The following is a 57671-nucleotide window of genomic DNA, read 5'->3' on the forward strand; positions in this document are numbered from 1 at the left end:
GGCGTTCCACATGGCGCCGTGCGGGGCGTTCCGGACGGTGTGCAGGGTGACCAGGTCGGGGCGGCGGTCGGCGAGGCGGCGGGAGTGCGCCCAGGGGGCGACCGCGTCGTCCGGGCCGTGCAGGACGAGGACCGGCACCTTGAGCAGGTCGGGATCGGCCGCACCCTGGACCCGGTCTCCGTGCAGGCCCGTACGGCCCTGGGCGGCGCGGACGGCCAGCGGCAGCAGGGCACCGGGCGTGCGGCGGGCCGCGGCGAGGGCGCGCAGCGTGTCCTCCCAGCTGAGGACGGGCGAGTCCAGCACGAGCCCGGAGATCCGGTCGCGCAGCGCGGAGTGCGCGGCGGCGCGCACCGCCATGGTGGCGCCGGTGGACCAGCCGTACAGGATGACCTGTTCGGCGCCGGAGCGCACGGCGTAGCGGATCGCCGCGTCGAGGTCGGACCACTCCGTCTCGCCGAGGTGGCTCAGGCCGTCCGGTGGGCGGGGTGCGCCGAGGTCGCCGCGATAGGCGAGGTCGAGGACGGGGAAGCGGAGGCGGTGCAGCAACTCCATGACGTTCATGGGGTGTTCACGGGTGGCGCCCAGACCGTGCACGGTGATCACCCAGGGCTCGCGGGCGCCGGGGACGAACCAGGCGGGCAGGGCGCCGAGTTCGCCGGGGATGTCGACGTCGGTGTGGTCGAGGCCGAGCGCGGTGCTCGGGTCGCCGATGTGCACGTTCGGGGTGAACCACACCTTGTCGCCGGGTTCCAGCGTGCCGTGGGTGACGCGTTCCAGTCGGCGTACGACCGTGTCGGCGGGGTGCGGGGCGGACTGAAGGACCGTACCGATGACGGCATGGCTCCCGTCGCCGCTCAGGCCGTACCTGCCCGGCCGCAGGGAGGCGAGAGCCCGGGTGAGCGTGATCTGTCCGGCGGCTGTGGCGTGCACGGTGAGCCGGGGTTCGGTGGGCAGCGGTCTGTCCGGCGACGCCCTCAGGGCGGCGTCGCTCGCGAAGCGGCCGGCCGCGACGGTGGCGGCTCCGGCGGCCAGAGCGGCGGTGACGGCCGCGGCCGTCACTTTCACGGTGCGCACGGGTCCAGTCTCCCGACGGAGTGCGCCGTCGGCCACCCGAAGGGGCTCGTGAAAAGTACGGGCCGGGGGACGGTTACGGCTGGCCGTACCCCTTCAACCGCTCCCCCACTTCCGCCACCTGCTCCGGGCTCAGCAGCGACGGCGAGTGGCCCGGAAGCGACGACGCCGTCAGCCACAGGCGGCACATCCACTCCAACTGGGCCGTACGGTCGTAGGCCTGGAGGAGGGTGGTGCCGTAGGTGAGGGTGCCGTGGTTCTGGAGGAGGCAGGCCGTGCGGTTCCGCAGCGCCCGGAGCATGTTCTCGGCCAACTTTTCCGTGCCGTAGGTCGCGTAGGGGGCGACGCGGACGGGGCCGCCGAGCGCGGCGGCCATGTAGTGGATGAGCGGCAGTTCGGAAACGAGTGTGGAGACGGCCGTGGAGTGCACGGCATGGGTGTGGACGACGGCGCGGGCGTCGGTGGCGCGGTAGACCGCCAGATGCATGGGCAGTTCGCTGGTCGGAACGAGTGAACCGAGCACCTGCCGGCCGTCGAGACCGACCCCGCAGACGTCCTCGGGCCCGAGTTCGTCGTACGGGACTCCGGTCGGCGTGACCAGGACGGTGTCCCCGACCCGGACCGACACATTGCCCGACGTACCGACGACCAGCCCCTCGGACACCGTCCGGCGAGCCGTCGCCACGAGCTCGCGCCAGGCCCGTTCCGTCGCGTCCCGCGCACCCTGCCCCGCCACGTCCCGCCCGTCGCTCACGTCCCACCGCTGTTCGGCCATGCCACGATCCTGCCAGCCGCGCACGCCGGCCCGGCGCGGGCGAGGGCACTTTAGGGCGGAACACGCACCTCCGAAAGGGCGCATATACGAACAGAACGCCCGCCCGGATCAATTGGCCGATGACCGACGGAGTTTCAGGGATCTTCCAATAACCTCGGGGAGATTTGTCGTGCACGCCGCCATTCCGGGGGAAATATGGCCCGTGATCGCAAACCGTCCCGAAGTCGCCAACTGTCCCGAAGTCGCCACGCCCGCTTCACCGTGCTCTCCGTGGCGACACTGACCATCGGCACAACCGCCCTCGTCGAGATGCCGGTCTCGGCAGCCGCCAAGCCCAAGGGGCACGACGTCTCCTCGCACCAGAAGAGCGTCAACTGGCCGAAGGCGAAGAGCAAAGGCGCCAGGTTCGTCTACGTGAAGGCGACCGAGTCCCACACGTACCGCAATCCCTATTACGGCCAGCAGTACCACGGCGCACGCAACGCGGGCCTAGTCCGCGGGGCGTACCACTTCGCACTGCCGCACAAGTCGTCGGGCAAGACTCAGGCGGCGTACTTCGTACGCAACGGAGGCGGCTGGCGGGCGGACGGCTGGACGCTGCCGCCCGCGCTCGACATCGAATACAACCCGTACGGCAAGAAGAAGTGCTACGGACTGAGCAAGGCCAGGATGGTCGGCTGGATCAAGTCGTTCAGCAACGAGGTGAAGCGGCAGACCGGCCGCCGCCCGGTGATCTACACCAACTACAACTGGTGGAAGATGTGCACCGGCAACAGCTCCGCGTTCGCCTCGAACCACGCGCTCTGGCTGGCCCGCTACAGCTCGTCGGCGGGGCCGCTGCCTGCGGGGTGGAGGACATGGACGTTCTGGCAGTACGACAACGGCGGGAGCCTGCCGGGTGACCAGAATCTCTTCAACGGGTCCATGAGCCGGCTCAAGAAGTTCGCGAAGGGCTAGAAGCAAGGGCTAGCGGAGCCCAGTACTCCGCCTCAGTTCGACTCCCACGTCACCCCTCCGGTATATCCGGAGGGGTGACGCCTCGTTTTGGTACACCTCACGGTCCTGCCAAGTTCATCTTCCGTTCATCCAGGTTGCCTACGGTCCACAGACCGATGACGTCCGATAGAAGACCGGGTAACGGGTAAATGGAGAACTTCTCGCTGATCCTCGCGATAGTGGTGGTCACTGCCCTCGCGTTCGATTTCACGAACGGTTTCCACGACACTGCCAACGCGATGGCCACCACCATCTCGACCGGCGCCATGAAGCCCAAGGCCGCCGTGGCCATGTCCGCCGTACTCAACCTCGTCGGCGCGTTCCTCTCCGTGGAGGTCGCCAACACGATCTCCAAGGGCCTGGTCAACGAAGACGGCATACAACCCGAGGTGATCTTCGCCGCGCTCGTCGGCGCCATCCTCTGGAACCTGCTGACCTGGCTCGTCGGCCTGCCGTCCAGTTCCTCGCACGCCCTCATGGGCGGCCTGATCGGCGCCACCATCGCCTCGGCGGGCGCCGGCGCGGTGCACGGCGACGTCCTCGTCACCAAGGTGCTGATCCCCGCGATCGCCGCCCCGCTGGTCGCGGGCCTCGCCGCGATGCTCGCCTCCCGGCTGACGTACAAGCTCGGCAAGAACGCGAACGGCGAAGCCGCCAAGAAGGGCTACCGCACAGGTCAGATCGCCTCCGCCGGACTCGTTTCGCTGGCCCACGGCACCAACGACGCGCAGAAGACCATGGGCATCATCACCCTCGCCCTGGTCGCCGGCGGCGCCGTCGCCCCGGACTCGGACCCCCCGACCTGGGTGATCCTCTCCGCCGGTCTCGCGATCGCGCTCGGCACCTACCTGGGCGGCTGGCGCATCATCCGCACGATGGGCAAGGGCCTGACCGACCTTCAGCCGCAGCAGGGCTTCGCCGCCCAGACCAGCGCGGCCACGGTCATCCTGGCCTCCTCGCACCTCGGCTTCTCCCTGTCCACCACGCACTCGGTCTCCGGCTCGGTGATGGGCGCGGGCCTCGGCCGCAAGGGCGGTGTGGTGCGCTGGTCCACCGCCACCCGGATGTTCGTCGCCTGGGGCCTGACGCTGCCGGCCGCGGCTCTGGTCGCCGCGATCGCGGAGTACGTGACCTCCTTCGGCACTTGGGGCACCGCGTTCGTCGCCGTCTTCCTGGTCGCGTCCAGCGCCGCGATCTGGGTGGTCTCCCGCCGCCAGGTGATCGACCACACGAACGTCAACGACACCAACGGCACAGAGGAACCCGCCGACGTGGTGACCACGGCCATCACCGCCGTCACCCCGCCCCCGACGGGCACCGTCGAAGAGCCGGACACCGAGCCCGCCCCTACCGCCACGGTCTAAGGAACGAACAGCATGAAGATCGATTGGGCAGCCCTCGGCTCCGTCTTCGGAGTCAGCCTCATCGTCACCGTCGCCCTCGTGGGCCTCTTCACCCTCGGCATCGCCGGCCTCTCCAAGCGCGAGTCGGCGTCCGCCCAGGGCAACTCCGCGGCCCTCGCGACGACCGGCGCGTACGCCTGCTTCACGGCATGCACGGCGGCGGTGGCGTACGGGATCTATCTGATCGTGGCCTGACGTCCCGCACGCCACCCGCCTGTGTGGGCCTTCGCACACTCTCCCTTCGCAGGTCAGCGGCAAGTTGACGGCTGCTGATGGGCGTGGTGGACTGCCCGAGCCAAGTACGGCGGCAGAAGAGGAAGCCGGTGTGAGTCCGGCGCGGTCCCGCCACTGTCACCGGGGAAGTAACTCCCCGGGAGCCAGGAACTCTCGCCGTCGGTCTCGTCGAACCAGGGCGCGGACACCCTGAGTGAGGACATAACGCCATGCGCGGCTGCCTGTTGCGGATCAGTTTGCCGAGTACGAGGGATTCGAGGGCCCCAAGGGTTCTGCCTGACGTAGCGACAGGCTGACCCCCATGCGTGCCGATCGCGTTTTCGCGTACGGCGCCGCCGCCGGCCTCCTCGGTGACCAACTCCTCGGCGATCCGCGCCGTGGACATCCGGTCGCCGCGTTCGGGCGGGCCGCGGGCGCCGTGGAACGGGTGTTGTGGCGGGACCACCGTGGGTGGGGCGCGCTGCACACCGCCGTGTGCGTAGGCGGTGCCGTATCCCTCGCGGCCCTCGCCGCCACTTCCGTACGTACGTCCCGTGCCGCCTCCGTCGCGCTGACCGCCGCCGCCACCTGGACCGTGGTCGGCGGGACTTCGCTCGGCCGCGAGGCCCGGGCCATCGGCGAGGCACTCGCCGCAGGGGACATCGAGATGGCCCGGGAACGGCTGCCGCACCTGTGCGGACGGGACCCCCAGGCGCTGGACGCCGACGGGATCGCCCGGGCCGTCGTCGAGTCCGTCGCCGAGAACACCTCCGACGCGGTGGTCGGCGCGCTCGTGTGGGGCGCCGTGGCAGGTGTGCCGGGACTCGTCGGCTTCCGGGCCGTCAACACGCTGGACGCCATGGTCGGGCACAGGTCGTCCAAGTACCGGCGCTACGGCTGGGCTTCCGCGCGGCTCGACGACGTGGCGGGCTGGCCGGGCGCCCGGTTGACCGCCGTGCTCGCGACCGTCGCGGGCAGCGATCCACGCGGGGCCGTACGCGCCTGGCGCGCCGACGCCACCCGGCACCCGAGCCCCAACGCCGGGCCCGTCGAGGCCTCGTTCGCGGGAGCGTTGGGAGTACGGCTGGGCGGAACGCTGTCGTACGGCGGGCGAGTCGAGCACCGTCCGGTACTCAACGGCGAGGGGCGGGCCGTGCGGGTCGACGACATCGAGCGGGCCGTGCGGCTCTCGCGGCGCGTGAGCCGGCTCGCACTCGGTGCGACCGTCGCCGGGCGACTCGTCACGAGACGGCTCCTCACCAGACGACTCGACACAAAGGGGCGTACGTCATGAGCGGCGGCGGGCTGCTCGTCGCCGGGACCACCTCCGACGCGGGCAAGAGCGTGGTCACCGCCGGGATCTGCCGGTGGCTGGTTCGCCAGGGGGTGAAAGTCGCTCCCTTCAAGGCGCAGAACATGTCCCTCAATTCATTCGTCACACGCGAGGGCGCCGAGATCGGGCGCGCGCAGGCCATGCAGGCACAAGCCGCACGCGTCGAGCCGACGGCGCTCATGAACCCCGTACTGCTGAAGCCGGGCAGCGACCGCAGCAGCCAGGTCGTGCTGATGGGCAAACCGGTGGGCGAGTTGAGCGCGCGCGGCTATCACGGGGGCAGGCAGGAGAGGCTTCTCGGGACCGTGTTGGACTGCCTGGCCGAGTTGCGGGGCACGTATGACGCGGTGATCTGTGAGGGGGCGGGCAGTCCCGCCGAGATCAATCTGCGGCGGACCGACATCGTGAACATGGGGATCGCCAGGAATGCCCGGCTCCCTGTGCTGGTGGTCGGTGACATCGATCGTGGCGGGGTCTTCGCGTCGTTCTTCGGGACGGTCGCTCTGCTGTCGCAGGAGGATCAGGAACTCGTCGCCGGGTTCCTGGTCAACAAGTTCCGCGGCGATGTGTCGCTGCTGGAGCCGGGGTTGGACATGCTTTACGGCCTCACCGGGCGCTCGACATACGGTGTGCTCCCCTTCCAGCACGGGCTCGGCATCGACGAGGAGGACGGACTGCGGGTGTCGTTGCGGGGCACGGTGCGCGAGTCCGTGGTCGCTCCGCCCGTCGGCGAGGACGTCCTACGGGTCGCCGTCTGTGCGATCCCCCTCATGTCCAACTTCACCGACGTGGACGCGTTGGCCGCCGAACCGGGCGTCGTGGTGCGGTTCGTGGACCGCCCCGAGGAGTTGGCCGACGCCGACCTCGTGGTGATCCCGGGGACCCGCGGGACGGTGCGGGCCCTGGAGTGGCTGCGGGAGCGCGGCCTCGCGGACGCGCTGATGCGCAGAGCCGCTGAGGGGCGGCCCGTCCTCGGGATCTGCGGCGGCTTCCAGGTGCTCGGCGAGCACATCGAGGACGAGGTCGAGTCACGCGCGGGCCATGTCGACGGACTCGGACTGCTCCCCGTACGCGTGCGGTTCGCTCGCGAGAAGACCCTTACGCGGCCCGTCGGCGAGGCGCTCGGCGAGCACGTCGAGGGGTACGAGATCCATCACGGCGTCGCCGAAGTCACCGGCGGAGTCCCCTTCTTGGACGGCTGCCGGGTCGGCGAGATCTGGGGCACGCACTGGCACGGCTCACTGGAGTCGGACGGTTTCCGGCGGGCCTTCCTGCGCGAGGTGGCGGCCGCCGCGGGCCGCCGTTTCGTACCGGCCGCCGACACCTCGTTCGCCGCGCTGCGCGAGGAACAGCTCGACCGGCTCGGCGATCTGATCGAGAACCACGCGGACACGGACGCGCTGTGGCGACTCATCGAGTCGGGCGCGCCATCAGGACTGCCCTTCATTCCACCGGGAGCGCCCGCATGAGCACAGTGCTGTTGTTGTCGACCGCCGATACGGATCTGCTGGCGGCCCGGGCCGCTTCCGGCGCCTCGTACCGGATCGGCAATCCGACCCGGGTGGATGTGGCGGAGGAGCTGCCCGCGCTCGTCGAGGGCGCGGACATCGCCGTCGTACGCCTGCTGGGTGGCAAACGCGCCTGGGAGGACGGGCTCGCGGCGTTGAAGACGTCCGGGATCCCGACGGTTCTGCTCGGCGGGGAGACTGTCCCCGACGCGGAGTTGATGGCCGAGTCATCGGTACCGGCCGGTGTCGTGGCGGAGGCGCTGCGGTACCTCGTGGAGGGCGGCCCCGGAAACCTCGCCGAACTGGCCCGCTTCCTCTCCGACACCGTGCTGCTCACGGGCGAAGGCTTCGAAGAACCGCGGAAGATGGCCGAGTACGGAGTCCACGGCGAGCGTCCGTACGCCGACGGCCGCCCGACCATCGGCGTGCTCTTCTACCGGGCCCATGAACTGTCCGGCAACACCGCCTTCGTGGACACCCTGTGCAACGCGATCGAGGCGCGCGGCGCCAACGCCCTTCCCGTGTACTGCGGTTCGCTGCGCGGCGCCGACGATGGCCTGTACGAGATCCTCGGGAAGGCCGACGCGCTGGTCGCCACCGTGCTCGCGGCGGGAGGCACACACGCCTCGCAGGCCTCGGCGGGCGGTGACGAGGAGGCCTGGGACATCGGGGCGCTGGCGGACCTCAACATCCCTGTGCTGCAAGGGCTTTGCCTGACGTCTTCGAAGCAGGCGTGGGATGAGTCCGATGCCGCCCTCTCTCCCATGGACGCGGCGATGCAGGTCGCGATCCCGGAGTTCGACGGGCGGATCATCACGGTCCCGTTCTCCTTCAAGGAGCAGGGCCCTGACGACGTACCGGTGTACGTCGCCGATCCGGAACGGGCCGGGCGGGTGGCCGGAATCGCCGTACGGCACGCGCAGTTGAAGCACAAGCCGAACGACGAGAAGAAGCTCGCGCTCGTCTTCACCGCCTACCCGACGAAGCACTCACGCGTCGGGAACGCGGTGGGGCTCGACACCCCGGCTTCAGCGGTACGGGTCCTTGACGCACTGCGGGACGCTGGATACAGGGTCACCGAATACCCGTCCGGCGGCGACGAGTTGATCCACCGGCTCATCGCGGCCGGCGGTCACGACGTCGAGTGGCTGACGGAGGATCAGCTGGCCGCCGCGCCGGCGCGCGTACCGCTCGCCGACTACCAGGCGTGGTTCGACAAGCTCGACCCCGCGCTGCGGGAAGGGATGCTGGAGGCGTGGGGGGAGCCGCCAGGGTCGTTGTACGTCGACGGGGACGACATCGTGCTGGCCTCCCTCCAGTTCGGGAACGTCGTGGTCATGATCCAGCCGCCGCGCGGTTTCGGCGAGAACCCGATCGCGATCTACCACGACCCGGACATGCCGCCGTCGCACCACTACATGGCGGCGTACCGGTGGCTGGAAAACAGCTTTGGCGCGGATGCGATCGTGCACATGGGCAAGCACGGCACGATGGAGTGGCTGCCGGGCAAGGGGCTTGGGCTGAGCGTGGGTTGCGCGCCGGACGCGGTGCTCGGCGACCTGCCGCTGATCTATCCCTTCATCGTCAACGACCCCGGCGAGGGCACCCAGGCCAAGCGCCGCGGTCACGCCACGGTCGTCGACCACCTGGTACCGCCGATGGCGCGCGCGGACACGTACGGGGATCTAGCGAAGCTGGAGCAGCTCCTGGACGAGTACGCCCTCGTGTCCGACCTGGACCCGACGAAGGCGCCGGCGGTACGCGCGCAGATCTGGACGCTGGTCAAGGCGGCCGAGCTGCACCACGACCTGCACGTGGACGATCAGCCGGACGACGACGCGTTCGACGAGTTCGTCATGCACATCGATGGCTACCTGTGCGAGATCAAGGACGTGCAGATCCGGGACGGGCTGCACATCCTGGGCGGGGGGCCGGAGGGCGAGCCGCGCGTCAATCTCGTACTCGCCGTGCTGCGGGCCTCCCAGGTGTGGGGCGGCGCCGCGAACGCGCTGCCGGGCCTGCGCGCCTCGTTCGCCTCTCATTTCGGGCTGGTCGAGAAGGAGTTGCTCGCCGAGCCGGGCACGCCGCTGAAGGTGCCGGCCGAGCTGACCGACCTCGTCGAAGGACCGTCACGCACGGCTGCGGACGCGATCGACCTCCTGGAGATCCTGTGCCGCCAGGTCGCGGAGGGCATGGAAGAGCGCGGCTGGGACGTCACGGCCGTCCCCGCTCTCGTACGCGAGGTCGTCGGCTCCGAACTCCCGGACGCAGTAGCGGTGTTGGAGTTCGCGTGCCGTGAGGTCGTGCCGCGCCTCGCCCGTACGACGGACGAGATCGACCACATCCTCCGGGCCCTGGACGGCGGTTACGTCCCGGCTGGGCCGTCGGGTTCGCCTACGCGCGGGCTCGTGAACGTCCTGCCGACCGGCCGCAACTTCTACTCGGTCGACCCCAAGGCCATTCCTTCGAGGCTGAGTTGGGAGGTCGGGCAGTCGCTGGCGGACTCGCTGGTCCAGCGGTATCTGGCCGACACCGGTGAGTACCCGAAGTCGGTCGGCCTGACGGTCTGGGGTACGTCCGCGATGCGCACCCAGGGCGATGACATCGCGGAGATCCTGGCGCTGCTGGGCTGCCGGCCGGTGTGGGACGACGCGTCGCGGCGGGTGACGGGCTTCGAGGTGGTTCCGGTGGAGGAACTGGGCCGGCCGCGGATTGACGTCACGGTCCGTATCTCCGGGTTCTTCCGGGATGCGTTTCCGCATGTGGTGGGGCTGATTGACGATGCGGTTCGGGCGGTGGCGGAGCTTGATGAGCCCGCGGAGAGCAACTTCGTGCGGGCGCATGTGGAGGAGGACGCCGCTGAGCATGGGGATCGACGGCGGGCTACGGCTCGTATTTTCGGGTCGAAGCCGGGGGCTTATGGGGCGGGGTTGCTGCCGTTGATCGATGCGCGGAACTGGCGGTCTGATGCCGATCTCGCCGAGGTGTACGCGGTGTGGGGCGGTTATGCGTATGGGCGCGGGCTGGAGGGGCGGGCGGCGCGCGGGGACATGGAGACGGCGTTCAAGCGGATCGCGGTGGCGGCGAAAAATGTCGACACCAGAGAACATGATCTTGTCGACGCGGACGACTATTTCCAGTACCACGGCGGGATGGTCGCCATGGTGCGGCATCTGACGGGGGCCAGCCCGGAAGCGTATGTGGGCGACTCGGCCGTACCCGACCAGGTGAAGACACGGACCCTCGGCGAGGAGACGCATCGGGTGTTCCGGGCCCGGGTCGTCAACCCGCGCTGGATGGCTGCGATGCGCAGGCATGGCTACAAGGGTGCTTTCGAGATGGCCGCGACCGTCGACTACCTCTTCGGGTACGACGCCACGGCCGGGGTTGTAGACGACTGGATGTACGAGAAGCTCGCGTCCGAGTACGTGTTCTCGCAGGAAAACCAGGACTTCATGCGGAAGTCCAATCCGTGGGCACTGCGCGGCATCACCGAACGTCTACTGGAGGCGGCAGAGCGCGGGCTGTGGGCGGAGCCGGACCAGGAGACCCTGGACCGGCTCCGGCAGACCTACCTCGAGCTCGAGGGCGATCTGGAGGGAGACGAGTGATCTCCCTGGGAACCCCCGTGTCGGCGGAGACAACCTGGCGCTTCCGCAACGCCGTCGGCGTAATCCAGGACCACCCCCGCGTCGGCGGGGACCAAGCCTTGACCGTGGCACGCCTGCGGCCAGCCTTGGCCCCGCTCAGTGAAACGTCACCCGAAGGAGTGATCACAGCGTGACCACCCCCTACCCGTTCTCCGCCATCGTCGGACAAGACGACCTCCGGCTGGCACTGCTGCTGAACGCAGTGTCACCGCAGGTCGGCGGAATCCTCGTGCGCGGGGAAAAGGGGACCGCCAAGTCCACATCCGTGCGCGCCCTTTCGGCCCTCCTGCCGGAGGTGGACGTCGTCGCCGGGTGCCGGTTCTCATGTGCGCCCGGGTCGCCAGATCCGGCATGTCCCGACGGTCCGCACGAGGTGGGGCCCGGTACGACGCGTCCCGCGCGAATGGTCGAGCTGCCGGTCGGCGCGTCCGAGGACCGGCTCGTCGGCGCACTCGACATCGAGCGAGCACTTGCGGAGGGCGTGAAGGCGTTCGAGCCGGGGCTGCTCGCCTCGGCGCACCGAGGAATCCTTTACGTCGACGAAGTCAATCTCTTGCACGACCACTTGGTCGACCTCTTGCTGGACGCCGCCGCGATGGGTGCCTCGTACGTCGAGCGAGAAGGCGTCTCCGTCCGGCACGCCGCCCGATTCCTGCTGGTCGGAACCATGAACCCCGAAGAAGGCGAGCTGCGGCCCCAGCTCCTCGACCGCTTCGGGCTGACCGTCGAGGTCACCGCCTCGCGGGAGCCGGACCAACGGGTCGAGGTCGTGCGGCGGCGGCTCGCGTACGACGACGACCCCGCCGGCTTCGCGGCGCGCTGGGCCGACGAGGAGGCCGCCGTACGGGCGCGGATCGTGGCGGCGCGGGAGTTGTTGCCGTCGGTGCAGCTGGGCGACGGGGCGTTGCGGCAGATCGCGGCGACCTGTAGTGCCTTCGAGGTCGACGGCATGCGCGCCGACATCGTGATGGCGCGGACCGCTACGGCGTTGGCCGCGTGGGCCGGCCGTACCGACGTACTCGCGGAGGACGTCCGGCAGGCCGCGCTGCTCGCGCTTCCTCACCGTCGGCGCCGGTCGCCCTTCGACGCGCCCGGACTCGACGAGGACAAACTCGACGAAACACTGGAGGAGTTCGGCGGCGGGGACGACTCCGGCGACGAGGACCCGGATCCGGACGGGCCCGGCGGTGGCGGGCAGCCGCCGCAGGACGGGCCGGGCGACGACAGCGAGTCACCTGCCGGTGAGGTTCCGGCGCAAGGCGAGCCCTCGGAGGGCGACGAGCAGGCGCCGACCGCACCCGGTGGCGGTGAGCAGTCCCCCGTACGGGCTGCCGAGCCGTTTCGTACCAAGGCGCTGAGCGTGCCCGGACTCGGCGAGGGTGCTGCCGGGCGTCGCTCTCGGGCGCGGACCGAGCACGGGCGGACCACCGGGGCCCGACGGCCCCAAGGGGCGCTCACCAAGCTGCACTTGGCGGCGACCGTGCAGGCCGCGGCCCCGCATCAGCGGGCTCGTGGACGGTCGGGGCCCGGACTTGTCGTACGGCGCGACGATCTGCGGCAGGCGACCAGAGAGGGCCGCGAGTCCAATCTCGTCCTGTTCGTCGTGGACGCCTCCGGATCCATGGCCGCACGGCAGCGGATGAGTGCGGTGAAGGGGGCCGTGCTGTCGCTGCTGCTCGACGCGTATCAGCGGCGGGACAAGGTGGGGCTGGTGACCTTCCGGGGGAAGGACGCCGAGGTCGCGTTGCCGCCGACCTCGTCGGTGGACGCGGCGGCGGCCCGGCTGGAGTCGTTGCCGACGGGTGGGCGGACACCGCTGGCCGCGGGGCTGTTGAGGGCCCATGACGTGCTGCGGGTGGAGCGGCTCAGAGATCCCGCGCGGCGTTCGCTCGTCGTCGTGGTGACGGACGGGCGGGCTACGGGCGGGCCGGATCCCGTCGCGCTCTCGGGCCGCGCGGCGCGGCTGTTCGCGGCCGACGGGGTCGCGTCCGTGGTCGTCGACTGCGAGTCGGGGCCGGTAAGGCTCGGGCTCGCGGGGCAGCTCGCGGGTGAACTCGGTGGTACGGCAGTCACGTTGGACGAGCTGCGGGCCGACTCGATCGCCGGGCTTGTCAGGGACGTTCAGGGCAGCAGGGACAATGGCAGGAGGGCCGCGTAATGCCGCAGGGACAGCCGAGTGTCGTACCGGATGACGGGTTGACGACTCGTCAGCGGCGTAATCGTCCTCTCGTCGTCGTGCATACGGGGATCGGCAAGGGCAAGTCCACCGCTGCCTTCGGGCTCGCGCTGCGGGCCTGGAATCAGGGGTGGCCGATCGGGGTGTTCCAGTTCGTGAAGTCGGCGAAGTGGAAGGTCGGCGAGGAGAACGCCTTGCGGGTCCTCGGTGCCTCCGGTGAGGGCGGGTCCGTCGACTGGCACAAGATGGGTGAGGGCTGGTCCTGGGTGCAACGCGACTCCCAGATGGACAACGAGGAGAAGGCCCGCGAGGGGTGGGAGCAGGTCAAGCGGGACCTCGCTGCCGAGACGTACAAGCTGTATGTCCTCGATGAGTTCGCGTACCCCATGCACTGGGGGTGGGTCGATGTCGACGAGGTGATCTCGGTGCTTCGGGACCGGCCGGGGACGCAGCATGTGGTGATCACCGGGCGGAACGCGCCCGAGAAGCTCGTCGAATTCGCCGATCTCGTCACCGACATGTCCAAGGTCAAGCATCCGATGGACGCCGGTCAGAAGGGCCAGAGGGGCATCGAGTGGTGATTTCCGTCCCTCGGCTGGTCATTGCCGCGCCTTCTTCCGGAAGCGGCAAGACCACTGTTGCTACGGGGCTGATGGCGGCGTTCGCCTCGCGGGGGCTTGCCGTGTCTCCGCACAAGGTGGGGCCCGACTACATCGATCCCGGGTATCACTCGCTTGCCGCTGGGCGAGTGGGGCGGAATCTCGATGCGTATCTGTGTGGGGCGGAGTTGGTGGCTCCGTTGTTCGCGCATGGTGCGCGTGGGTGTGATGTCGCCGTTGTCGAGGGTGTGATGGGGCTGTACGACGGGGCCGCCGGGGAGGGGGAGTTGGCCTCCACCGCTCATGTGGCGAAGTTGCTGCGGGCGCCGGTGGTGTTGGTCGTGGATGCGTCTTCGCAGTCCCGGTCGGTGGCTGCGTTGGTGCATGGGTTCGCTTCCTGGGATCCCGAAGTGCGGGTTGCGGGGGTGATTCTCAACAAGGTCGGGTCCGAGCGGCATGAGGTGATGTTGCGGGAGGCGTTGGACGAGTCGGGGGTGCCGGTGCTTGGCGTCCTGCGGCGGGCTCGGCAGGTGGGTACTCCTTCTCGGCACCTTGGTCTTGTGCCGGTTGCCGAGCGGCGGGCGGAGGCTGTTGAGGCGGTCGGTGCCATGGCTTCGCTGGTGCGGGAGGGGTGTGATCTGGATGCGCTGCTTGCGGTGGCGCGCGGTGCGCCCTCGTTGTCGGGTGCGGCTTGGGATGTGGCTGGGGTGGTGGCCTGCGGCGCTTCTTCCCCAGCCCCGCCCCTTCCCGAAACTGGGGGCTCCGCCCCCAGACCCCCGTATCGGCCTGAACGGCCTCGTCCTCAAGCGCCGGACGGGCTGGTTGGTGCCGGCCTGAGCTCACATGAACCGGCCAAACCCAAGGCGCCCCTCGTCGCCGTCGCCGGCGGCCCCGCCTTCACCTTCTCCTACGCCGAGCATGCCGAACTGCTCGCCGCCGCCGGAGCCGAAGTCATCACCTTCGACCCGCTCCATGACGAGCAACTGCCGGACGGAACGGCCGGATTGGCCATCGGAGGCGGGTTCCCGGAGGTGTACGCCGCCGAGCTGTCCGCCAACGAACCCCTGCGCAAAGCCATCGCCGAGCTGGCGTTCAGCGGCGCTCCCGTCGCCGCCGAATGTGCCGGCCTCCTCTACCTCTCCCGTGAGCTCGACGGTCAGCCCATGTGCGGTGTCCTGGACACGACCGCCCGTATGGACGAGCGGCTGACCCTGGGGTATCGGGACGCCGTGGCCGTGAGCGACAGCGTGCTCGCCGTAGCCGGGACGCGGATGCGCGGGCACGAGTTTCACCGCACCGTCGTCGAGCCCGGCGCGGGGGCCGCTCCCGCCTGGGGGCTCCACGCTCCTGAGCGGCGGGTCGAAGGTTTCGTACAACAAGGTGTGCACGCGAGTTACGTGCACACGCACTGGGCGTCCGCACCCGGTGTCGCCCGTCGGTTCGTGGAGAGGTGCCGGACGTCATGAGCAGCAGCAGACTGATCGGAGTCGGAGTGGGGCCCGGGGACCCGGAGCTCGTGACCGTCAAGGGGGTCAACGCTCTCCGTGCGGCGGACGTGGTCGTCGTTCCTGTGATGGCTGCATCTGACGGAAAGGATGGCGGCGAGCGCGGCCGCGCCGAGGCCACCGTGCTGCACTATGTGCCCGAGGACAAGGTCGTACGGGTCGTGTTCGCGCTCAACGAGCGGTCGGACCGAGCCAGGCGCGAGGCTGCCTGGGACGCGGCCGGTGCACGGGTGGCCGAGCTGCTGCGCACCCACGGAACGGTCGCCTTCGCGACCATCGGCGACCCTAACGTGTACTCCACGTTCACCTATCTCGCGCAGACCATCGAGGAGTTGGTTCCGGGGACGGTCGTCGAAACGGTGCCCGGCATCACCGCCATGCAGGACCTCGCCGCCCGCTCCGGTGCCGTACTGACCGAGGGCACCGAGCCACTCACCCTGGTCCCCGTCACGGCCGGCGCCGCGGTGCTGAAGGACGCGCTCGCCGGTCCGGGCACGGTGGTGGCGTACAAGTTCGGCCGCCTCGCGGAGGAAGTGGTCGCGGCGCTGCGGGAGACCGGGCGGCTCGATGACGCGGTATGGGGTTCCGCGCTGGGCCTGCCCGACGAGTCGATCAGTCCCGCGTCCGACCTGGACGGCACTCCCCTGCCCTACCTCTCCACCCTCATCGCCCCAGCTCAACGCCATGGCAAACGCGGCGGCAAGCTGTGACCGCCCGAAATCGCTGATCACTCGTAGCCCTCGCACGCAGCCCTCGCAGTACTCGTACCACTCGTAGGAGAGGACCCACCCCCCATGCCCGACGCCTCCACCCCCAAGGTGACCTTCGTCGGCGCCGGGCCCGGCGCAGCCGACCTGCTCACCTTCCGCGCCGCGAAAGCGATCGCCGAGGCCGACATCGTCATCTGGGCGGCCAGCCTGGTGCAGGAGGAGGTCCTGGAGCACGCGCGCGAAGGAGCGGAGATCCTCGACTCGGCGACCATGTCGCTCGAGGACGTCGTCGCCGTGTACGAGCGGGCCGCGGCGGAAGGCCTGAAGGTGGCCCGCATCCACTCCGGCGACCCGGCGCTGTGGGGCGGCACGCAGGAGCAGGTCGACCGGTGCGAGAACATCGGCATCGAGACCGAGATCGTCCCCGGCGTCTCCTCCTTCTCCGCCGTCGCCGCCTTGGCGCAACGCGAGCTGACCATCCCCGAGATCGCCCAGTCCGTGATCCTCACCCGCCTCGGCGGCGGCAAGACGCCCATGCCGCCGGGCGAGGAGGTCCGCGAGTTCGCTCGCCACGGCACCACCATGGCACTGTTTCTGTCCGCCGCCCGCAGCGGCCAGCTCGTACGGGAGCTGCTGGAGGGCGGCTACCCGACGACGACGCCGGTCGTGGTCGCGTACCAGGCGACCTGGCCCGAGGAGCTGATCGTGAAGTGCACGATCGGCACGCTGGAGGAGACCGTCAAGGAGCACAAGCTGTGGAAGCACACGCTGTTCCTGGTCGGCCCGGCCCTCGACGCGCACGGCACCCGCTCGCACCTCTACCACCCGGGCCACTTCCACGGCTTCCGCAAGGCGGACCCGGAGGCTCGTAAGGCGCTGCGTACGCAAGGCATGCGGGGTGCCACACCATGATCACTGTCGTCGGTACGGGAACGGGGGCGCCCCTTCCTCCGGACGCCGAGGCCGAGTTGGCCGCGGCGACGCTCGTCGTGGGCGCCCGTCGGCATCTGGCGGCGGCCCCCCTGCCGGACACGGTGGAACGGATCGTCCTCGGTCCGCTGCCCCCCGCCCTCGACGCGATAGAGCAGCACCTGAAGAAGCCCGCGCATCACGCTGATCAACAGCGCATCGTCGTACTGGCCTCCGGGGACCCCGGCTTCTTCGGCATCGTACGAGCGCTCGCCGAGCGCTTCGGCGCCCACACCCTGGATGTACGCCCCGGTGTCTCCTCCGTCGCCACCGCCTTCGCACGACTGGGCCTGACCTGGGACGACGCGGTCGTGGTGAGCGCTCACGGCCGGGATCCACGGACCGCGGTGAACGTCTGCCGGGCCCACCCGAAGGTGGCGGTGCTGACCGGCCCGGGCGCCGGGCCCGCGGAACTGGGCGCCGCGCTGCAATCGCAGTCGCAGTCGAGCGAGCGCGTCCTCGTCGTGGCCTCGGCCCTGGGTTCGGGCCCGGACGAGCGCGTCGAGCGGGTCACGCCCGCCGAGGCCGCCGCCCGCGAGTGGGGAACGGCGGTCAGCGTCGTGCTGTGCCTCGACGAGTCCCGCGCCCTCTCCCCCGTGCGCACGATCGCCGGACCACCACCCGGGCCCGCCCAATGGGCCCTGGACGAGGGCGAGTTCATGTACCGCGACTCGATGATCAGCAAGTTCGAGGTACGGGCCCTGGCGCTGGCCCGGCTCGGGCCGCGGCTCGGCGACCACGTCTGGGACATCGGCGCGGGCTCCGGCTCGGTCGCCGTGGAGTGCGCGCGGCTCGGGGCCGCCGTGACCGCCGTCGAGAAGAGCGGGGACGGCGTGGAGCGCGTTCGCGCCAACGCCGCCGCGCACGGCGTCCACGTGACCGCCGTGCAGGGCGTCGCACCCGCCGTACTGTCCGAACTCCCCGACCCCGACGCCGTGTTCATCGGCGGCGGCGGGCGTGAGCTGCCCGCGATCGTGACGGACTGCGCACGGCGGGCGCAGCGGTCGGTCGTGGTGGCGATGGCCGCGCTCGACCGGGTTCCGGCGGCGCGGGAGGCGCTGCTGGCCGCCGGGTTCGACTGTGACGGCGTATTGCTGCAGTCGTCCCGGCTCGCGCCGCTGCCCGGGGACGTGACCCGGCTCGCGGCGACCAATCCCGTCTTTCTGCTGTGGGGCGTCAGGCCTCAGGCGCGTACCAAGGGAGTTACTCAGTGATCGGCCTGATTTCGGCGACGGCGGCGGGTGCCAGGGCCCGTGAACGGGTGGCCGCGGCCTGGCCGGATCGCACGCGGGTGTACGACGGTCCCGTGAGCGATGCCGTGCGGCGGGCCTTCGCGGAGTGTGAGCAGCTGGTGTGCTTCCTGGCGACTGGGGCTGTTGTGCGGCTCGTCGCGCCGCTGTTGGCGGACAAAGCGTCCGACCCCGGGATCGTGTGTGTCGACGAGGGCGGACGGTTCGCCGTCTCGCTCGTCGGCGGGCACGGGGGCGGCGCCAATGAACTCGCGGGCGCGGTGGGTGAGTTGCTCGGCGCGCAGCCCGTGGTGACGACGGCGACGGACGCGGTCGGGGTGCCCGGCCTGGACACGCTCGGTTTTCCGGTCGAGGGGGATGTCGCCGGTGTGTCGCGGGCTCTGCTGGACGGGGAGCCCGTCGCCCTGGAGGCGGAGGTGCCGTGGCCGCTCCCTCCGCTTCCCGTCACCCCGACAGGTCAGTACACGATCCGCGTCAGCGACCGCCTGGCCGAGCCCGCCGCGCACGAAGTCGTCCTCCGCCCGCCGTCCCTCGTCGTCGGCGTCGGCGCTTCCAAGGGCGCCCCCGTGGACGAGGTGTTGGCGAACATCGAGGACGCCCTGCGCGATGCCGGCCTGTCGGCGAAGTCGGTCGCCGAACTCGCCACCGTCGACGCCAAGGCCGACGAGCCCGGCATCGTGGAGGCAGCCGCCCGCCTCGGGGTACCTCTGGTCACGTACTCCGCCGAGGAGTTGGCGGCCGTGGCCGTACCGAACCCGTCGGACGCCCCGCTTGCCGCCGTCGGTACGCCCTCCGTGGCGGAAGCCGCCGCGCTCGTACAGGGCGGCGAACTCCTCGTACCCAAGCGGAAGTCGGCCGGACAGGCCGGACAGCCCGCGATGGCGACCTGTGCCGTCGTACGGCGTCCCTCCCGCGGCCGACTCGCCGTCGTCGGGCTCGGCCCCGGCGCGCGCGACCTCCTCACCCCACGCGCCAAGGACGAACTGCGCCGCGCCTCCGTGCTCGTCGGGCTCGACCAGTACGTCGACCAGATCCGCGACCTGCTCCGCCCCGGCACCCGGATTCTGGAATCCGGGCTCGGCGCGGAGGAGGAGCGGGCCCGAACCGCCGTGGCGGAGGCGCGACTTGGGCATGCGGTGGCGCTCATCGGCAGCGGGGACGCGGGCGTGTACGCGATGGCCTCGCCCGCGCTCGCGGAGGCGTCCGACGACATCGACGTGGTCGGAGTGCCGGGAGTGACCGCCGCGCTCGCGGCCGGGGCGATCCTGGGGGCGCCGCTCGGCCATGACCATGTGTCGATCAGCCTGTCCGACCTGCACACGCCGTGGGAGGTCATCGAGCGGCGGGTACGGGCCGCCGCGGAGGCGGACATCGTGGTGACGTTCTACAACCCCCGTAGCCGGGGCCGCGATTGGCAGCTGCCCAAGGCGCTCGCGATCCTCGGCGAGCACCGGGAGCCGGCGACGCCCGTCGGTGTCGTACGCAACGCCTCGCGCCCGGACGAGTCCAGCCGCCTCACCACGCTCGCCGAACTCGACCCGGCCACCGTCGACATGATGACGGTCGTGACGGTGGGCAACACGGCGACCCGTGAGATCGCGGGCCGCATGGTCACGCCGCGCGGCTACCGCTGGCAGGAGGAGGCCAGGTGAACCGCGTCGTACACCCCATTGAGGTGGAGTCCTTCCGGCGGCTGCGCTCCCGGCTCGACACCTCGCACTTCCCGCCGCTGACGCGCGCGGTCGTGGAACGGGTGATCCACTCGGCGGCCGACCTCGCGTACGCGGAGGACCTCGTCATGGACGAGGGCGCGCTGGAGAAGGCTCATGCCGCGCTGCACGACGGGGCGCCCGTCGTGGTGGACGTGGAGATGGTCGCGGCGGGCATCACCCGGCGCGAGACCGTGTGCCGGCTGAAGGACGCCGAGTCCGGTCCTGGGCTGACCCGTTCGGCGCATGCGATCCGGCTCGCGTACGAGCAGGTCGGGCCCGGTGCGCTCTGGGTGATCGGCTGCGCTCCGACCGCACTGGAGGAGCTGCTGACGCTGGACGCCGCTCCGGCGCTCGTCATCGGTCTGCCCGTCGGTTTCGTCGGCGCGGCGGAGTCCAAGGCCGCGTTGCGGGAGAGCGGGCTGCCCGCCGTCAGCAACATCTCCGAGAAGGGCGGTTCGGCGGTCGCCGCGGCGGCGCTGAACGCCCTGCTGTATCACCCCGTACCCCCTTCGCACCCCGTACACCCCGTATCCGAGGCCTCCGCGCCCCTGAAGGAGAAACCGTGACCACGTCCCAGCCGCCCGCCCTGCTCATCGCCGGACACGGCACCCGGGACGAGGCGGGCGCCGAGGCCTTCCGTGACTTCGTGCGGGAGTTGGGCCGCCGCACCCCCGAACTCCCCGTCGCGGGCGGCTTCATCGAGCTGTCCCCGCCGCCGCTCGGCGACGCCGTGACGGAGCTGGTCGAGCGAGGGGTACGCCGTTTCGCCGCCGTCCCGCTGATGCTCGTGTCGGCCGGGCACGCCAAGGGCGACATTCCGGCGGCGCTGGCCCGTGAGAAGGAACGACACCCGGGGATCTCGTACACGTACGGGCGCCCGCTCGGCCCGCACCCCGCGCTGCTCGCCGTCCTTGAGCGACGGCTCGACGAGGCGCTCGGCTCTACGGCGCGCACGCCCTTCGACCGGGCCGATGTGACCGTCCTCCTCGTCGGGCGGGGCTCGACCGACCCGGACGCCAACGCGGAGGTCCACAAGGCGGCGCGGCTGTTGTGGGAGGGGCGGGGGTACGCGGGCGTGGAGACGGCGTTCGTGTCGCTCGCGGCGCCGGATGTGCCGTCAGGGCTCGACCGCTGCGTGCGGCTGGGCGCCCGCCGGATCGTCGTGCTCCCCTACTTCCTGTTCACCGGCATCCTGCCGGACCGGGTGCGGCTGCAGACCGAAGGCTGGGCGGCGGCGCACCCGGAGGTCGACGTACGGTCGGCCGAAGTCATCGGCCCGGAGCCGGAGTTGCTCGACCTGGTGATGGAGCGCTATCGGGAGGCCGTGGCCGGCGACCTCCGGATGAACTGCGACTCCTGCGTCTACCGCATCGCGCTGCCGGGCTTCGAGGACAAGGTGGGCATGCCCCAGCAGCCTCACTTCCACCCGGACGACGACGATCACCACCACGGTGGTCACCACCACGGCCATGCACACTCCCATGCGCACTGAGAGACCCGAGGGAACCGAGGACCGGGCGCACGACCTCCGTCACCACGGTGACGCCGAGGTACGCGACGACGGCTCGGCCCTCGTCGACCTCGCGGTGAACGTCCGCGCCGACACGCCTCCCACGTGGCTGCGCGAGCGAATAGCCGAGTCGCTGACCGGGCTGGCCGCCTACCCGGACGGCCGGGCCGCGCGCGCGGCGGTGGCCGCCCGGCACGGGCTCCCCGTGGAGCGTGTACTCCTCACGGCGGGCGCGGCGGAGGCCTTCGTGCTGCTCGCCCGCGCCCTGAAGGTACGTCAGCCGGTGGTGGTGCACCCGCAGTTCACGGAGCCGGAGGCGGCGTTGCGGGACGCGGGTCACGCCGTGGACCGGGTGCTGCTGCGCGAGGAGGACGGCTTCCGCCTGGACCCGTCGGCTGTCCCCGAGGACGCGGACCTGGTGGTGATCGGCAACCCGACCAACCCCACGTCCGTCCTCCACCCGGCGGCCACGATCGCCGGACTCGCCCGTCCCGGACGGACGTTGGTGATCGACGAGGCGTTCATGGACGCGGTACCGGATGAGCGCGAGGCCCTTGCCGGGCGTGTCGATGTCCCCGGCCTGGTGGTACTGCGCAGCCTCACGAAGACGTGGGGCCTGGCCGGGCTGCGGATCGGCTACGTGCTCGCTCCTCCGGAGACGATCGCGGACCTGGAGCGGGCGCAGCCCCTGTGGCCGGTCTCCACGCCGGCCCTCGCGGCGGCGGAGGCCTGCATGTCCCCGCGGGCCCTCGCGGAACAGGCCGACGCGGCCCGCCGGGTCGCTGCGGACCGGGCCCATTTTGTCGCAGGGCTCAAGGAGTTCGCCTCCGACGGGTTGGCTGTGGCGGAGCCCGCGGAGGGTCCCTTCGTCCTCGTACGGCTTCCTCGAGCGGCGGCCGTACGCCACCACCTACGCACCCTCGGCTACGCGGTGCGCCGCGGGGATACGTTCCCGGGGTTGGGCGAGGAGTGGCTGCGGCTGGCGGTACGGGACCGGTCGACGGTGAACCGGTTCCTGCAGGCGCTGGACAGGGCGGTGACAGGGGTGGGGCGGTAGCGGCGGGGGGGGGGGGCTGCCCTGCCCCGGCGATCAGCCGTGAACGGCGTTGAGGATGGCGGCGAGCTTTCCGGGTGCGCTGATCATTGCCATGTGGCCGGTGTCGAGATCGACGACGTTCGGCCGAAGCAGCGCGATGGATCGCTGCTGGAGTTCCTCGACGTAGCACTGGTCCCGGGTGAGGTGCACGTACGTCCGGGGTATCTCCCGCCGGTAGCCGCTCAGGTCCACGGGCTCCCTCAGCAGGGCACCCGAGTCGTCGGCCAGCCGGTCCAGAGCGGATGCGGCGGTCGCGTCGTCCATGTCGTTGCACAGCATCGCGGCGGCGCCCTCGCGTGTCTGGTGGTAGACACCGCCGACGATGGACTGTTCGACCAGGTCCCGCACTCCGGGATCGATCTGGTCGAGCACCCGGGATCCGTCGGGAGGTACGACGGCCGACACGAGGATGACCTGGCGGATCCGTTCGGGTATGAGGTCCAGGACACGCGGCACCGTGACTCCCGCGAAGGAGTGGCCGACCAGCACCACGTCCCGCAGGTCCTTCGCCTCGACGTCCTCCCGGACCGCATCGGCACAGTCCGCGAGAGTGACCGTGCCCAACCCGACTTCGGCTCTCGTCCCGCGACCCGGAAGGTCGACTGCCAGCGCTTCCGCGTTCAGATGGGGGATCAGCTCGTCCCAACAGTTCGCACCGAAGCCGGCTCCGTGGATCAGGACGAACGACATTTTGCGACCTCCTCGCCGATGTCGCGAGACCTTAACTGAATTCAGCTCAGCCGCATAGGGTTCCCGCCGCACCGACAAGCGACGGCGGCGGACTCGCGCCGTGGTCGACAGGGCGAACGCTGCCGGATGAGCCGCTCCCTAGCCGACCACCCGTCCGTTCAACACCACCCGCCGAGGATCCGCCAGCACCCGTACATCCGCCCGCGGATCCCCGTCATAGACGACTAGGTCCGCGGGCGCCCCCTCCTCAAGGCCGGGCCGCCCCAGCCACGCACGCGCCCCCCACGACGTGGCCGACAGCGCCTCGACCGGCGGAATCCCGGCGGTCACCAGCTCGGCCACCTCGCCCGCCACCAGCCCGTGCGCGAGCGAACCGCCGGCGTCGGTGCCGACGTACACCGGGATACCCGCGTCGTACGCGGAGCGCACGGTGTCGTAGCGCCGCTCGTGGAGCCGTCGCATATGGGCGGACCAGCGCGGGAACTTGGACTCGGCGCCGGCCGCGAGGCGCGGGAACGTGGCGATGTTGACGAGGGTGGGGACGATGGCGACGCCGCGTGCGGCGAAGAGGGAGATGAGGTCCTCGGTCAGGCCCGTGGCGTGCTCGATGCAGTCGATGCCGGACTCGACCAGGTCCCGCAGGGAGTCCTCGGCGAAGCAGTGGGCGGTGACGCGCGCGCCGAGGCGATGGGCCTCGGCGATGGCCGCCTCGACCGCGTCTCGCGGCCAGCAGGCGCTCAGGTCTCCCGTTCCGCGGTCGATCCAGTCGCCCACCAGCTTGACCCAGCCGTCACCGCGCCGGGCCTCCTGGGCGACGTAGGCGACGAGGTCGTCGGGCTCGATCTCCCACGCGAAGTTACGGATGTAGCGACGGGTGCGGGCGATGTGGCGGCCGGCCCGAATGATCTTCGGGAGGTCGTCGCGGTCGTCGATCCAGCGGGTGTCTGAGGGCGAGCCCGCGTCGCGGATGAGGAGGGTGCCGGCGTCGCGGTCGGTCAGGGCCTGCTTCTCGGAGACGTCGTCCGGCACCGGGCCGTGGGTGTCGAGCCCGACGTGGCAGTGCGCGTCGACGAGTCCGGGCAGCGCCCAGCCCTGAACGGTACGGACATCACGGGCGCCGACGGGACGCTCGTACGAGACTCTGCCGTCGATCACCCAGAGTTCGTCCCGGGCGTCGTCGGGGCCGACGAGCACCCGCCCCTTCACGTGCAGCACCGCGCGATCGCTCATGGTCTGCACTTTAGTCAGGCGTGGGCTACTCCCCCTTGCCCACTTGGTCCGAGATCTCCTCCACGTCCGCCATGGCCGGGTCGAGGAGCCGGGACAGGAAGTGGCGGGTGCGCTCGTGGGCCGGGTTGCCGATGACCTGCTCGGGTGTGCCGTCCTCGACGATCACGCCGTCGTCCATGAAGACGACCCGGTCGGCGACCTCGCGCGCGAAGGTCATCTCGTGGGTGACGACCATCATCGTCATGCCCTCGTTCGCGAGCATGCGCATCACCGCGAGGACGTCGCCGACGAGTTCGGGGTCGAGCGCGGAGGTGGGCTCGTCGAAGAGCATCACCTCGGGCCCCATGGCGAGCGCGCGGGCGATCGCCACGCGCTGCTGCTGCCCGCCGGAGAGTGAGGAGGGATACGCGTCCGCCTTCTCGGAGAGGCCGACGCGCCGCAGGTTGTCGGCGGCCACCTTCGCCGCCTCCGCCTTGTCCCGGCCGAGTACGCGGCGCTGCGGCAGGGCGAGGTTCTCGGTCACCGACAGATGCGGGAAGAGGTTGAACTGCTGGAAGACCATGCCGATCCGGCGGCGTACGGCGTCGATGTCCACGTCGGGGTGGGTGACTTCGGTGCCGCCGACGAAGACCTGGCCCTTGGTGGGCTCCTCCAGGAGGTTCACGCAGCGCAGCAGCGTGGACTTGCCTGAGCCGGACGGGCCGATGACGCACACGACCTCGCCGCGGCCGATCTCCAGGTCGATGCCGCGCAGCACCTCGTTGTCGCCGAAGGACTTGTGCAGGCCCTTGACCTGGATCTCCGGTGTCGCCGAAGAGACTTCCGTGCTCATTTGGTGGCCTCCCCGGCCTTCGTCTCAAGACGGCGTACGACGAAACCGAGCGGGACCGTGACCAGCAGATAGCACAGGCCCGCGACCAGGATCGGCGTGGAGTTGGCGCTCTCACTCGCCAAGTCCCGGCCGAACTTGGCGAGTTCGCGCTCTTCGAGGGTGACGCCGAGGAACAGCACCAGCGAGGAGTCCTTGAAGAGGAGGACGAGTTCGTTGGTGAGCGGCGGGATCACGATGCGGAACGCCTGCGGGATGATGATCGAGGCCATGGCGCGCGTATGCGAGAAGCCCAGCGAACGGGCCGCCTCCATCTGCCCCTTGGGCACGGCCTGGATGCCCGCGCGGATGGTCTCCGCCATGTACGCGGCGGCCACCAGACCGAGCGCGAGGGCCACCTTCCCGTACGTACCGCCGGGGATCTCCGTGCCCGGGAAGGCCAGCGGTACGGCGACGCCCACGAAGATGAAGATCAGCAGGGCGGGCAGTCCGCGGAAGATCTCGATGTAGATGCCGGCGATCCAGCGGTACGGTCCCACCGGCGAGAGCCGCATGAGTGCGATGACCATGCCGAGGGCGAGGCCGAACGCGAAGCCGGACAGCGTGTAGAGCACGGTGTTGCGCAGTGCCAGCGTGATGATGTCCGGGAACAGTTCCTTCGCCAGGTCGGTCTGGGCGAACTGGTTCTGCAGCCCGTCCCAGTCGGCTGTGACGCCGAGGGCGACCAGGGCGGCGACGAAGACCGCGTACTGGATTCCTCGCGAGACGGCGCGCTTCTGACGCCTGGTCAGGCCCTGCTTGCGCGGTTGGACTTGGGTGTCAACCTTGCTCATGAGGCGGCGGACGGGGAAGCGGATGCGGCGGCGTCGCCCGCGGCGTTCTCGTCGTACGGGCCGATCCACTGCTCGTACAGCTTCTTGTACGTGCCGTCGGCCTTCGCGTCCTTCAGTGCCTTGTTGATGGCGTCGACGAGCTCGGTGTTGCCCTTCTTCACCGAGAAGCCGTACTGCTCACCGGTGTTGAGGTTGTCGACGACCTCGAAGGCGTCGGCGTTCGCCTTGTCCTTGAGCCAGCCCTGGACGACCGGGTAGTCGATGACGACGGCCTGGACCTGGCTGGTGCGCAGGCCGTTGAGGACGGCGTCGGAGCTCTCGAAGGAGACCGGGTCGAAGCCCTTGCTCTTCGCGTACTCCTCGCCCGTCGTCTGTGCCTGGGCGCCGAGCTTCTTGCCCTTCAGGGCGTCGAAGGAGCCGATGCCGCTCTTCTTGTCGACCAGGACGGCCTGGGTGGCGTCGAAGTACGGGTCGGAGAAGTCGACGTTCTTCTTGCGCTCGTCGGTGATCGTCATGCCGGCCGCGGCGAGGTCGCACTCCCCGGAGTTGAGGAACGCACCGGTCTTGAAGTTCTCGAACGGCGTGTCCAGGATGTCCTGCTTCACGCCCAGGTCCTTGGCGACCAGGTCTATGAGCGCCACGTCGAAGCCCTGCACCTTGCCGTCGACCTCCGACTGGAAGGGCGGGTACGGCAGATGCGTGCAGGTCGTGAGCTGCCCCGCCTTGACGAGGCTGACCCCCTTGACGGTCTCGCCTCCCCCGTCGCCCGACGAACATCCGGCCACGAGCAGCAGCCCGGCCGTCGCGGTGGTGGCGGCCAGAATGCGGGTCCGGCGTCCGGGGACCGTGTTCACGGAGACCTCCTGTGAGGGGATTGAAGATTCGATTATAAGGAAAGCTTTGAGTCACCCAAACCATTCCCATGGTCACTGGGTGGTCCAGCCTCAGAACTCTCCGGTTGGGGGCGCAAGGGCCGCCCGTTACGCTCTCAACGACCTACCCCCGTGAGCGAAGAGAGCACCGCCATGACCCACCCGTTCCTGAACCTGGCGCCGCTGACCGTCGCGCGCTTCGCGGCGATAGAGGACCGAGTGGCGCGGCTGCTCTCCACCGAGCAGGACGTCGTGATCACGCAGGGCGAGGCACTGCTTCCGCTGGAGGGCTGCATCCGGGGCGCCGCAGGACCGGGGACGACCGCACTGAACGTGATCACCGGCCCGTACGGACAGACCTTCGGAAACTGGCTGCGGGACTGCGGGGCGACCGTGATCGATCTCGCCGTGCCCTTCCACACTGCGGTCACGGCCGCGCGGATACGGGAGGCGTTCGCGGCACACCCGGAGATCGACTTCGTCTCGCTGGTCCACGCGGAGGCGGCGACCGGCAACACCAACCCCGTGGCGGAGATAGGTGAGGTCGTACGCGAGCACGGCGCGCTGTTCATGCTCGATGCCGTGGCCTCGGTGGGCGCCGAGCCGTTGCTGCCGGACGCGTGGGGTGTCGATCTGTGCGTGATCGGGGCGCAGAAGGCGATGGGCGGACCCGCGGGGGTCTCGGCGGTGTCGGTGAGTTCGCGGGCGTGGGCACGGATGTCCGCGAACCCGCGGGCTCCGCGCCGCTCGTATCTCTCCCTCCTGGACTGGAAGGAACGCTGGATCGACGGCGGCCGCAAGGCACTGCTGCACGCGCCGGCACAGCTGGAGATGCTCGCGCTCGAAGCGTGCGTGGAGCGGATCGAGGTGGAGGGGCTGGAAGCGGTGATGGCCCGCCACGCGACGGCCGCGGCGGCGACCCGGGCGGGGGCTCTCGCCCTGGGCGGCGGACTTGGGCCGTACGTGTACGAGGCCGGGGACGCGGCGCCTGTTGCCACAACGTTGCGTACGCCTACGGGGGTTGACGCCTCGGAACTGGTGGCCCGGGCGTTGGCCGCCGATCCAGCTCTTCCGGTGGTCGCGGGTGGGGGTGCGCTGGCCAAGGAGATGATCCGGGTCAACCACTACGGGCCCGATGCGACGCGTGGAGCTGTGCATGCCTGTGTGGCCGCCTTGGGCGCGGCACTGACCGAGTCGGGACGCTCGGTGGATCTGGAGGCGGGACGCCGAGCGGTGACGGAGGTGTGGGCTGAGGCCTGAGAGTTTCGCCGCCAGCGTGCTCGGAACCGTGCCAACGTCCGCCACGTCCTCAGCGGCATGATCAGAACACACCGAACCGTCAAGGCCCTGGTGATCAGGACCACCCTCCCCGCCGAAGCCGTGAACGTGGCCGAACTGCACAGGCGCGCCCGGGCCACCTACTACCCCGACGGCCTGCCGGACGACGGCACCGACTGGCCCGCCGTCTGGCGCGACGCCATCGAGCGCCCTGACGGCCACGTGCTGTGCGCGTTACGCGCCACCCGTCTCGTGGGCATCGCCTCCTTCCGCACCGCCGAAGGCGCCCCGGCCGACTCGGTCAAGCTGTTCCAGTTCCACATCGACCCCGGCCACTGGCGCTCCGGTATCGGCGCCGAGCTGCACGCGGCCTGCGTCGAGCAGTGGCGGGCCGACGGCAAACGGACGGCGACTCTCGAGGTGCACGTCGACAACCAACGCGCTCAGGCCTTCTACGCCCGCCAGGGCTGGGTCCCCGATCCGGAGCAGCCGCCCCGCGAAGGCGACCACCACCTGTCGCTGACCTACGCGGTGAACGGGGAATGACCTGAGCCGGTTGAACGTTCACGCACCCAGCGGAGGGAGCCTTCGCGTACCCGTGCGAGCTGGAGAGCCGAAGACATGCGCGTCGAGATCTGGAGCGATATCGCCTGCCCCTGGTGCTATGTGGGCAAGGCCCGCTTCGAGAAGGCGCTTGACGCCTTCCCGCACCGGGACGAGATCGAGGTGGTGCACCGTTCCTTCGAGCTCGACCCGAAGCGGGCCAAGGGTGACAACGAGTCCGTTCTGAAGATGCTCACCAAGAAGTACGGGATGAGCGAGGCGCAGGCCCGGGCGGGCGAGGAGAACCTGGGCTCGCTGGCCGCCGCCGAAGGGCTGGAGTACCGCACCGAGGGCCGCGACCACGGCAGCACCTTCGACATGCACCGGCTGCTGCACTTCGCCAAGGAGCAGGGACGGCAGAGCGAGCTGCTCCAGATCCTGTACCGGGCGAACTTCGTCGAGGAACGGTCCCTCTACATCGACGCCGACGCGTATCTGACCGAGCTGGCCGTCGAGGCCGGGCTCGACGCGGACGCCGCCCGCAAGGTGCTCGCCGACCCGGACGCGTACGCCGATGAGGTCCGGGCCGACGAACGCGAGGCCGCCGAGCTCGGTGCGAACGGCGTTCCCTTCTTCGTCCTCGACCGCAAGTACGGCGTCTCGGGCGCCCAGCCCGTCGAGACCTTCGGGCAGGCGCTGGAGCAGGCGTGGGGCAACCGCTCGCCGCTGAAGCTGATCCAGGACGGCGACGCGGACGCCTGCGGTCCCGACGGATGCGCGGTGCCGCAGCACTGAGAGACCGCCCACAGAAACCGCGCAGGTCAGGGGCGACGTATAAGCGTTCCTTAGCGGGATCACGTAAATAATCGCAATGGACCAAGGGACAGCGAGGGCTCACAGTGGTCCCATGGAGACCTTCGAGAGCCTCGTCCGGACCGAGTTCGCCCCGAAGAACACCTTTCTGAACACCGCGAGCAGCGGGCTGCTGCCCGCCCGTACCGTCGCCGCCCTGCAGGAGGCCGCGGCGCTCCGGGCCGACGGCAGTCCGCTGGACTCGCTGTTCGCCGATGTGGAGGCCGCCCGGGCCTCCTTCGCCCGGCTGGCCGGAGTCCCGGTAGGCCGGGTGGCGGCCGGGTCCTCGGTCAGCGCCTACACCGGGCTTGTCGCCGCCTCGCTGCCCGCGGGCGCCGAAGTCCTCACCGCCGAGGACGACTTCGCCTCCGTCGTGAACCCCTTCCACGTCCGCACGGACCTCAAGGTGCGGGCCGTGCCCCTGGAGCGGATCGCCGAGTCCGTCCGGCCCGGCACCGCACTCGTCGCGGTCAGCGCCGCGCAGTCCGCCGACGGCCGGATCGCCGACCTGGCCACGCTGCGCGAGGCGGCCCGGGAGCACGGGGCCCGTACGTACGTCGACTTCTCCCAGGCGGCCGGCTGGCTGCCGATGGAGGCTGGGGCGTACGACTACACCTCCTCCGTCTGCTACAAGTGGCTGCTCGGCCCGCACGGAGCTGGTTTCCTCGTCGTGCCGGAGGACTTCGGCGGGCTCACGCCGATCCTGGCCGGCTGGGTCGCCGGGGAGCACCCGTGGGACAGCTGCTACGGCCCCGTGGCCGAACTCGCCCACTCCGCCCGGCGGTTCGATCTGCCCCCCGCTCTCTTCAGCTACGCCGGACTGCGCCGCTCCCTCGAACTCATCGAGGAACTCGGCGTCGACGCCATCCACGCCCACGACCTCGCCCTCGCCGACCGCTTCCGGGCGGGGCTCACCGGTCTCGGCCACGAAGCCCTGCCCGCGCCGGGCTCGGCGATCGTGTCCGTGCCCGGCCTCGGCCACCTCCAGCCCGAGCTGGGCAAGGCCGGGATCCAGGTCTCCAACCGCGCGGGCAACCTGCGTGCCTCCTTCCACCTCTACAACACGCCCGCCGACGTCGACCGCCTGCTGGATGTCCTGTCCGCCTGAACCACTGGCGTGGGCCCGCCGGGGACGCTAGGAAGGCACCAGGGGGTGGAGCCGTTGGAGACCACGGGGACGTCGTCCGTCGAACCGGCCGCCGACGCGGAGTTGCAGCGGCGGCTGGTGTACGGCGACGAGTCCGCGCTGACCGAGGCGTACGCCGCGTACAGCGGGCTCGTCCGGGGGGTGGCGGTCCGGGTGACGCGCAGCCCGGCCGCCGCCGAGGATGTGGCTCAGGAGGTCTTCGCCCAGCTGTGGAGCAGGCCGTACGGGTTCGACGCGCGCCGAGGCTCGCTGCGTACCTGGCTGTCCGTGCTGGCGCACCGGCGAGCCGTGGACTGGGTGCGCAGCGAGGCCCGGCACCGCAAGGCCGCCGGCGCCGACGACTCGGCACTGCAGGCGATCCCCGACACGGGCCCCGGCCCGGACGAGACGGTCGTCGACCGCGAGCGCTCGCTCCTGCTGCACTCCGCGCTCGCCGAACTCCCGCAGCACCAGCGGGAGGTGGTGCACCTCGCGTATTTCGCGGGCCGCACCTACCGCCAGGCCGCCGTCGAACTCGGCATTCCGGAAGGCACCGCCAAGACCCGGCTGCGCTCCGCATTGCGCAAGCTGGCCGAGTCCATGGCGGACCCACCGGATCCGGCCTTGGAAAGGGGCGCATGATGGACGGATGCGGCCGGGAAGCCGGGAAGGGAGGTGCGCGGTGACCACTGATCACGACGGGGTACGTGAGCTGCTGGGGGCCTGGGCCTTCGGCGCGTTGCGGCCGGAGGAGGAGAAGGCGGTGCCGCGGCATCTCGCCGAGTGCGAGAGCTGCGCGGTGGAGGCGGAGCGGCTGCGGGAGGCGGTACGGCTGCTGGACGGGCCGCGGGGAACGGCCATGAGCAACGGTTCGAAAGAGCCGGAGGGCGTACTCGCCCTCGCGCTGCGCGCCCGGCCCGCCGTGCCGCGGGTCGCCGCGCACGCCGCCCCGTACGCCGCCGCCGTCGCCGGACTCCAGGCACTGGTGCGGGAGTTGGACGGCCGCTGGAGCACACCGGTCGTGCACGATTGGGACGCGCACGCGACACTCGCGCATCTCCTCGCCGCCGACGAGCCGTTGGCGCTGCGCCTTGGTCTCGACGCGCGCGTGCCCGCCTCGCCGGTCCCGGAGGGGACGAGCTGGGAGGAGGCCTGGAGCGCGCGTACCGCCGATGTGATCGCGTACGAGCGTCAGCGCGGCCCCGAGGAGACGGTGACCGCGTGGGCCGCTCAGGCAGCCGCGCTGCTGGCCACGCCCGAGGCCCGGGATCCCGAACGTGCCGCGCTCGCCACGACGTTGATGGGGATCCGGCTGCCCGTCGCCGATCACTTCCTCGTGCGGGCCTTCGAGGCGTGGATCCACACGGACGACATCGGCCGTGCGCTGGGCCTCGCCGTACCGCCGCCGCCCGAGGAGCACCTCTGGCAGCTGGTCCGGCTCGCCGTCCGCATCCTCGGCATGGCGCTGGGGACCACGGCGCCCCCGGTGCTGTTCGCGGTGGCCGGCGGCGAGAGCGACGCCCAGTGGGTGCTCGGCTCCGAGGACGAACCCGTGCGAGCCGAACTCGTCCTGGAACCCGTCGACTTCTGCCTGCTCGTCGGCGGACGGTACGCACCCGCCGAGGTCCCGAGGGGCGCGACGGGCGACGAGGACGCCGTACGGAACGTACTGGAGCGGGCGGCGGCGCTGTCCTGGCTGTAAGTCCTGGCTGTACGTCCTGGCTGTACGTCCTGGCCTGTCGACGCACGAGGGGCGGCACCCTCAACGAGGGTGCCGCCCCATCAGCCGTACGTCACTTCACCTGTACGTCACTTCACCTGTACGTCACTTCACCGGAGTGAAATCCCTGGCCCCGATGAACTCAGGCCGGCGGACCGGTGCCGCGAACGGCTCCACCGCCGCGTTCTCCACGCTGTTGAACACGATGAAGACGTTCGACCGCGGGAACGGGGTGATGTTGTCCCCCGAACCGTGCATGCAGTTGCAGTCGAACCAGGTCGCCGAGCCGGCCCGCCCCGTGAAGAGCTTGATGCCGTGCGCCTGGGCGAACTTGGTGAGCGCCTCGTCGGAGGGCGTGCCCGCGTCCTGCATCTGCAGCGACATCTTGTAGTTGTCCTTCGGCGTGGCACCCGCACAGCCGAGGAACGTCTTGTGCGACCCCGGCATGATCATGAGGCCGCCGTTGGTGTCGTAGTTCTCGGTCAGCGCGATCGAGACGGACACGGTGCGCATGTTCGGCAGGCCGTCCTCGGCGTGCCAGGTCTCGAAGTCGGAGTGCCAGTAGAAGCCGCTCGCCCCGAAGCCGGGCTTGACGTTGATCCGCGACTGGTGGACGTACACGTCCGAGCCGAGGATCTGCCGGGCCCGCCCGACGACGCGCTCATCGCGCACGAGCCGCGCGAAGACCTCGCTGATCTTGTGGACCTCGAAGACCGACCGGATCTCCTGCGACTTCGGCTCGATGATCGAGCGTTCGTCGGCGCGGATCGCCGGGTCGCTCACCAGCCGCTCCAGCTCGGAGTGGTAGACGGCGACTTCGTCGTCGTCGATGAGCTGACCGATGGAGAGGAAGCCGTCGCGCTCGAACGCCTGGAGGTCGGCCGCCTCGATCGGGCCCGGGGCGCCCGGCGCGCTCCACACGACCGGGTCCTGGCGGGGTACGGACACCTCGGCGGCGCCGCGGCTCGGATACAGATCGGTGAGCGTCATGGTCATGATTCTCAGACCTCCTCGGTCAGCAGGGGGTAGACACCGTTCTCGTCATGGTCCTCCCGGCCGGTCACCGGCGGATTGAAGACGCAGAGGCAGCGGAAGTCCTCCTTGATCTTCATCGTGTGCTTCTCGTGGCCGTCGAGGAGGTACATGGTGCCGGGGGTGATGGTGAACTTCTCCCCGGTCTCGTCGTTGGTGAGCTCGGCCTCGCCCTCCACGCAGACGACGGCCTCGATGTGGTTGGCGTACCACATCGACGTCTCCGTGCCGGCGTACAGGATCGTCTCGTGCAGGGAGAAGCCGACCTTCTCCTTGGCGAGGACGATGCGTTTGCTCTCCCAGGTGCCCGACGCGGACTTGACGTGCCGGTCGGTGCCTTCGAGGTCCTTGAACGAACGGACAATCACGGTGGTGCAGTGCCTCCTTCAGGCGGTTGCGGTCACGCCGTCTCTCGTACGGCGCGGGCGAGGGTGCGCAGACCCTCGTCCAGCTCGTCGGGCGTGATGGTGAGCGCCGGGAGGAGCTTGACGACCTCGCTCTCCGGGCCCGACGTCTCGATGAGCAGGCCGAGTTCGAAGGCCCGCTGGGCGATGCGGCCCGCGCGCTCCTTGTCGTGGAACTCGATGCCCCAGACAAGGCCGCGGCCCCGGTACTCCTTGATGTCGTCGGGGTTCTCCTCGCAGACGGAGATCAGTGCCTGGTCGATCTGCTCGCCGCGGGCCCTGGTCTGCTTCTCCATGGCCGGCCCGTCGGTCCAGTACGTCTCAAGGGCCGCCGCGGCCGTCACGAAAGCGGGGTTGTTGCCGCGGAACGTGCCGTTGTGCTCGCCCGGCTCCCAGATGTCCAGCTCGGGCTTGAACAGGGTCAGCGCCATGGGCAGTCCGTAGCCGCTGATGGACTTGGAGACGGTCACGATGTCCGGCGTGATGCCCGCCTCCTCGAAGGAGAAGAACGCGCCGGTGCGGCCGCAGCCCATCTGGATGTCGTCGACGATGAGCAGCATGTCCTGACGCTCGCACAGCTCGGCCAGGGCCCGCAGCCACTCGGGACGCGCGACGTTGATGCCGCCCTCGCCCTGTACGGTCTCGACGATCACGGCGGCGGGCTGGTTCAGGCCGGAGCCCTGGTCCTCGAGGAGTCGCTCGAACCAGAGGAAGTCCGGGACCTGGCCGTCGAAGTAGTTGTCGAACGGCATGGGCGTGCCGTGCACGAGTGGGATGCCCGCTCCGGCCCGCTTGAAGGCGTTGCCGGTCACGGCGAGCGAGCCGAGCGACATCCCGTGGAAGGCGTTCGTGAACGACACGATCGCTTCCCGGCCCTTCACTTTTCGCGCCAGTTTCAGCGCCGACTCGACGGCGTTGGTGCCCGTCGGGCCCGGGAACATGACCTTGTACGGCAGGTCGCGCGGGCGCAGCACGATGTTCTGGAACGACTCGAGGAAGGCGCGTTTGGCGGTCGTCGACATGTCGAGACCGTGGGTGACGCCGTCGCGCTCCAGGTAGTCGATGAGGGCGCGTTTGAGTACGGGGTTGTTGTGGCCGTAGTTGAGTGACCCGGCACCGGCGAAGAAGTCCAGGTACTCGTGGCCGTCCTCGTCGTACATGCGGCTGCCCTGCGCGCGGTCGAAGATGGTGGGCCAGCCGCGGCAGTAGCTGCGCACCTCCGACTCCAGGGTCTGGAAGACGCTCAGATCGGGCTGGGTGATGGTCACAGCGAATCTCCTCCTGGGAGATGAAGTCCTGGGGGTGAACCGGGTGGTCAGGCCCGGTCGTTCGGATCTGATGGATCTGCTGGGTGTGCTGAATCTGCTGGTCGGATCGGCCGTGGTCGGTCGGTTCGGTCCGTAGGCCGGCTGGTCGGCCGGGCGCTCAGTCGGCCTGGTCGGCTCTGAGCGCCCGGTCAGCCGGTCGGAGGTTCAGCGGTCCTATGCGGTACAGCACCTCGGGGTCGTGCGAGCCGTCCGGGAACTGCCCTGCGGCGAACAGCACTTCACGCTCGACGTTCGCTCCGTGGCGTGCGGCGTACGAGGTGAACAGGCGCTCGGAGGCCGCGTTGCCCGGGGTGATCGTGGTCTCGACGGTTTCGAGGCCGTGGTCGTGGGCTACTCGTGCTGTGAGTCCGTCCAGCAGGGCGGCGGCGAGGCCGCGCCCGCGGTATGCGGCGTCGACGGCCACCTGCCAGACGAGCAGGGTGCCCGGCTGGTCGGGCCGGACGTACCCGGTGATGAAACCGACCGGCATCCCCTCCTTGTCGCGCGCCACCACCGAGGTGCCGGCGAAGTCACGGCACCACAGCAGGTAGCTGTACGAGGAGTTCAGGTCGAGGGTTCTGGAGTCCTTGGCGATGCGCCAGAGCGCGGCCCCGTCCACCACCTCCGGACGGTCGATCCGCAGCCCCTCCGGCATTTCCAGGAATTCCGCTTGCAGGTCTGCTTGTGCGGCGGTCATGCGGATTAAATTTACCGAGAGAAAGCTGAAATCGCATCGCCGGATGGGGTTACATGAGCGCCGTTTCTATGTTATCGCGCGTGCGCGGATGCCGCGCGTTGGGACGGCAGAAGCAACCTGTTTGTCCGGAAAATACGGGAGGAAGCGGGCACCTTGTGCATTGCGTCACAGATACGTAACCGCCACGAGACCTGCCCGAATTACGAGGTTGACGTTCACGGAATCTTAGCGTTTAGCCTCGAAAAAAGCGGGCAGAAGAAGACGGGAAGCTGCACTCGAACAAGCATCGGGTGGTCGGCGACATAAAGGCGGAATGAATTCTTCAATTACGCGCCGGTTACCCCGTCGATACGCTCCCTCACAATGTCCGCGTGGCCGTTGTGACGGGCGTACTCCTCGATCATGTGGATGAGGATCCAGCGCAGGCTGACCTCAAGCCCGGCCATCGGGCCGCCGGCGATCCGTCCGGTGTCGTCCAGCGACCGCCCCGCACACAGCTCCTGCCCCCGGGCGATCTCCCGCCGCCAGTTCGCCAGCGCCTCGTCGAGCCCGCGCTCCGGGTCGAGGGCGGTGCCGCCGTCCATGTCCCCGACCTCGCCCCCGTACACGGTCGGCACGTCGAGCCCGGCGAACACCCGCTGGAACCAGTTCCGTTCGACCTCGGCGAGATGCTGGACCAGCCCGAGCAGGGTCAGCTCCGACGGCTCGGCGGAGGCCAGCCGCAGCTGGCTGTCGTCCAGCCCTCGGCACTTCAGCTCCAGCGTGGCGCGGTGAAAGGCGAGCCAGCTCTCCAGCATGGGCCGCTCCGGCCCGGTCATGATCGGGACGGGGCGGCCGTCGGGCAGGGTCTGGGTCCGGTGTGTGTCAGTGGCCATGCCGGGCAGCATGGCACGGGGGCCCGGCGATGCGGGAGAGGCGAAATCCCGCCGTCAGGAATCAGCTGCCGTCCCGCAGGTCCGCCGGCCAGTCCGGGAGGAACTCGATGCCGTCGTACGTGACCACGCACCCCTCCCCCATCGGCGACTGCGTCATAAAGCCGACGAGGGCCGCTCCGGAGGCCTTCTCGTCAGCCAGGGTGAACAGGCGCACGAAGGTCCAGCGCTTGCCGTCCTTGGAGGCGTGGAAGGCGAAGGCACGGCCCGTGCGGCTGATCCGCAGCCAGACCGAACTTCCCTCCACGGTGAAGGAGTTGGCGTCGTCGGAGTGGCCACGGGTGACCACCGTGCACACGGTCGGCACATCCGGCGAGTTCTCCAGGCAGAGCTTGGCCCACTCCCGCTCGGCGACGTGTACGTACAGCACGCCCGCGTCGAAGGCCCCGGCGAAGCCGACGGTGACGCGGGCGATCAGCTGGAAGTCCCCCTCCGGCGCCCCGAGCAGCCGAGGCGCGTCGGCCGCGGGGTCCAGCGCCTCATCAGTGGGCGGCACAAACCGGTCCTGCCGCGCCCCCGCCCATCCGGTGAGCACCCCGTCCTCGTACGACCAGTGCCCGTCGGGGCCGTAACTACGGAGTGAGAAGGGAAGTTCGGGTATTTCGAGATCCATGCGGTGAGTCTCCCAGGTCCACGCCCGCGCCCCGAAAGGGACGCGGCACTGTGCCCCGCAGGGGGCGGGCGCTGTGAAACATGCGGCCACAACAGCGCCCCTTCAGGGGCGCGGGGCTGTAACACTGTGCGGCTCCGCCGCGGGGCGCGACCAGCCACAACCGGCCCGCAGCCCGCAGCGAACCGCACCCCTACGGCGCTACCCGCATCCCCCGCCCCCAGCGGAGCGCTACCGCTCAAGCCGCCCGTTGAAGCGCCGCGGCAGCCCCAGCGGGTTGTCGTCGCGCAACTCGGCGGGCAGCAGCGCCTCGGGCGCGTTCTGATACGCAACCGGCCGCAGCCACCGCTCGATAGCCGTACCGCCCACAGACGTGGACGTCGACGTCGTCGCGGGGTACGGCCCCCCGTGATGCTGAGCCGGAGCCACAGCGACACCGGTGGGCCAGCCGTTGACGAGCACGCGCCCCGCGAGCGGCGTCAGCTCGGCAAGGAGCTCCGCTCCACGCCCCTCCCCCGCCGCTTCCTCGGCAGAGAGATGCACGGTCGCGGTGAGGTTGCCGGGCAGCCGGGAGAGGACGGCGCCTGCCTCAGAGTCGTCCTCGTACCGAACGACAACGGTGATCGGCCCGAAGCACTCCTCCAGAAGCAGATCGTGCTCCCCCTCGGCGGCAAGCCTGCCCGCCGGCACGGTCAGGAACCCGGGGCTCACCGTGTGCTCACTCCCCGCACCCGGCGTCACCGGAGCGTCCACGTCCGGAAGTTCGGCCCGCTCGGCCACCCCGGCGACGAAGTTGTCGCGCATCCGATGGTCCAGCAGCACACCCGCGTCGGTGTTGCTGACCGCGTCGGTGAGGGACTTCAGCAGCCGGTCACCCGCCGCACCCGTCGGCGCGAGAACGAGCCCCGGCTTCACACAGAACTGGCCGACACCCAGCGTCATGGAGCCCGCGAGCCCCGTACCGATCGCCTCGGCACGCTCGGCGGCGGCGGCCTCGGTGATGACGACCGGGTTCAGCGAACCCAGCTCGCCGTGGAACGGGATCGGCACGGGCCGGGCGGCAGCCGCGTCGAAGAGGGCACGACCGCCCCGTACGGAACCGGTGAAACCGGCCGCCGAGACCAGCGGATGCTTGACCAGCTCGACGCCCGCCTCGAAGCCGTGCACGAGCCCGACGACCCCCTTGGGGATGTCGTGCTGCTCGGCGGCCCGCCGCAGCGTCGCCGCGACCAGCTCGGACAGCCCCGGGTGGTCGGGGTGCGCCTTGACGACGACCGGGCAGCCCGCGGCGAGCGCGCTCGCGGTGTCACCGCCCGCGACCGAGAAGGCGAAGGGGAAGTTCGAGGCCGAGTAGACGGCGACGACACCCAGCGGCACCTTGTAGCGGCGCAGGTCCGGGATCGGCGGCGTCGCGGTGTCGTCGGGGTGGTTGATCACTACGTCGAGGAACGCGCCCTCGTCGACGATGTCCGCGAAGGCCCGCAACTGGTAGCAGGTACGGGCGAGTTCACCGGTGAGCCGGACCGGGCCGAGCGCGGTCTCCGCGTCCGCGGCCTCCACGAGGTGGTCCTTGGCGCCTTCGAGCAGTTCCGCGGCGCTGCGAAGGAAGGCCGAGCGGACCGTGCGGTCGGCAAGGGCTCCCCGGGCGGCATGAGCCGCGCGGACGGCCGTGTCCACCTCCTGGGCTGTGGCTTCCACCGCAACCTGTTCACGCTGCTTCCCGGTTCGGGGGTCGACACTCCAGACTGGTGCTGCTGCCACCGGGGGTTCCTCCAGAAGATGTGATGCCGCAGTTCTTATGTGATGCCGCAGTTCTTGTGTCACTCACCAGGGCGTTCGATATGTTGAACACTGTCTCTGATGGTGAATATGTCTCGGAGACTATTTCCCGTCGAACGAAGGGGTCAAGGGCGATGTCGGCAGGCGAGACAGGCGGCGGGGCGCAGGTCAAGTCCGCGGTGCGGACTGTGGAACTACTGGAGTTCTTCGCCGGCCGACCAGGAATGCATTCCCTGGCCGCCGTTCAGGAGGCCGTAGGTTACCCCAAGTCCAGTTTGTATATGTTGCTTCGTACGCTCGTCGAGCTCGGCTGGGTCGAGACGGACGCGACGGGCACGCGGTACGGCATCGGGGTGCGGGCCCTCCTCGTCGGTACGTCGTACATCGACGGCGACGAGGTGGTGGCCGTGGCCAGACCGACCCTGGACCGGCTCTCGGACGACACTACGGAGACGATCCACCTGGCGCGGCTGGACGGCACGAATGTGGTGTATCTCGCGACCCGCCAGTCCCAGCACTATCTCCGCCCCTTCACGCGCGTGGGCCGCCGGCTGCCCGCCCACTCCACCTCGCTCGGCAAGGCGCTGCTGGCCACGCACACGGACGAGCAGGTACGCAAGCTGCTGCCGGAGACGCTCCCCGCGCTGACCGAGCACACGATCACCGACCGGGAGAAGCTCATCGAGGAGCTGCACCAGGTGCGGGAGCAGGGCTTCGCGGTGGACCGCGAGGAGAACACGCTGGGGCTGCGCTGCTTCGGCGTCGCGATTCCGTACCGTACGCCCGCGCGCGACGCCATCAGCTGCTCCGTACCGGTGGCGCGGCTGACACCCGCGCACGAGCAGATGGTGAAGGACGCCCTGTTCGACGCCCGCGACCGGCTGACGCTCGCCACCCGGAGGCTCTGACATGTCTGACGTGGAGGTCGTGCTCCGCGAGGTCCATGACAGTGATCTGCCGGTGTTCTTCCGGCAGATCAACGATCCCGAGGCCGCCCTGATGGCCGCGTTCACGGTCAAGGACCCGGCCGACTGGGATGCCTTCGACGCCCACTGGAAGCGGATCCGCGCCTCGTCCGACGTGGTCAATCGCACGGTCCTCGCCGACGGCGACGTCGTGGGCAGCGCGGCGGTGTACGGCGAGCCGGGCGAGCGCGAGGTGACGTACTGGATCGACCGCGCGTACTGGGGCCGCGGCATCGCCACGCGCGCCCTGCGGGCCCTGCTCGCCGAGGTCCCCGAACGCCCGCTGTACGCCCGCGCCGCCGCGGACAACGCGGGTTCGCGCCGCGTCCTGGAGAAGTGCGGTTTTCGCGTGACCGCGCATGCCAAGGGGTACGCGAACGCGCGCGGGGCGGAGATCGACGAGGTGGTCCTCATCCTGGACAGCTGAGCCGCGCACCCCCACGCGGTTCATGAAGCCCGGATGAGAAAGCCGGACCGACGGGAACGAATCCCCGCATCCCGCTCGTCTTTCAGAACGCGATGAACACGACGATCAGACGGGCCTCCGTCTTCACGCTGCTGCTCGTGCTCGCCCTGCTGGTCAGGGCGACCTGGGTGCAGTTCTACGACGGCACGGCACTCGCGGAGAACAAGAACAACCGGCGGAACGTGATCGAGCAGTACGCGTACCCGCTCGGGAACATCATCGTGGCCGGCGACGCGATCACCGGGTCCGCGGAGACGGACAGCGGCGACCTCAAGTACCAGCGGACGTACAAGGACGGCGCGCTGTATTCGGCGGTCACGGGCTACAGCTCGCAGGTGTACGGGGCGACACAGCTGGAGGGCGTCTACCAGGACCTGCTCGACGGCACGGACAACCGGCTGAAGAACCCGATGGACGCGGTCACCGGCAAGCGTGCCGACCCGGGTGACGTGATCACGACGATCGACCCGGATGTGCAGAAGGCCGCGTATGACGCGCTGGGCGACACAAAGGGTGCGGCCGTCGCCATCGACCCGACGAACGGCAAGATCCTCGGTGTCGTGTCGACCCCTTCGTACGACCCGTCCGAGATCAGCGGCTCCGACGACTCCGCCGCCTGGGAGAAGCTGACGAAGGATCCGGACAAGCCGATGACGAACCGGGCACTGCGTCAGCCGCTGCCGCCGGGCTCGACGTTCAAGCTGGTCGTGGCGGCTGCCGCGCTGGAGGACGGGCGGTACTCGTCGGTGGACGAGAAGACGGACAGCCCGGACCCGTACCCGCTGCCGGGCACGACCCGCGTGCTGGGCAACGAGAACCCGTCGGCGCCCTGTGAGGACGCCACGATCCGGGTCGCGTTGCAGTACTCGTGCAACAACGTCTTCGGGAAGATGGCCGTCGACCTGGGCCAGGACAAGGTCAAGGAGATGGCGGAGAAGTTCGGCTTCAACGACGGGGAGCAGGACGTTCCGGTGCGTGCGTACGAGAGCGTCTATCCGTCCGGCATGGACAAGGCGCAGACGGCGCTGTCGGGCATCGGGCAGTTCGACGTCCAGGCGACGCCGTTGCAGATGGCCATGGTGTCGGCGGCCATCGCCAATGGCGGTGAGCTGGTCTCGCCGCACATGGTGTCGCAGATCAGCGACGCGAGCGGCAATGCGCTGGAGAACTACGACGACAACACGGACACCAAGGAGATCGTCAGCTCGTCCACGGCCGAGCAGTTGCAGTCGGCGATGCAGACGGTCGTCGACGACGGCACGGGGACGAACGCGCAGATCGACGGCGCGACCGTGGGAGGCAAGACGGGTACGGCCCAGCACGGCGAGAACAACAGCCAGACGCCGTATGCCTGGTTCACGTCGTACGCGAAGGACGACTCCACGGGCAAGGAAGTCGCCGTCGCCGTGATCATCGAGCAGTCGAACGCGGCCCGGTCGGAAGTCAGCGGCAACGGGCTGGCCGCGCCGGTCGCGAAGGCCATGATGGAGGCGGCGCTCCAGCAGAACTAAGCGGTCTCGGGGAAGGCCCCGGCTCGTTGAATCCTCCGGGCCGGGGCCTTCGCACGTCAGGGCCTCAGGGGCCTCAGACGCCCAGCAGCTGCTCGATCGGGTCGATCGCGAAGTACACCAGGAACAGCGCCGACGCGCCCCACAGCAGCCAGTGGACCTCGCGAGCCTTCCCGAGCACCGACTTGATGAGGACGTACGCGACGAAGCCCGCCCCGATGCCGTTGGTGATCGAGTACGTGAACGGCATCACGGCGATCGTCAGGAACGCGGGGATGGCTATCTCGTACTTGTCCCAGTCGATGTACTTGACCTGGGTCATCATCAGGAAGCCGACCGCGACGAGAGCGGGGGCCGCCGCCTGGAGCGGGACGATGGTCAGCAGCGGGGTCATGAACAGGGCCAGGGCGAACAGACCACCGGTGACCAGGTTGGCGAAGCCCGTGCGCGCGCCCTCGCCGACGCCCGCCGCCGACTCGATGTACGAGGTAGAGGACGAGGCGGAGGCCGCACCGCCCGCGACCGCGGCGGCACCGTCGATCAGCAGCACGCGGCCGAGGTTGGGGACCTTGCCGTCTTCGTCCAGCAGTCCGGCCTCGGCGCTGACGCCGACGACCGTGCCCATGGTGTCGAAGAAGTCCGACAGGATCAGCGTGAAGACCAGCAGGACGACGGTGATCGCGCCGGCCTCACCAAAGGCGCCGAACAGGCTGAAGTCGCCGATCAGCCCGAAGTCGGGGGTGTCGACCACCTTGTCCGGCCAGGAGGGCGTGGTCAGGCCCCAACTCTTGATGTCGGCCGCCCAGTTGATGACGATCGCCAGGAGCGTCATGGCCACGATGCTGATCAGGATGGCGCCCTTGACCTTGCGGGCGAGCAGCCCGATGGTCAGCAGCACCCCGAGGCAGAAGACGAGCATCGGCCAGCCGGTCAGCGCGCCGGTGGCGCCCAGCTGCACGGGCACCGTGGTGTTCGCCGCGTCCGGGATGCGGGTCACGAACCCGGCGTCGACGAAGCCGATGAACGCGATGAACAGGCCTATGCCGACACTGATCGCCTGCTTCATGGGCTGGGGTATCGCGTGCATGACGGCCTCGCGCAGGCCCGTCACCACCAGCACGCAGATCAGCAGGCCCTCGAGGACGATCAGGCCCATCGCGTCGGCCCAGCTCATCAGCGGGGCGATCTGGAAGGCGACGACGGCGTTGAGGCCGAGCCCGGCGGCGAGGGCGAGTGGCAGATTGCCGCCGATGCCCATGATGATGGTCATCACCGCGGCCACCAGGGCGGTGGCGGTGACCAGTTGGACGCTGTCGAGCCGCTGCCCGAACTTGTCCTCGGCGCTGCCCAGAATGATGGGGTTCAGGACAAGGATGTACGCCATCGTGAAGAACGTGGCGAAACCGCCGCGGATCTCCCGGGCGAAGGTGGATCCCCTTGCAGAGATCTTGAAGAACCGGTCGACACTGTTCGCCGGGGGTGGTGCGGCACTCGGCCGGTCGGTCACCTTCTGTGCTCCGGACATGCGGATGCTCCTCGTTACTACGTGCTGGGTGTGCGGATGCTGGCTGGATTGTTCCCGGTGTTGATCCGCTTTCGGGTTTTCTCCGTGTTACGGAATGGGGTTCGGCCTACCGCACGACCTTCGAAGTCCTGTACGGACGCCTGCTACTCTCTCGATTCTCACCCCACAGGGGCACCATTCCTTCACGGGTGACACACGGGGTCCGTATACGCACTACGCAGGCACGGCGCACGCAGGTCAACCGTACTGTCCGGATTCAGCAGGGGAGAGGTCGCCCGTGGGCACGGTCGTCGACGACGCAGCCTCCGTGGAGTTCCACGACTTCTTCGAGCGGCACTATGCCGAACTGGCGCGGCTGGCCCATCTGTTGACCGGCGAGTCGGACGCCGCCGACGATCTGGCGGCGGACGCGCTGCTCGCCATGTGGCACCGCTGGGACCGGGTGCGGGCGGCGGACCATCCGGTGGCGTACGCGCGCGGAGTGGTCGCCAATCTGGCCCGCAGCCGGATCCGCAGCGCGGTGCGTGAACGCAGACGCATCACGCTGTTCTGGTCGCAGCGCGAGGAGAGCAGCGAGAACCCGGACGTCCCGGCCGTGGTCGATGTCCAGGGGGCGCTGCGCAGTCTGCCGTTCCGCAAGCGGGCATGTGTGGTGCTACGGCATGCTTTCGACCTCTCGGAGAAGGACACCGCGCTCGCCCTCGGCATCTCGGTCGGTACGGTGAAGAGCCAGACGTCGAAGGGGATGGCCGAGTTGCAGCGGTTGCTGGGCAGTGCGGACGGCCCGAGCCACGTGCACGCGGCGGTGCTGCGCACCGGTGGCACCGGAGGGGGGAACTCGTGACCGGGCGGCGTGACACACATGGCAAGGTGCGCGCCCGGCTGCGTGAGGCGGCCGGCGCTCATGAGCCCGACCGTGCGCGCATCCTGGCCCGCATCGAGCGCGGCATGGCGGATGCCGAGACCTCCCGGCGCCCTGCGCAGCGGCCCCAAGTGCTCGGCTGGGCGCGGGTCGTCGGCGCCACGGCCGCTGTCGCGGGCGTGCTCGCGGTGGGCGGCTATGCGGCGGCGTCCGCGCTGAAGGAGGAGGACAAGACCCAGCAGACCGTCGCGGTCACGCCGACTCCCGAGCCGTCGGTGGAGGAGTCGAGCCGCGGCGAGATCTCGCCGGACGCGACGAGTTCCCCGCGTCCCGAGCAGCCGACCGCGGCCGAGTCACCGCCGGTCAAGCCGCCCGAGCCGCCCCCGGCCGTCACTCCGCCCGCGGACGCGGGCACCGAGGAGGGCCCGCTGTGGTCGGACGGCTCGGTCGATCCGCACAGCAACGACTTCTGGGCGCAGAGCAATGTGACCGTGAAGTCGGACAAGCAACTCACGTCGCTGACCGTCCAGTTGCGCATCAAGCAGACCGGCGGGGTCAACTCGACGGGCGCCTGGCGCTCGCTGCCCGAGGGCGACTTCGAGCTGACGGTCGGCGAGCGGGACGGCTTCCTCGTCTACACATGGGTGCTCAAGGAGGGCCGTACGGTCCCGGCCGGTGAGTTCGTGTTCGCCGGGCAGTACGACCATGACCGCGGCGGCCGTGACGCCGGCGACGACCGCTATGCGGCGACCGCGACGGCCGACGGCGAACAGGTGGCCGTGCAGGGCGACTTCGCGAGCCAGGACTCCGACGACGAAGATTCATGACCGGCGACTGACGACGGCTCATGACCGGCGGCTCATGACCGGCGGTTCATGACCGGCGGTTCATGACCGGCGGCTCGGAAAGCTCATAACGAGCGGTCGCTGCAAAAAAGTTCCGAGGACCGGCAACCCCTTCCTACCGGGTGGCAACCAGAGAGACGCAAGGTCTCTCCCCCCCCCCACTCAAGGAACGGGACATGAGTTCAGAAACACAGCAGCGCGCACGCCACCGCCGCAGGCTCAACCGGACACATGCCGTGATCGGCGGCGTGTCCGCGTTAGGCCTGACCGGAGCGGCAGTCTTCGCCAGCACCTTAATGTCGTCGGCGAACGCCGCGGCCCAGTGGCCGACCCCCAACGGCAGCGAGCCGGTCTCCAAGACGATCTCGGTGAGCGGTGTCCGGGACGGCGGCATGAAGCGCTTCTACGGCAGCGGCGATCTGGCCGGTGACGGTCAGGAAGAGGGCGGGGATCCGATCTTCGAGCTCGCGGACGGCGCGACGCTGAAGAACGTCGTCATCGGCAAGCCCGGTGCCGACGGCGTCCACTGCAAGGGCACCTGCACGCTGCAGAACGTCTGGTGGGAGGACGTCGGCGAGGACGCCGCCACCTTCCGCGGCGGCAACTCGGCCACCTTCATCGTCAAGGGCGGCGGCGCGAAGCACGCCGCCGACAAGGTCCTCCAGCACAACGGCGGCGGCAAGCTCGTCGTCTCGAACTTCGTGGTGGAGGACTTCAAGACCCTCTACCGCTCCTGCGGCAACTGCTCGACGCAGTACAAGCGCAGCGTGATCTTCAACGGCCTTCAGGTGACCGCTCCCGGCGGGCGTCTGGTCGGCATCAACAGCAACTACGGCGACTCCGCGGCCCTGCGCAAGGTCACGATCACCGGCGACAGCGGCAAGAAGATCGTGCCGTGCCAGAAGTACAAGGGCAACAACTCCGGTGACGAGCCTCAGGAAGCGGGCTCGGACGCCGACGGCACGCACTGCAACTACAAGCCATCGGACATCACGTACAAGTAGCCACGTGATCCAGCACCTGGAGCACCACTCTTGAGCACGCACAGAAAGCACCTCACCCGTCGTCGGCTGCTTGCCGCGTCCGCCGTGGGCGTGGCCGGTTCCGGCGCGGCGGTCGCGGCCGGCACCGGGTTGCTCTCCTCGGCGTCGGCCGCGACCTTCGGTCACTCCGACGACGGCAAGAACCATGTGATCGACACGGGCGCCTCCCTCGTCTTCAAGGTCTCCAAGTCGACCGGCGATCTGACCTCGCTGGTCTACAAGGGCAAGGAGTACGAGGGCTACGGCGGCAGGCACTCGCACGTGGAGTCGGGGCTCGGCTCGTCGACCGTGACCATCAAGCAGTCCGGGAACACGATCCTGGTCAGCGTGGTGCACGGCACGCTCAAGCACTACTACGCGGCGCGCAAGGGCCAGAACAACGTCTTCATGTGGACGAACAAGGCCGACACGTCGTTCACGGCGACCCGCTACATCGCCCGGATCAAGGCGGGGATCTTCCCGAACGAGGGCCCGGACTCCTGGGTGGAGGCCTCCGACACGATCATCGAGGCGGGCGACGTCTGGAAGAAGTCGAACGGCCAGACCCGCTCCAAGCACTACTCGGGCGTGCGGGTCATGGACTACGACTACATCGGCTACACCACCGGCTCGGTGGGGCTCTGGATGGTCCGCTCCAACCACGAGAAGGCGTCGGGCGGCCCGTTCTACCGCTCGCTGCTGCGCCACTCGAACGACGGCGGCGTGGGCCTGTACGAGATCCTGCACTACAACCAGTCGCAGACCGAGGCGATGCGCTTCGGTCTGCAGGGTCCGTACGTCCTGTCCTTCACCGACGGTGGTACGCCGGCGTCGTCGCTGTTCGCGAAGAACCTCGACACCTCGTGGGTGGACGGCCTCGGCATCTCCGGCTGGGTCGGCAAGGCCGGCCGCGGCAAGGTGTCGGGCGTCGGTCTGAAGGGCATGGACGCCGACCACGCGTACACCGTGGGCTTCGCCAACGACGACGCGCAGTACTGGACGAAGGCCGCTTCGGGCACGGGTGCTTTCAGTTGCGCGGGCATGCTGCCGGGGACGTACACGCTCACCGTCTTCAAGGGCGAACTGGCCGTGCACACCCGTGAGGCGAAGGTGACGGCGGGCGGTACCACCGCCCTCAACTCCCTCACCGTCAGCGGCGACCCGAGCAGCGCCGACACGATCTGGCGGCTCGGGAACTGGGACGGTACGCCCGGCGAGTTCAAGAACGCCAAGCTGATGACGTACGCGCATCCGTCCGACGTGCGCGCGTCGAAGTGGACGGGCAACGTCACCATCGGCAGCGGTGACGCGGCCGCGTCGTTCCCGGCGTACATGTGGAAGGACGTCAACGACGGCATCCTCGTCTACTTCAAGCTGACCGCCGCCCAGGCCGCCGCAGCGCACACCCTGCGCATCGGCGTGACCACCGCCCTCATCAACGGGCGTCCGCGCGTGACGGTCAACGACTGGGTGTCGGCGATCCCTTCGGCGCCGTCGCAGCCCTCGACACGGTCCCTGACGACGGGCTCGTACCGGGGCAACAACCACACGTTCACGTACAACGTGCCGACGAGCGCGTGGAAGTCGGACACCAGTCAGTACAACGTGCTGAAGCTGAACATCGTCAGCGGCTCTTCTGGAACCGGGTTCCTCAGCCCGGGCACGTCGTTCGACTGCATGGATCTGCTGGCCTGAGCCACCCCCACGCGGGCCAGTAGCAAGAGGAACGCCCCCGCCGGACTTGGGAGGTCTCGGCGGGGGCGTTCTCATGGGCCGTGGGGGGAGATGGGCCCGTGGGGGGAGCGGGAGGATCAGTTCATCGTCGAACCGATGGTGGTGGAGCCCGTCGTCAGGAACGTCGTCGCGGGCAGCGAGCCGTTCGGCTTGCGGGCGCCGTACGCGGTGGACGCCTTCGTGGACTTGAGGGCCGGGGTGGCGATGCCCTTGTCCCAGTTGTTGCCCGCGGAGACGGTGGACGGGCCGAGCTTGCTCAGACCGCCCTTGTTGCGCACCGCGAGGTTCTTGCCGAGCCGGGCCTTGCCGGTGGCGAAGTAGTAGCCCGAGCCCGCGTTGGCGTAGGCGGTGTTGCGGTTCAGGCTCATGGCACCGGTGTTGGAGTTCTCGGTGAAGCCGTGCTTCGTGTTGTTCCAGGCCGCGTTGTGGGTGACGACGTGGGCGACCGAGGCGCCTCCGCCACCGAGCTTGAAGCCGTTGCCGTTGCCCTCGAAGTCCGGGTCCTTCCAGCGGTTCCCGCCGTTTCCGTACGCCCAGGAGTGCTCGATGGTGACCGGGCTGGAGAACTGCCACAGGTCGAGGCCGTCGTCGGAGTTGTTGTAGAGGCGGGCGCCGGTGATCTTGTTGCCGGTGCCGGAGCCGAACTTGACGGCGATCCCGTCGGCGTTCTGACCGTGGCCCGACGGGTCGTAGTTGCCGTGACTGTCCAGGTTCCGCACGAGGTTGTTCGTGGTGCCGTCGCCGCGCAGGGTGAAGCCGGAGTCGCCGTTGTTCGCGGTGACGAGGTTCTTGAACACTCCGCCGACGGAGGAGGTGGCGACGAAGCCCTGAGCCGGCGAGTTCTGCCAGGTGATGTTCTGGACGGTCCAGTAGTCGCCGTAGATCCCGGCCAGCCAGGAGCCGTCGGGCAGCTTCGAGCCGTCGATCCGCACCTTCGCCCCAGGAGCGGCCTTGAGGGTGATACGGGCCGAACTGGTGCCGTTCACCGAGGACTTGAGGGTTCGCTTCGGGTAGTACGTGCCGCCGCGCACCTGGATGACGGTGCCGGCCGTGGCGGTCTTGACGGCGGCTTCCAGCTGAACGGTGCTGGACACGGTGACCGTCTTGGTGGGGGCGGCGGCGCTGGCTCCGTCCTCCGAGAGGCCGAGGTGAACGCCGCCCGCCCCCGCGGCGACGGCCACCGCTGCGGCGATGGAGATAGTGCGGGTCCTGCGGTGGCGTCCAGTGCTCTGAAGCACGGGGCGTTCCTTTCCTGGAGGTTAGGGACGAGAGGCGGGCCGAGGGCTCACCTCTGTACACCCAGGTCGCCGCCATGGCCGGAAAAGGTTGCCGGGCCCACGCGAAAAGCAATCGAAACTTTCGATCACCCCGGTCCCGGTCGCACCGATTGACGCACCGTCCCCCACTGGTGAAACTCCAGGGCAGTTCAGCCCAACAGAAACCACCAGACTCCCACAGGATGTGTCATGCGACCCCGCACCGCCCGCACGCTCCTGACGTCCCTGACAGCGCTGCTCGCCCTGTTCCTGAGCCTGCTGGCAGCCCCGCCGAGTCCAGCACAATCCGGAGCACAGCCCGCCGGCGAAGCGGAGAGAGCCATGCAGAAGGCCAAGCCGAAGTACGCGGGCTATCTCTTCGCGTACTTCACCGGTGAGGGCACGGCCGACGGCGAGCAGATCCGCTATGCCCTCAGCCGCGGCAACGACCCGCTGCACTGGCGGGAGCTGAACGCCGGAAAGCCGGTGCTCACCTCCACCATCGGCGAGAAGGGCCTGCGGGACCCGTTCGTGATCCGCGCCCCCGAGGGCGACAAGTTCTACATGATCGCGACCGATCTGCGCATGTACCAGAACAGCAGCGGCAGTTGGGACGACGTCCAGCGCCACGGCAGCAAGTCCATCATGGTCTGGGAGTCCACGGACCTGGTGAACTGGACCGACCAGCGCCTGGTGAAGGTCTCCCCCGACAACGCGGGCAACACCTGGGCCCCTGAGGCCTATTGGGACGAGACGCTCGGCGAGTTCGTCGTCTTCTGGGCCTCGAAGCTGTACGCCGACGACGACCCGGACCACACGGGCTCGACGTACAACAAAATGATGTACGCGACCACGAAGGACTTCCGCACCTTCAGCGAGCCCAAGGTCTGGAACGACCCCGGCTACTCGGTCATCGACTCAACGGTCGTACAGCACAAGGGCACTTACTACCGCTACACCAAGGACGAGCGCGACCCGAACTCCTCCAGCCCCTGCGCGAAGTTCATCACCGGTGAGAAGTCGAGGACGCTGACCTCCACGAAGTACGACTTCGTCGCGGACTGCATCGGCAACGGGGCGATGGACCGCGGTGAGGGCCCGACGGTGTTCAAGTCCAACACCGAGGAGAAGTGGTACCTGTTCATCGACGAGTACGGCGGCCGGGGCTACCTCCCCTTCGAGACCACCGACCTCGACTCGGGCAAGTGGACCCCGTCGCAGAACTACCAGCTCCCCACCAGCCCGCGGCACGGCACGGTCATGCCGGTGACGCAGAAGGAGTACGACCGGCTGCTGGCCGCGTATCCCGCGAGCCCCACCTCGATCGTGGACGTGACGGCGAAGGACCAGGAGGGCTACGCGATCGTCACGGAGGCCGCGAACAAGGTCGTCCTGCCGATGGAGCCGGACGTCAATGAAGCAGCCCTCAGGCGCCTTGCGCCGAAGCTGGCGATCGGCGCGGGCGCCAAGGTCAGCCCGGCCTCGGGCACGCGCCGCGACTTCCGCAAGCCGCAGACGTACACCGTGACGGCGGCGGACGGGACGAGCCGCAAGTGGACGGTGGAGGCGGTGCCTACGCGCAGTCCCGTCCTGCCCGGCCTTTACGCGGACCCCGACGTCAAGTACATGAACGGCCGTTACTGGATCTACCCGACGACGGACGGCTTCCCCGGCTGGAGCGGGACCAAGTTCAAGGCCTTCTCATCAAAGGACCTGGTGCACTGGAAGGACCACGGCGAGATCCTCGACCTGGGCCCTGACGTGTCCTGGGCCGATAAGAACGCCTGGGCGCCGGCGATCGCGGAGCGCGACGGCAAGTACTACTTCTACTTCTGTGCCGAGCAGCAGATCGGCGTCGCGGTCGCGGACTCCCCCGCCGGCCCGTTCAAGGACGCGCTGGGCAAGCCGCTGGTCGCGAAGGGGGGCCAGTTCCAGGGCCAGATGATCGATCCCTCGGTCTTCACGGACGACGACGGGAAGTCGTATCTGTACTGGGGCAACGGTCGCGGCTATGTCGTCCCGCTGAACGACGACATGGTGTCGTTCGACGCGACCAAGGTGCAGGACATCACCCCGGACAACTTCCGCGAAGGCGCCTTCGTGGTGAAGCGGAAGGGCACGTACTACTACATGTGGTCCGAGGACGACACGCGCAGCGAGAACTACCACGTCGCGTACGCCACCGGCCCGTCCCCGCTCGGCCCCTGGACCAAGAAGGGCACGATCCTCTCCAAGCGCCCGGAGTACGGCATCAAGGCCACCGGCCACCACTCGGTGGTGAACGCCCCCGGCACGGACGACTGGTACATGGTCTACCACCGCTTCGCGCTGAACGGCCCCGGCAAGTCGGGCGGAGACGGCACACACCGCGAGACGACGATCGACCGCATGGAGTTCGCGGCGGACGGCACGATCAAGCCGGTGGTACCGACGCTGGAGTCGATCGCGCCCCTAAGGAGGCCGCAGGCCTCTTAGGGGCGCGGGGCTGTATCAATGTGCGGCTCCGCCGCGCGGGCGCGACCAGCCACAACGGACCCGCAGCTTCGAACCGGCCCTCCTAGCGGAACGCTTCGTCACAGGACCTCGTCCAGCCACGCGTAAACGTCGTCCTGCATACGCGAGTTGAAGACGTGGCCCACCTCGGGCCACGTCTTCAACCGCAACCGCGACTCGGCCCGGCAAGCGCGCCAAACGAGGCGCAGCTTGCCATAAGCCACCCGCACCCCCTCCGGGGGAAACAGCGTGTCCAAGCCGCCATTGAAGAACAGCATCGGCTTCGGGGCCGCGATGCTCGCCACATCCGGGATGTCGAGATGCCGGGCGAGCCCGGGGTGGAGCATGTGGAACGCGGACTGGCCGCGCAGGGTGTTGTTGCCGGGCACCATCATCTCCTTGAGCCCGGTCATCCAGCACACGCTCACCCCGGCCGCGATGTCGTCGCTGAGCGCGGCGGTCTGCCAGGCCCGGTAGGCCCCCATGGAGAAGCCGAGGGCCGCGACGCGCCGCCGGTCCACACGGTCGAGGCCGGCCAGGAAACGGGCGGCGCGTACGTCCTCGCGGGCCATGAGCCCGGCGGGGGACGAACCGAGGTTGTACAAGTTGCTTGCGAGCGCCTGCTGTTGCTCGTAGACGAGGGGGCCGCGGTCGCCCCAGCCGAGGGCGTCCACGGCGAGTACGACGTACCCGCGCCGGGCCAGCTCGTCACCGGCGAACCGCCCGCTGAAGCAGCGGTCCGCCCACTCCAGCGCGGACGGCAACCGGGCCTCGCCGTCGTACCAGGGCCTGACCAGCTTCTCCTTCCCGATGTCGAACTTCGAGCCGTGGTCGTGGAGGAGCAGCACGGCGGGGAAGGGGCCGGTGCCGTGCGGGGTGAGCAGGGCGCCGCGCACCCGGCCGTACCGGGTGAGGCCGAAGGTGACGAGCTCGCGCGTATACCCGTCGGCCTCGGCGCGATCGCCGAACTCGGGCGCGTACGCGGTGTCGTCGCGACCGGCGACAAGCAGTTCCTCGACCTTGGCGCGGGCGGTGCGGCGCCAGACGCGGAAGTCTCGGATCGGGGAGTTGTCCCAGGCGAGGGGGAAGCGGAGCTCGTCCTTGAGGGCGAGGTAGAAGTCGGGGAGGTTGCCTTCGACGATGCCGCCTGCTGTGCCTGTCGCCCCTGTGTCTGCCGCCGCCGCGCCGGCCGGTGGCTCGGCGGCGACGGCGGGCCCCGGCATACCGGACTGTGCGGCCCACAGCGCGGCGCCCGCTCCCGCGACGAAGGCCCGCCTCCCGACCGGAGCCCGGTCAGCGTCGCCGCTCATAGGGCCTCCAGTCCCCGAGGTACGTCTCACGGGTGTGCAACCCGGCTTCAACCTCGGTCAGTTGAGGCCGGTTCTCCGGAACAAGGGTCTTGGCGCCGGGTCCCGTGTTGCGGTACTCGGCGAACCGCTGGTCCTGCCAGGGGAAGCCGGAGGACATGTTGGTGTACGGCACGGCCGCGTCGATGCCCGGGCCCATCCAGGTGTCGCGGACCACGAGGGCAGGCCGGGCCGTGGTGTCGGAACTCGGCACCCAGGGCCGGGCCAGCTTGTACGCCCCGTCCTCCGCGCCGCTGGTGATACGGCACTTCACGGCCAGGTAGCCGTACGGGTTGGCACCGGCCGTGGACGGCGCGAACACCATGCCCTTGGGCGTGAAGTCGACGTCCCGGTCCAGCGTGTGGAAGCGGCAGTGCTCGTACACGGCGGTGGCCCGACCGAAGACGAAGTCGACGTCACCCTCGGCGTAGCAGTGCGCGAAGTACTGGCGGGCGAAGAGCGAGAGGTTCAGCGAGTCCGCGTACAGCGTGTCCTGGTGGCCCAGGAACCGGCAGTGGAAGAACGCCGAACGGTCGCCCATCACCTTGACGGCGACCGCCTGTGTCCCGGTGATCTCCGGGTGGTCCGCGCGCAGCCAGTCATTGGCGAAGGTGATCCAGCGGGCAGTGAGGTCAGCCGCTTGCAGGGTGGTGGTGGCGGAGCCCGAAGTGCCGTATGTACCGGATCCGTCGGGCTTCATCGTGCCCGCCGCGTTGTCGTAGACGATCACGACGTCACGGGGGTTCTCGCTGGCTCCGACAAGGGTCAGCCCGGCACTGACCGCGGGGACCTTGACGATCTCCCGGTACGTTCCCGGGGCGATGACCAGCGTGTATCCGGCACCGGAGGCGGCGTCCACGGCTGCTTGGACGGTGGTGAAGTCCCCGGCTCCGCCCGGGTGGACATACAGGGTCTTCGGGGTGCGGCGGGCGGCCGGTGACCCGTACCGGCCGAACGGGCGCTTTCTGCCGTCGGCCCGAGCAGGAGCCGCCGTGAGGGCGAGGGCGGCGCCCGTTCCGGCGGCCGCAAGGAGGAAGCTCCTTCTGGACAGCGGGAGTTGGACATAAGGCGCGGGCATACGGGTGCTCCTTCGATGTACGGCTCGTGTGGGGGCGGGCCGGGGCCGCCCCCCACCCCACGGTGACGGTGCGGTGCGGGCGGCCCCGGCCGCTTCTTCCGGGAACGTCAGCGGATGCGTCCCGCACCCGCGCCGTGGCCGACGATCCCCGGCACGGCCCGAGGCGAGTCGACCTTCTTGCGCAGCGTCGGCGTCCAGCCGGCGCCCCGCTGCAGCGTCTCCTCGGGGATCTCCGCGTTGTGCACGGCGATCAGGTCCGTCAGCGTCCCGTTGACGTAGTTCTTCTCGGCGGTCAGCGGGGACTCGTTCCACTTCTTCAGCGCCTTGCCGACACTGGTGCCGGGCGGCAGCGAGAGCGCGTTGTGGCTGGCGTACAGCTGCGAGTTGATGCCGACACCGAAGACGTAGTAGTCGTCCTTCTGGTCCTCGTTCACCACGTAGTGGTTGTTGTAGACGTCGACCTGTCCGAACCGCACACGCGGAGAGCGCTGGAGGATTCCGTCGAAGCGGTTGTGGTGCATGGTGACCTTGAGCTTGCCGGCGTCGATGGCGGCGAGGCCGTCGCCGTTCCCGATCAGCATGTTCTTGTCGTGGTCCTGGAAGCGGTTCCAGGACACGGTCACGTAGTTGGAGCCGCGCACGATGTCCGTCAGCCCGTCGTGCTGCTGGAAGACCTTGCCGAAGTAGACCGGCCGCTCGCTGTCGGGGTAGCGCCCGTCGGTGAACGTGTTGTGGTCGAGCCACACGTGGTCGGTGCCGTAGACGACCACGGCGTCGTACTCGGAGTTCCAGTTGCCGGTCTTGTTGTCGTCGGTCGGGTCCCACTTCGGGAAGCAGTCGAGCGGGGCCTCGATGGTGAGGTTGCGCATGATGACGTTCGAGACGCCCTTGATCTGGAGGCTGCCGCCGAGGATGCCGGAGTTCTTGCCGACGCCGACGATGGTGGTGTTGCTGGGGATGTTGGCCTTGATCTCCGAGTCCTGGTTGGCGGCGGACGCGACCCGCGCGTCCTCCTGCGGACCGCTGGCGACCTCGTCGTTGCCCCAGACGGCCGGGTCGTAGTCCTTGAGGTACTGCTGGAGGTCGTAGCCGCCGGTGACGAAGGCCTCGCAGCCCTCGGAGACGGCGTCGATCATGCCGTTGACCTTGATGATCTTGGGCGCGTCACCACCGGCTTTCAGCGCGGCCTTGAACTCGGCCCAGGTGGTGACGGTGTAGACGTGCGCGGCGTCGGCGGCGGATCCACCGGTGGTGCCGACGCCCTCCGAGCCCCACCCGTCGCCGGCGGCGAGGGTCTCGCGACCGAGGTCGCGGGGCTTGGCCTGGGCGGTGGGGCCGGTGAGGGTGAGAACGAGGGCGGTACAGCCGACGACAGCGGTAATGGCATGGGCATGCCAGTTACGGGTGCGCATGGGTACGGGTTCCTTCCAAAGTGCGGGTACGGGGGCGCCCCTTTAGGGGCGCGGGGCTGGGTCAATATGCGGCTCCGCCGCGCGGGCGCGACCAGCCACAACGGGCCCGCAGTCGCGACACGGCTGTCACCTCCCACCCCCTGGCGGGGGCCTGGGGCGCAGCCCCTACACGTTGGGCCACGTAATCCAAGACTCCGGAATCTCGTCGTCCAAGCGACGAGCGTCACGCGGCGCCAGCACCCGGCGGTGCAGCAACTCCCCCGCGATCAGCCGGGCCACGGCAATCGCACCCGGAGGGTTGAAGTGCGTGTTGTCCTGCTCGGAAGCGGTCCAGTTGAAGTACTTCTTCGTCTCCTCGACGCCGAGCTTCTGCCACAGCGCCAGCGACAACGCCTCGATGTCGAGCAGAGCGACGCCCTCCTGGGCGCCGAAAGCCCGCATCGACGCCGGATAGTCGCCGTGCGTGCGCACGGTGTTCCCGTCGGCGTCGAACCTCCTGCGCTCCACGGAGGTGGCGAGCACGGGCCGGGCACCGCGGGCCCGCGCCCCGTCGACGTACTGACGGAGGTAGTCCTGGTATGTCGTCCAGGGCTCGGTGTACCGCGCGGGGTCGGCGGTCTTCGAGTCGTTGTGACCGAACTGCACGAGAAGGAGGTCGCCGGGCCGGATCGCCCCGAGGATGACATCAAGGCGCCCCTCGTCGACGAAGCTCTTCGAACTGCGGCCGTTCACCGCGTGGTTGGCGACCTGTAGGTCACGGCGCAGAAAGAACGGGAGGGCCATACCCCACCCGGTCTCGGGCGCGGCGTCGGCGTACTTCTGAGCGGCGGTGGAGTCACCGGCGATGAAGAGGGTCCGCCCGGCACCACGTTTTGGCGTAGCGGCGACGGCGGGCCCGCTCGCGGCGACGGCGAGCGGAACGGCTGCAAGAGCAGCCGTACTGACCTGTCTACGGGTGAGCGACACGACGGTGTGCCTTTCTCAACAGGCGTGCGGGACAGGAACGTTCAGCGGTGCCTTTCAACGTGGGGGGGCTACCCCGCGCCCCAAAGGGGCGCGGGGAACTGCGCGACCAGCCACAACGGACCCGCAGTCAAATAACGGCCCAACCGGCGGAGCCGTCCGCGGAGCGCTTAGCCCTTCTGCTCGTTCCACTCCGCCTGCGCCTCATTGAGCTGCTTGGCGAACGTGTCCAGGAAGTCCTTGGCACTCGTGTCCCCGTTCATCACCTTCTGGAACGCGGGCTCGTTGTCGGCCTTGCTGAGGTTGTTCCAGTCCGGCAGGTAGTACGGCAGCTGAACGATGGTCGTGGAACCGTCACTGAGCGCGTCGGCCGCGAGCTTGGTCGGCTCGGCCTCGGAGACCCACGCGTCCTTCGCGGCATCGGTGTTGGCCGGCACCTGCCCCGCCGACTGGTTGAACTTGGAGTTCTCCGCGTGCGAGGTGGCGAACTCGATGAACTTCCAGGCGGCTTCCTTGTTCTTGGAGCTCTTGAACAGGCCGAGGCCGTCGACCGGGTTGGAGACCTGGACCCGCTTGCCGCCGGGCCCGATCGGCTGCGGGATGCCCCGGAACTTCTCGACGCCGAACGCCTTCACGTGGTCCTGGTAGGAACCCAGGTTGTGGTTCAGCATGCCGATGGTGCCGGAGTCGAACTGGGAGACCATCTTGGTGAAGTCGTTGTTGAGGTCGGCGGCCGGAGTGACCTTCTTGTAGAGGCCGACGTACTTCTCCAGCGCCTCCACGTTCTTCGGGTCGTTGACCGTGGTCTTCTCACCGCTGGAGTCCCAGAAGGACGTGATGCCGGACTGCCCGTACATCGCGTCCAGCGCCTGGGCGATGGACCCGGCACCACCACGGATGGTGTAGCCGAACTCGTTCTTGCCCTTGTTGGTGAGCTTCTCCGCGGCCTCGTAGAACTTGTCCCAGGTGCTCGGCTCGTCCAGGCC

Annotated in this window: 51 protein-coding genes and 1 riboswitch (2 of these 52 running past the window's edge); of the genes, 30 read left to right on the top strand and 21 right to left on the bottom strand. The window is 69.5% G+C overall.

Features of this window, described 5'->3' with window-relative positions:
• Window positions 1-1074, bottom strand: partial view of an alpha/beta hydrolase gene (locus OP79_RS00285; protein ID WP_033317797.1) — the 5' portion only. 54 nt of this gene lie to the left of the window's left edge; only the first 1074 of its 1128 coding nucleotides appear in the window; it begins with the start codon at window positions 1072-1074; its stop codon lies beyond the left edge, outside the window.
• Window positions 1075-1147: 73 nt separating this feature from the next.
• Window positions 1148-1846 carry a class II aldolase/adducin family protein gene (locus OP79_RS00290; RefSeq protein ID WP_033317798.1) on the bottom strand — a complete coding sequence of 233 codons (699 nt, stop codon included), beginning with the start codon at window positions 1844-1846 and terminating at the stop codon, window positions 1148-1150.
• Between the two features lie 195 nt (window positions 1847-2041).
• On the opposite strand from OP79_RS00290, the gene OP79_RS00295 reads away from it, so the two are divergent.
• The 16 genes from OP79_RS00295 (at window position 2042) to cobC (ending at window position 22437) form a co-directional block, all read left to right on the top strand.
• A complete protein-coding gene (locus OP79_RS00295) occupies window positions 2042-2803 on the top strand; it encodes a lysozyme (RefSeq protein ID WP_033317799.1) in 762 nt (253 codons plus the stop codon).
• A 188-nt stretch (window positions 2804-2991) separates the two neighbouring features.
• Window positions 2992-4206: an inorganic phosphate transporter gene (locus tag OP79_RS00300; protein ID WP_033317800.1), complete on the top strand. Its 1215-nt coding sequence runs from the start codon at window positions 2992-2994 to the stop codon at window positions 4204-4206.
• A 12-nt stretch (window positions 4207-4218) separates the two neighbouring features.
• Window positions 4219-4440, top strand: coding sequence for a hypothetical protein (locus OP79_RS00305; protein WP_033317801.1), 222 nt, complete (start codon window positions 4219-4221; stop codon window positions 4438-4440).
• A gap of 70 nt (window positions 4441-4510) precedes the next feature.
• Window positions 4511-4654: riboswitch (cobalamin riboswitch) on the top strand.
• Window positions 4655-4780: 126 nt separating this feature from the next.
• Window positions 4781-5752, top strand: coding sequence for a cobalamin biosynthesis protein (locus tag OP79_RS00310; RefSeq protein WP_033317802.1), 972 nt, complete (start codon window positions 4781-4783; stop codon window positions 5750-5752).
• Entirely contained in the window at window positions 5749-7260 is a 1512-nt protein-coding gene (locus OP79_RS00315) for a cobyric acid synthase (protein WP_033317803.1), read from the top strand. Before OP79_RS00310 ends, OP79_RS00315 begins: the two co-directional genes overlap by 4 nt.
• Window positions 7257-10910: a cobaltochelatase subunit CobN gene (gene cobN / locus OP79_RS00320; RefSeq protein WP_033317804.1), complete on the top strand. Its 3654-nt coding sequence runs from the start codon at window positions 7257-7259 to the stop codon at window positions 10908-10910. Before OP79_RS00315 ends, cobN begins: the two co-directional genes overlap by 4 nt.
• A gap of 169 nt (window positions 10911-11079) precedes the next feature.
• Window positions 11080-13107 (top strand): putative cobaltochelatase, encoded by a 2028-nt coding sequence (locus tag OP79_RS00325; RefSeq protein ID WP_033317805.1) that lies wholly within the window; start codon window positions 11080-11082, stop codon window positions 13105-13107.
• Window positions 13107-13706, top strand: coding sequence for a cob(I)yrinic acid a,c-diamide adenosyltransferase (cobO, locus tag OP79_RS00330; protein ID WP_033317806.1), 600 nt, complete (start codon window positions 13107-13109; stop codon window positions 13704-13706). The genes OP79_RS00325 and cobO overlap by 1 nt, the downstream gene beginning before the upstream one ends.
• A complete protein-coding gene (locus OP79_RS00335) occupies window positions 13700-15190 on the top strand; it encodes a cobyrinic acid a,c-diamide synthase CobB (protein WP_033317807.1) in 1491 nt (496 codons plus the stop codon). Before cobO ends, OP79_RS00335 begins: the two co-directional genes overlap by 7 nt.
• Entirely contained in the window at window positions 15187-15939 is a 753-nt protein-coding gene (gene cobI, locus OP79_RS00340) for a precorrin-2 C(20)-methyltransferase (RefSeq protein ID WP_211270706.1), read from the top strand. The genes OP79_RS00335 and cobI overlap by 4 nt, the downstream gene beginning before the upstream one ends.
• Before the next feature lie 84 nt (window positions 15940-16023).
• Window positions 16024-16851, top strand: coding sequence for a precorrin-4 C(11)-methyltransferase (gene cobM / locus OP79_RS00345; RefSeq protein WP_033317809.1), 828 nt, complete (start codon window positions 16024-16026; stop codon window positions 16849-16851).
• Entirely contained in the window at window positions 16848-18122 is a 1275-nt protein-coding gene (locus OP79_RS00350; protein WP_033317810.1) for a bifunctional cobalt-precorrin-7 (C(5))-methyltransferase/cobalt-precorrin-6B (C(15))-methyltransferase, read from the top strand. Before cobM ends, OP79_RS00350 begins: the two co-directional genes overlap by 4 nt.
• A complete protein-coding gene (gene cobJ, locus OP79_RS00355; RefSeq protein WP_033317811.1) occupies window positions 18119-19810 on the top strand; it encodes a precorrin-3B C(17)-methyltransferase in 1692 nt (563 codons plus the stop codon). The genes OP79_RS00350 and cobJ overlap by 4 nt, the downstream gene beginning before the upstream one ends.
• Window positions 19807-20436 carry a precorrin-8X methylmutase gene (locus OP79_RS00360; protein ID WP_051744276.1) on the top strand — a complete coding sequence of 210 codons (630 nt, stop codon included), beginning with the start codon at window positions 19807-19809 and terminating at the stop codon, window positions 20434-20436. Before cobJ ends, OP79_RS00360 begins: the two co-directional genes overlap by 4 nt.
• Window positions 20433-21362 (top strand): sirohydrochlorin chelatase, encoded by a 930-nt coding sequence (locus OP79_RS00365; RefSeq protein ID WP_033317812.1) that lies wholly within the window; start codon window positions 20433-20435, stop codon window positions 21360-21362. The genes OP79_RS00360 and OP79_RS00365 overlap by 4 nt, the downstream gene beginning before the upstream one ends.
• Window positions 21352-22437 (top strand): Rv2231c family histidinol phosphate aminotransferase CobC, encoded by a 1086-nt coding sequence (cobC, locus tag OP79_RS00370; RefSeq protein WP_033318103.1) that lies wholly within the window; start codon window positions 21352-21354, stop codon window positions 22435-22437. The genes OP79_RS00365 and cobC overlap by 11 nt, the downstream gene beginning before the upstream one ends.
• Window positions 22438-22470: 33 nt before the next feature.
• Here the strand turns inward: cobC and OP79_RS00375 are convergent, their stop codons facing one another.
• The 5 genes from OP79_RS00375 to OP79_RS00395 all read right to left on the bottom strand — a co-directional run bounded on the left by OP79_RS00375 (window position 22471) and on the right by OP79_RS00395 (window position 26912).
• A complete protein-coding gene (locus OP79_RS00375; RefSeq protein ID WP_033317813.1) occupies window positions 22471-23166 on the bottom strand; it encodes an alpha/beta fold hydrolase in 696 nt (231 codons plus the stop codon).
• Window positions 23167-23304: 138 nt separating this feature from the next.
• Window positions 23305-24396, bottom strand: coding sequence for an amidohydrolase family protein (locus OP79_RS00380; RefSeq protein ID WP_033317814.1), 1092 nt, complete (start codon window positions 24394-24396; stop codon window positions 23305-23307).
• A 25-nt stretch (window positions 24397-24421) separates the two neighbouring features.
• A complete protein-coding gene (locus OP79_RS00385) occupies window positions 24422-25228 on the bottom strand; it encodes an amino acid ABC transporter ATP-binding protein (protein WP_033317815.1) in 807 nt (268 codons plus the stop codon).
• Window positions 25225-26058, bottom strand: coding sequence for an amino acid ABC transporter permease (locus OP79_RS00390; protein ID WP_033317816.1), 834 nt, complete (start codon window positions 26056-26058; stop codon window positions 25225-25227). Before OP79_RS00390 ends, OP79_RS00385 begins: the two co-directional genes overlap by 4 nt.
• Window positions 26055-26912, bottom strand: coding sequence for a transporter substrate-binding domain-containing protein (locus tag OP79_RS00395; RefSeq protein ID WP_033317817.1), 858 nt, complete (start codon window positions 26910-26912; stop codon window positions 26055-26057). The genes OP79_RS00390 and OP79_RS00395 overlap by 4 nt, the downstream gene beginning before the upstream one ends.
• A 171-nt stretch (window positions 26913-27083) precedes the next feature.
• Here OP79_RS00395 and OP79_RS00400 point away from each other — a divergent pair, with 171 nt between their 5' ends.
• The 6 genes from OP79_RS00400 (at window position 27084) to OP79_RS00425 (ending at window position 32431) form a co-directional block, all read left to right on the top strand.
• A complete protein-coding gene (locus OP79_RS00400) occupies window positions 27084-28190 on the top strand; it encodes a pyridoxal-phosphate-dependent aminotransferase family protein (RefSeq protein WP_033318104.1) in 1107 nt (368 codons plus the stop codon).
• A gap of 57 nt (window positions 28191-28247) precedes the next feature.
• A complete protein-coding gene (locus OP79_RS00405) occupies window positions 28248-28754 on the top strand; it encodes a GNAT family N-acetyltransferase (protein ID WP_211270707.1) in 507 nt (168 codons plus the stop codon).
• Window positions 28755-28829: 75 nt separating this feature from the next.
• Window positions 28830-29546, top strand: a complete 717-nt coding sequence (locus OP79_RS00410) for a DsbA family oxidoreductase (RefSeq protein WP_033317818.1) — start codon at window positions 28830-28832, stop codon at window positions 29544-29546.
• Between the two features lie 112 nt (window positions 29547-29658).
• A complete protein-coding gene (locus OP79_RS00415; protein ID WP_033317819.1) occupies window positions 29659-30711 on the top strand; it encodes an aminotransferase class V-fold PLP-dependent enzyme in 1053 nt (350 codons plus the stop codon).
• Window positions 30712-30765: 54 nt separating this feature from the next.
• Entirely contained in the window at window positions 30766-31371 is a 606-nt protein-coding gene (locus tag OP79_RS00420; protein ID WP_106972266.1) for an RNA polymerase sigma factor, read from the top strand.
• 40 nt (window positions 31372-31411) lie between these two features.
• Window positions 31412-32431, top strand: a complete 1020-nt coding sequence (locus OP79_RS00425; RefSeq protein WP_033317821.1) for a maleylpyruvate isomerase family mycothiol-dependent enzyme — start codon at window positions 31412-31414, stop codon at window positions 32429-32431.
• 123 nt (window positions 32432-32554) lie between these two features.
• Here OP79_RS00425 and thpD read toward each other — a convergent pair whose 3' ends face one another.
• The 7 genes from thpD to OP79_RS00460 form a co-directional block, all read right to left on the bottom strand.
• The gene (gene thpD / locus OP79_RS00430; protein WP_033317822.1) at window positions 32555-33445 is read right to left on the bottom strand and encodes an ectoine hydroxylase; all 891 of its coding nucleotides are present in this window, start codon (window positions 33443-33445) and stop codon (window positions 32555-32557) included.
• A 5-nt stretch (window positions 33446-33450) separates the two neighbouring features.
• Window positions 33451-33849, bottom strand: coding sequence for an ectoine synthase (locus tag OP79_RS00435; protein ID WP_033317823.1), 399 nt, complete (start codon window positions 33847-33849; stop codon window positions 33451-33453).
• A 32-nt stretch (window positions 33850-33881) separates the two neighbouring features.
• Window positions 33882-35153, bottom strand: coding sequence for a diaminobutyrate--2-oxoglutarate transaminase (gene ectB / locus OP79_RS00440; RefSeq protein ID WP_033317824.1), 1272 nt, complete (start codon window positions 35151-35153; stop codon window positions 33882-33884).
• Between the two features lie 157 nt (window positions 35154-35310).
• A complete protein-coding gene (gene ectA, locus OP79_RS00445; protein ID WP_051744277.1) occupies window positions 35311-35889 on the bottom strand; it encodes a diaminobutyrate acetyltransferase in 579 nt (192 codons plus the stop codon).
• Window positions 35890-36215: 326 nt separating this feature from the next.
• On the bottom strand, window positions 36216-36764 hold the full coding sequence (locus OP79_RS00450; RefSeq protein WP_033318107.1) for a DinB family protein: 549 nt from the start codon (window positions 36762-36764) through the stop codon (window positions 36216-36218).
• 61 nt (window positions 36765-36825) lie between these two features.
• Window positions 36826-37434 carry a DUF1349 domain-containing protein gene (locus OP79_RS00455; RefSeq protein ID WP_033317825.1) on the bottom strand — a complete coding sequence of 203 codons (609 nt, stop codon included), beginning with the start codon at window positions 37432-37434 and terminating at the stop codon, window positions 36826-36828.
• A gap of 228 nt (window positions 37435-37662) precedes the next feature.
• Window positions 37663-39192: an aldehyde dehydrogenase (NADP(+)) gene (locus tag OP79_RS00460; protein WP_078491538.1), complete on the bottom strand. Its 1530-nt coding sequence runs from the start codon at window positions 39190-39192 to the stop codon at window positions 37663-37665.
• A gap of 152 nt (window positions 39193-39344) precedes the next feature.
• Here OP79_RS00460 and OP79_RS00465 point away from each other — a divergent pair, with 152 nt between their 5' ends.
• The 3 genes from OP79_RS00465 (at window position 39345) to OP79_RS00475 (ending at window position 42152) form a co-directional block, all read left to right on the top strand.
• On the top strand, window positions 39345-40118 hold the full coding sequence (locus tag OP79_RS00465; protein ID WP_033317827.1) for an IclR family transcriptional regulator: 774 nt from the start codon (window positions 39345-39347) through the stop codon (window positions 40116-40118).
• Window positions 40119-40128: 10 nt separating this feature from the next.
• The gene (locus tag OP79_RS00470; protein ID WP_033318108.1) at window positions 40129-40602 is read left to right on the top strand and encodes a GNAT family N-acetyltransferase; all 474 of its coding nucleotides are present in this window, start codon (window positions 40129-40131) and stop codon (window positions 40600-40602) included.
• 92 nt (window positions 40603-40694) lie between these two features.
• Entirely contained in the window at window positions 40695-42152 is a 1458-nt protein-coding gene (locus OP79_RS00475) for a peptidoglycan D,D-transpeptidase FtsI family protein (RefSeq protein WP_033317828.1), read from the top strand.
• 73 nt (window positions 42153-42225) lie between these two features.
• Here the strand turns inward: OP79_RS00475 and OP79_RS00480 are convergent, their stop codons facing one another.
• Window positions 42226-43674 carry an NCS2 family permease gene (locus OP79_RS00480; RefSeq protein WP_033317829.1) on the bottom strand — a complete coding sequence of 483 codons (1449 nt, stop codon included), beginning with the start codon at window positions 43672-43674 and terminating at the stop codon, window positions 42226-42228.
• Between the two features lie 277 nt (window positions 43675-43951).
• Here OP79_RS00480 and OP79_RS00485 point away from each other — a divergent pair, with 277 nt between their 5' ends.
• The 4 genes from OP79_RS00485 to OP79_RS00500 all read left to right on the top strand — a co-directional run bounded on the left by OP79_RS00485 (window position 43952) and on the right by OP79_RS00500 (window position 48098).
• Entirely contained in the window at window positions 43952-44518 is a 567-nt protein-coding gene (locus tag OP79_RS00485; protein ID WP_033317830.1) for a SigE family RNA polymerase sigma factor, read from the top strand.
• On the top strand, window positions 44515-45363 hold the full coding sequence (locus tag OP79_RS00490; protein WP_033317831.1) for a hypothetical protein: 849 nt from the start codon (window positions 44515-44517) through the stop codon (window positions 45361-45363). The genes OP79_RS00485 and OP79_RS00490 overlap by 4 nt, the downstream gene beginning before the upstream one ends.
• A gap of 194 nt (window positions 45364-45557) precedes the next feature.
• Window positions 45558-46385 carry a pectate lyase gene (locus tag OP79_RS00495; RefSeq protein WP_033317832.1) on the top strand — a complete coding sequence of 276 codons (828 nt, stop codon included), beginning with the start codon at window positions 45558-45560 and terminating at the stop codon, window positions 46383-46385.
• Between the two features lie 30 nt (window positions 46386-46415).
• Window positions 46416-48098, top strand: a complete 1683-nt coding sequence (locus OP79_RS00500) for a rhamnogalacturonan lyase B N-terminal domain-containing protein (RefSeq protein ID WP_033317833.1) — start codon at window positions 46416-46418, stop codon at window positions 48096-48098.
• Window positions 48099-48214: 116 nt separating this feature from the next.
• On the opposite strand, the gene OP79_RS00505 is transcribed toward OP79_RS00500, so the two are convergent.
• The gene (locus OP79_RS00505; RefSeq protein ID WP_033317834.1) at window positions 48215-49375 is read right to left on the bottom strand and encodes a right-handed parallel beta-helix repeat-containing protein; all 1161 of its coding nucleotides are present in this window, start codon (window positions 49373-49375) and stop codon (window positions 48215-48217) included.
• A gap of 228 nt (window positions 49376-49603) precedes the next feature.
• Here OP79_RS00505 and OP79_RS00510 point away from each other — a divergent pair, with 228 nt between their 5' ends.
• The gene (locus tag OP79_RS00510; RefSeq protein WP_033317835.1) at window positions 49604-51868 is read left to right on the top strand and encodes a glycoside hydrolase family 43 protein; all 2265 of its coding nucleotides are present in this window, start codon (window positions 49604-49606) and stop codon (window positions 51866-51868) included.
• A gap of 98 nt (window positions 51869-51966) precedes the next feature.
• Here OP79_RS00510 and OP79_RS00515 read toward each other — a convergent pair whose 3' ends face one another.
• From OP79_RS00515 to OP79_RS00535, 5 genes are all read right to left on the bottom strand, one after another.
• Window positions 51967-53196, bottom strand: a complete 1230-nt coding sequence (locus tag OP79_RS00515; RefSeq protein ID WP_033317836.1) for a dienelactone hydrolase family protein — start codon at window positions 53194-53196, stop codon at window positions 51967-51969.
• The gene (locus OP79_RS00520) at window positions 53180-54310 is read right to left on the bottom strand and encodes a pectinesterase family protein (protein ID WP_033317837.1); all 1131 of its coding nucleotides are present in this window, start codon (window positions 54308-54310) and stop codon (window positions 53180-53182) included. The genes OP79_RS00515 and OP79_RS00520 overlap by 17 nt, the downstream gene beginning before the upstream one ends.
• Before the next feature lie 107 nt (window positions 54311-54417).
• Window positions 54418-55722 (bottom strand): pectate lyase family protein, encoded by a 1305-nt coding sequence (locus tag OP79_RS00525; protein ID WP_033317838.1) that lies wholly within the window; start codon window positions 55720-55722, stop codon window positions 54418-54420.
• A 165-nt stretch (window positions 55723-55887) separates the two neighbouring features.
• Window positions 55888-56688 (bottom strand): rhamnogalacturonan acetylesterase, encoded by an 801-nt coding sequence (locus OP79_RS00530; protein ID WP_033317839.1) that lies wholly within the window; start codon window positions 56686-56688, stop codon window positions 55888-55890.
• A 167-nt stretch (window positions 56689-56855) separates the two neighbouring features.
• Window positions 56856-57671, bottom strand: partial view of an ABC transporter substrate-binding protein gene (locus OP79_RS00535; RefSeq protein WP_033317840.1) — the 3' portion only. The gene runs 546 nt beyond the window's last position; the window shows 816 of its 1362 coding nt (coding positions 547-1362); the start codon falls outside the window, past its right edge; its stop codon occupies window positions 56856-56858.

Origin of the sequence: Streptomyces yerevanensis (genome assembly GCF_000716805.1) — a bacterium.
Taxonomy (GTDB): Bacteria; Actinomycetota; Actinomycetes; order Streptomycetales; family Streptomycetaceae; genus Streptomyces; species Streptomyces flaveus.

What these genes read in the sequence shown, in the direction of transcription:
- cobM (WP_033317809.1), top strand. Translation starts at nt 16,024, where the DNA reads ATGCCCGACGCCTCCACCCCCAAGGTGACCTTCGTCGGCGCCGGGCCC.
- OP79_RS00465 (WP_033317827.1), top strand. Translation starts at nt 39,345, where the DNA reads ATGTCGGCAGGCGAGACAGGCGGCGGGGCGCAGGTCAAGTCCGCGGTG.
- OP79_RS00525 (WP_033317838.1), bottom strand. Translation starts at nt 55,722, where the DNA reads ATGCGCACCCGTAACTGGCATGCCCATGCCATTACCGCTGTCGTCGGC.
- OP79_RS00520 (WP_033317837.1), bottom strand. Translation starts at nt 54,310, where the DNA reads ATGCCCGCGCCTTATGTCCAACTCCCGCTGTCCAGAAGGAGCTTCCTC.
- OP79_RS00385 (WP_033317815.1), bottom strand. Translation starts at nt 25,228, where the DNA reads ATGAGCACGGAAGTCTCTTCGGCGACACCGGAGATCCAGGTCAAGGGC.
- OP79_RS00480 (WP_033317829.1), bottom strand. Translation starts at nt 43,674, where the DNA reads ATGTCCGGAGCACAGAAGGTGACCGACCGGCCGAGTGCCGCACCACCC.
- OP79_RS00405 (WP_211270707.1), top strand. Translation starts at nt 28,248, where the DNA reads ATGATCAGAACACACCGAACCGTCAAGGCCCTGGTGATCAGGACCACC.
- ectA (WP_051744277.1), bottom strand. Translation starts at nt 35,889, where the DNA reads ATGACCGCCGCACAAGCAGACCTGCAAGCGGAATTCCTGGAAATGCCG.
- OP79_RS00390 (WP_033317816.1), bottom strand. Translation starts at nt 26,058, where the DNA reads ATGAGCAAGGTTGACACCCAAGTCCAACCGCGCAAGCAGGGCCTGACC.
- cobN (WP_033317804.1), top strand. Translation starts at nt 7,257, where the DNA reads ATGAGCACAGTGCTGTTGTTGTCGACCGCCGATACGGATCTGCTGGCG.
- cobI (WP_211270706.1), top strand. Translation starts at nt 15,187, where the DNA reads ATGAGCAGCAGCAGACTGATCGGAGTCGGAGTGGGGCCCGGGGACCCG.
- OP79_RS00350 (WP_033317810.1), top strand. Translation starts at nt 16,848, where the DNA reads ATGATCACTGTCGTCGGTACGGGAACGGGGGCGCCCCTTCCTCCGGAC.
- OP79_RS00400 (WP_033318104.1), top strand. Translation starts at nt 27,084, where the DNA reads ATGACCCACCCGTTCCTGAACCTGGCGCCGCTGACCGTCGCGCGCTTC.
- thpD (WP_033317822.1), bottom strand. Translation starts at nt 33,445, where the DNA reads ATGACCATGACGCTCACCGATCTGTATCCGAGCCGCGGCGCCGCCGAG.
- OP79_RS00315 (WP_033317803.1), top strand. Translation starts at nt 5,749, where the DNA reads ATGAGCGGCGGCGGGCTGCTCGTCGCCGGGACCACCTCCGACGCGGGC.
- OP79_RS00415 (WP_033317819.1), top strand. Translation starts at nt 29,659, where the DNA reads ATGGAGACCTTCGAGAGCCTCGTCCGGACCGAGTTCGCCCCGAAGAAC.
- OP79_RS00290 (WP_033317798.1), bottom strand. Translation starts at nt 1,846, where the DNA reads ATGGCCGAACAGCGGTGGGACGTGAGCGACGGGCGGGACGTGGCGGGG.
- OP79_RS00375 (WP_033317813.1), bottom strand. Translation starts at nt 23,166, where the DNA reads ATGTCGTTCGTCCTGATCCACGGAGCCGGCTTCGGTGCGAACTGTTGG.
- OP79_RS00300 (WP_033317800.1), top strand. Translation starts at nt 2,992, where the DNA reads ATGGAGAACTTCTCGCTGATCCTCGCGATAGTGGTGGTCACTGCCCTC.
- OP79_RS00475 (WP_033317828.1), top strand. Translation starts at nt 40,695, where the DNA reads ATGAACACGACGATCAGACGGGCCTCCGTCTTCACGCTGCTGCTCGTG.
- OP79_RS00310 (WP_033317802.1), top strand. Translation starts at nt 4,781, where the DNA reads ATGCGTGCCGATCGCGTTTTCGCGTACGGCGCCGCCGCCGGCCTCCTC.
- OP79_RS00515 (WP_033317836.1), bottom strand. Translation starts at nt 53,196, where the DNA reads ATGAGCGGCGACGCTGACCGGGCTCCGGTCGGGAGGCGGGCCTTCGTC.
- cobC (WP_033318103.1), top strand. Translation starts at nt 21,352, where the DNA reads ATGCGCACTGAGAGACCCGAGGGAACCGAGGACCGGGCGCACGACCTC.
- cobO (WP_033317806.1), top strand. Translation starts at nt 13,107, where the DNA reads ATGCCGCAGGGACAGCCGAGTGTCGTACCGGATGACGGGTTGACGACT.
- OP79_RS00305 (WP_033317801.1), top strand. Translation starts at nt 4,219, where the DNA reads ATGAAGATCGATTGGGCAGCCCTCGGCTCCGTCTTCGGAGTCAGCCTC.
- OP79_RS00510 (WP_033317835.1), top strand. Translation starts at nt 49,604, where the DNA reads ATGCGACCCCGCACCGCCCGCACGCTCCTGACGTCCCTGACAGCGCTG.
- OP79_RS00410 (WP_033317818.1), top strand. Translation starts at nt 28,830, where the DNA reads ATGCGCGTCGAGATCTGGAGCGATATCGCCTGCCCCTGGTGCTATGTG.
- OP79_RS00295 (WP_033317799.1), top strand. Translation starts at nt 2,042, where the DNA reads ATGGCCCGTGATCGCAAACCGTCCCGAAGTCGCCAACTGTCCCGAAGT.
- OP79_RS00495 (WP_033317832.1), top strand. Translation starts at nt 45,558, where the DNA reads ATGAGTTCAGAAACACAGCAGCGCGCACGCCACCGCCGCAGGCTCAAC.
- OP79_RS00380 (WP_033317814.1), bottom strand. Translation starts at nt 24,396, where the DNA reads ATGAGCGATCGCGCGGTGCTGCACGTGAAGGGGCGGGTGCTCGTCGGC.
- OP79_RS00455 (WP_033317825.1), bottom strand. Translation starts at nt 37,434, where the DNA reads ATGGATCTCGAAATACCCGAACTTCCCTTCTCACTCCGTAGTTACGGC.
- OP79_RS00450 (WP_033318107.1), bottom strand. Translation starts at nt 36,764, where the DNA reads ATGGCCACTGACACACACCGGACCCAGACCCTGCCCGACGGCCGCCCC.